At 59.2% G+C, this 57671-nt stretch carries 52 protein-coding genes (1 of these 52 running past the window's edge); 25 read left to right on the top strand and 27 right to left on the bottom strand.

Annotated features, from left to right (window positions below):
• The 4 genes in view from dnaA to gyrB are tightly spaced (at most 39 nt apart) and all read left to right on the top strand, a layout consistent with a single transcriptional unit that may run on beyond the window.
• On the top strand, window positions 1-857 hold the 3' portion of the coding sequence (dnaA, locus tag HU742_RS24600; RefSeq protein ID WP_186633332.1) for a chromosomal replication initiator protein DnaA. It extends 667 nt beyond the left edge of the window; 857 of the gene's 1524 nt are visible here — the last part of the coding sequence; its start codon lies beyond the left edge, outside the window; it ends in the stop codon at window positions 855-857.
• A 39-nt stretch (window positions 858-896) separates the two neighbouring features.
• On the top strand, window positions 897-2000 hold the full coding sequence (gene dnaN / locus HU742_RS24595; RefSeq protein WP_025211054.1) for a DNA polymerase III subunit beta: 1104 nt from the start codon (window positions 897-899) through the stop codon (window positions 1998-2000).
• A 14-nt stretch (window positions 2001-2014) separates the two neighbouring features.
• The gene (gene recF, locus HU742_RS24590) at window positions 2015-3118 is read left to right on the top strand and encodes a DNA replication/repair protein RecF (protein WP_186644948.1); all 1104 of its coding nucleotides are present in this window, start codon (window positions 2015-2017) and stop codon (window positions 3116-3118) included.
• Between the two features lie 5 nt (window positions 3119-3123).
• Window positions 3124-5541: a DNA topoisomerase (ATP-hydrolyzing) subunit B gene (gene gyrB, locus HU742_RS24585; RefSeq protein WP_186633338.1), complete on the top strand. Its 2418-nt coding sequence runs from the start codon at window positions 3124-3126 to the stop codon at window positions 5539-5541.
• A 57-nt stretch (window positions 5542-5598) separates the two neighbouring features.
• On the opposite strand, the gene HU742_RS24580 is transcribed toward gyrB, so the two are convergent.
• On the bottom strand, window positions 5599-6336 hold the full coding sequence (locus HU742_RS24580; RefSeq protein ID WP_186644949.1) for a response regulator transcription factor: 738 nt from the start codon (window positions 6334-6336) through the stop codon (window positions 5599-5601).
• A 215-nt stretch (window positions 6337-6551) separates the two neighbouring features.
• Between HU742_RS24580 and HU742_RS24575 the strand changes: the two genes are divergently transcribed.
• Window positions 6552-8066 carry a sensor histidine kinase gene (locus HU742_RS24575; protein WP_186644950.1) on the top strand — a complete coding sequence of 505 codons (1515 nt, stop codon included), beginning with the start codon at window positions 6552-6554 and terminating at the stop codon, window positions 8064-8066.
• 166 nt (window positions 8067-8232) lie between these two features.
• On the opposite strand, the gene HU742_RS24570 is transcribed toward HU742_RS24575, so the two are convergent.
• From HU742_RS24570 to glyQ, 4 genes are all read right to left on the bottom strand, one after another.
• A complete protein-coding gene (locus tag HU742_RS24570) occupies window positions 8233-9012 on the bottom strand; it encodes a lysophospholipid acyltransferase family protein (protein ID WP_186644952.1) in 780 nt (259 codons plus the stop codon).
• 80 nt (window positions 9013-9092) lie between these two features.
• Complete coding sequence (gene gmhB / locus HU742_RS24565; protein ID WP_186633350.1) at window positions 9093-9626, bottom strand: D-glycero-beta-D-manno-heptose 1,7-bisphosphate 7-phosphatase; 534 nt, start codon at window positions 9624-9626, stop codon at window positions 9093-9095.
• Between the two features lie 3 nt (window positions 9627-9629).
• Window positions 9630-11684, bottom strand: coding sequence for a glycine--tRNA ligase subunit beta (gene glyS, locus HU742_RS24560; protein WP_186644954.1), 2055 nt, complete (start codon window positions 11682-11684; stop codon window positions 9630-9632).
• A complete protein-coding gene (gene glyQ / locus HU742_RS24555) occupies window positions 11681-12634 on the bottom strand; it encodes a glycine--tRNA ligase subunit alpha (protein WP_003177094.1) in 954 nt (317 codons plus the stop codon). Before glyQ ends, glyS begins: the two co-directional genes overlap by 4 nt.
• A gap of 81 nt (window positions 12635-12715) precedes the next feature.
• Here glyQ and HU742_RS24550 point away from each other — a divergent pair, with 81 nt between their 5' ends.
• From HU742_RS24550 to HU742_RS24540, 3 genes are all read left to right on the top strand, one after another.
• Window positions 12716-13273 carry a DNA-3-methyladenine glycosylase I gene (locus HU742_RS24550; protein ID WP_186644956.1) on the top strand — a complete coding sequence of 186 codons (558 nt, stop codon included), beginning with the start codon at window positions 12716-12718 and terminating at the stop codon, window positions 13271-13273.
• Between the two features lie 42 nt (window positions 13274-13315).
• Complete coding sequence (locus HU742_RS24545; protein WP_186633358.1) at window positions 13316-14203, top strand: lysophospholipid acyltransferase; 888 nt, start codon at window positions 13316-13318, stop codon at window positions 14201-14203.
• Between the two features lie 269 nt (window positions 14204-14472).
• Complete coding sequence (locus HU742_RS24540; protein WP_186644958.1) at window positions 14473-15261, top strand: SDR family NAD(P)-dependent oxidoreductase; 789 nt, start codon at window positions 14473-14475, stop codon at window positions 15259-15261.
• Between the two features lie 198 nt (window positions 15262-15459).
• Here HU742_RS24540 and HU742_RS24535 read toward each other — a convergent pair whose 3' ends face one another.
• From HU742_RS24535 to HU742_RS24520, 4 genes are all read right to left on the bottom strand, one after another.
• Window positions 15460-15822 (bottom strand): hypothetical protein, encoded by a 363-nt coding sequence (locus tag HU742_RS24535; protein ID WP_186644960.1) that lies wholly within the window; start codon window positions 15820-15822, stop codon window positions 15460-15462.
• A 31-nt stretch (window positions 15823-15853) separates the two neighbouring features.
• Window positions 15854-16273: an organic hydroperoxide resistance protein gene (locus tag HU742_RS24530; RefSeq protein WP_186633366.1), complete on the bottom strand. Its 420-nt coding sequence runs from the start codon at window positions 16271-16273 to the stop codon at window positions 15854-15856.
• 813 nt (window positions 16274-17086) lie between these two features.
• Window positions 17087-18211, bottom strand: a complete 1125-nt coding sequence (locus HU742_RS24525) for a GGDEF domain-containing protein (protein WP_186633369.1) — start codon at window positions 18209-18211, stop codon at window positions 17087-17089.
• A 340-nt stretch (window positions 18212-18551) separates the two neighbouring features.
• Window positions 18552-18926 carry a lysozyme inhibitor LprI family protein gene (locus HU742_RS24520; RefSeq protein ID WP_186644962.1) on the bottom strand — a complete coding sequence of 125 codons (375 nt, stop codon included), beginning with the start codon at window positions 18924-18926 and terminating at the stop codon, window positions 18552-18554.
• Between the two features lie 598 nt (window positions 18927-19524).
• On the opposite strand from HU742_RS24520, the gene HU742_RS24515 reads away from it, so the two are divergent.
• Window positions 19525-19884 (top strand): DUF6124 family protein, encoded by a 360-nt coding sequence (locus tag HU742_RS24515; protein ID WP_186644964.1) that lies wholly within the window; start codon window positions 19525-19527, stop codon window positions 19882-19884.
• 278 nt (window positions 19885-20162) lie between these two features.
• Here HU742_RS24515 and HU742_RS24510 read toward each other — a convergent pair whose 3' ends face one another.
• Complete coding sequence (locus HU742_RS24510) at window positions 20163-20321, bottom strand: hypothetical protein (RefSeq protein WP_186644966.1); 159 nt, start codon at window positions 20319-20321, stop codon at window positions 20163-20165.
• Window positions 20322-20515: 194 nt separating this feature from the next.
• Between HU742_RS24510 and HU742_RS24505 the strand changes: the two genes are divergently transcribed.
• The gene (locus HU742_RS24505) at window positions 20516-21283 is read left to right on the top strand and encodes a sulfite exporter TauE/SafE family protein (protein WP_186633378.1); all 768 of its coding nucleotides are present in this window, start codon (window positions 20516-20518) and stop codon (window positions 21281-21283) included.
• An 80-nt stretch (window positions 21284-21363) separates the two neighbouring features.
• Here the strand turns inward: HU742_RS24505 and HU742_RS24500 are convergent, their stop codons facing one another.
• The 3 genes from HU742_RS24500 to HU742_RS24490 form a co-directional block, all read right to left on the bottom strand.
• Window positions 21364-22134, bottom strand: a complete 771-nt coding sequence (locus HU742_RS24500; protein ID WP_186644968.1) for a MetQ/NlpA family ABC transporter substrate-binding protein — start codon at window positions 22132-22134, stop codon at window positions 21364-21366.
• 77 nt (window positions 22135-22211) lie between these two features.
• Complete coding sequence (locus HU742_RS24495) at window positions 22212-22886, bottom strand: methionine ABC transporter permease (protein WP_014335809.1); 675 nt, start codon at window positions 22884-22886, stop codon at window positions 22212-22214.
• The gene (locus tag HU742_RS24490) at window positions 22886-23893 is read right to left on the bottom strand and encodes a methionine ABC transporter ATP-binding protein (RefSeq protein WP_186644970.1); all 1008 of its coding nucleotides are present in this window, start codon (window positions 23891-23893) and stop codon (window positions 22886-22888) included. Before HU742_RS24490 ends, HU742_RS24495 begins: the two co-directional genes overlap by 1 nt.
• Before the next feature lie 266 nt (window positions 23894-24159).
• Here HU742_RS24490 and katE point away from each other — a divergent pair, with 266 nt between their 5' ends.
• Window positions 24160-26295 (top strand): catalase HPII, encoded by a 2136-nt coding sequence (gene katE / locus HU742_RS24485; RefSeq protein WP_186644972.1) that lies wholly within the window; start codon window positions 24160-24162, stop codon window positions 26293-26295.
• A 54-nt stretch (window positions 26296-26349) separates the two neighbouring features.
• Here the strand turns inward: katE and HU742_RS24480 are convergent, their stop codons facing one another.
• The 4 genes from HU742_RS24480 to zur are packed head-to-tail and all read right to left on the bottom strand — an operon-like array spanning window position 26350 to window position 29146.
• Window positions 26350-27063, bottom strand: coding sequence for a PA5502 family lipoprotein (locus HU742_RS24480; RefSeq protein ID WP_186644973.1), 714 nt, complete (start codon window positions 27061-27063; stop codon window positions 26350-26352).
• A 37-nt stretch (window positions 27064-27100) separates the two neighbouring features.
• Window positions 27101-27889, bottom strand: a complete 789-nt coding sequence (gene znuB / locus HU742_RS24475; RefSeq protein ID WP_186614181.1) for a zinc ABC transporter permease subunit ZnuB — start codon at window positions 27887-27889, stop codon at window positions 27101-27103.
• On the bottom strand, window positions 27882-28664 hold the full coding sequence (gene znuC, locus HU742_RS24470) for a zinc ABC transporter ATP-binding protein ZnuC (protein ID WP_186644974.1): 783 nt from the start codon (window positions 28662-28664) through the stop codon (window positions 27882-27884). The genes znuB and znuC overlap by 8 nt, the downstream gene beginning before the upstream one ends.
• Window positions 28664-29146, bottom strand: a complete 483-nt coding sequence (zur, locus tag HU742_RS24465; protein WP_018602776.1) for a zinc uptake transcriptional repressor Zur — start codon at window positions 29144-29146, stop codon at window positions 28664-28666. The genes znuC and zur overlap by 1 nt, the downstream gene beginning before the upstream one ends.
• 66 nt (window positions 29147-29212) lie before the next feature.
• On the opposite strand from zur, the gene znuA reads away from it, so the two are divergent.
• On the top strand, window positions 29213-30142 hold the full coding sequence (gene znuA, locus HU742_RS24460; RefSeq protein WP_186644975.1) for a zinc ABC transporter substrate-binding protein ZnuA: 930 nt from the start codon (window positions 29213-29215) through the stop codon (window positions 30140-30142).
• 81 nt (window positions 30143-30223) lie between these two features.
• Here the strand turns inward: znuA and HU742_RS24455 are convergent, their stop codons facing one another.
• Together HU742_RS24455 and HU742_RS24450 are read right to left on the bottom strand one after the other, a co-directional pair.
• Window positions 30224-31174, bottom strand: coding sequence for a homoserine kinase (locus HU742_RS24455; RefSeq protein ID WP_186644976.1), 951 nt, complete (start codon window positions 31172-31174; stop codon window positions 30224-30226).
• Window positions 31175-31233: 59 nt separating this feature from the next.
• On the bottom strand, window positions 31234-31521 hold the full coding sequence (locus HU742_RS24450; protein ID WP_122567709.1) for a DUF2782 domain-containing protein: 288 nt from the start codon (window positions 31519-31521) through the stop codon (window positions 31234-31236).
• Window positions 31522-31595: 74 nt separating this feature from the next.
• Here HU742_RS24450 and polA point away from each other — a divergent pair, with 74 nt between their 5' ends.
• A complete protein-coding gene (gene polA / locus HU742_RS24445; protein ID WP_186644977.1) occupies window positions 31596-34364 on the top strand; it encodes a DNA polymerase I in 2769 nt (922 codons plus the stop codon).
• Window positions 34365-34666: 302 nt separating this feature from the next.
• Here the strand turns inward: polA and yihA are convergent, their stop codons facing one another.
• Window positions 34667-35308 (bottom strand): ribosome biogenesis GTP-binding protein YihA/YsxC, encoded by a 642-nt coding sequence (gene yihA / locus HU742_RS24440; RefSeq protein WP_186633401.1) that lies wholly within the window; start codon window positions 35306-35308, stop codon window positions 34667-34669.
• Window positions 35309-35499: 191 nt separating this feature from the next.
• Here yihA and HU742_RS24435 point away from each other — a divergent pair, with 191 nt between their 5' ends.
• The 7 genes from HU742_RS24435 (at window position 35500) to HU742_RS24405 (ending at window position 42760) form a co-directional block, all read left to right on the top strand.
• Complete coding sequence (locus tag HU742_RS24435; protein ID WP_186614191.1) at window positions 35500-35790, top strand: c-type cytochrome; 291 nt, start codon at window positions 35500-35502, stop codon at window positions 35788-35790.
• A gap of 46 nt (window positions 35791-35836) precedes the next feature.
• Complete coding sequence (locus tag HU742_RS24430) at window positions 35837-36448, top strand: c-type cytochrome (RefSeq protein ID WP_186614193.1); 612 nt, start codon at window positions 35837-35839, stop codon at window positions 36446-36448.
• Between the two features lie 184 nt (window positions 36449-36632).
• Window positions 36633-37277, top strand: a complete 645-nt coding sequence (locus HU742_RS24425) for a thiol:disulfide interchange protein DsbA/DsbL (protein ID WP_186633404.1) — start codon at window positions 36633-36635, stop codon at window positions 37275-37277.
• Window positions 37278-37292: 15 nt separating this feature from the next.
• Window positions 37293-38171, top strand: a complete 879-nt coding sequence (locus HU742_RS24420; RefSeq protein ID WP_186614197.1) for an endonuclease/exonuclease/phosphatase family protein — start codon at window positions 37293-37295, stop codon at window positions 38169-38171.
• Window positions 38168-40189, top strand: coding sequence for a GGDEF domain-containing protein (locus tag HU742_RS24415; RefSeq protein ID WP_186644985.1), 2022 nt, complete (start codon window positions 38168-38170; stop codon window positions 40187-40189). Before HU742_RS24420 ends, HU742_RS24415 begins: the two co-directional genes overlap by 4 nt.
• 102 nt (window positions 40190-40291) lie before the next feature.
• Window positions 40292-41071 carry an N-acetylmuramoyl-L-alanine amidase gene (locus HU742_RS24410; protein WP_186633410.1) on the top strand — a complete coding sequence of 260 codons (780 nt, stop codon included), beginning with the start codon at window positions 40292-40294 and terminating at the stop codon, window positions 41069-41071.
• 75 nt (window positions 41072-41146) lie between these two features.
• Entirely contained in the window at window positions 41147-42760 is a 1614-nt protein-coding gene (locus HU742_RS24405) for an EAL domain-containing protein (protein WP_186634410.1), read from the top strand.
• 7 nt (window positions 42761-42767) lie between these two features.
• Here HU742_RS24405 and HU742_RS24400 read toward each other — a convergent pair whose 3' ends face one another.
• Together HU742_RS24400 and algB are read right to left on the bottom strand one after the other, a co-directional pair.
• A complete protein-coding gene (locus HU742_RS24400; RefSeq protein ID WP_186633413.1) occupies window positions 42768-44558 on the bottom strand; it encodes an ATP-binding protein in 1791 nt (596 codons plus the stop codon).
• Window positions 44559-44568: 10 nt separating this feature from the next.
• Complete coding sequence (gene algB, locus HU742_RS24395) at window positions 44569-45915, bottom strand: sigma-54-dependent response regulator transcription factor AlgB (protein WP_186614204.1); 1347 nt, start codon at window positions 45913-45915, stop codon at window positions 44569-44571.
• A 439-nt stretch (window positions 45916-46354) separates the two neighbouring features.
• On the opposite strand from algB, the gene HU742_RS24390 reads away from it, so the two are divergent.
• The 5 genes from HU742_RS24390 (at window position 46355) to HU742_RS24370 (ending at window position 50733) form a co-directional block, all read left to right on the top strand.
• A complete protein-coding gene (locus HU742_RS24390) occupies window positions 46355-46642 on the top strand; it encodes a hypothetical protein (protein ID WP_186633416.1) in 288 nt (95 codons plus the stop codon).
• An 80-nt stretch (window positions 46643-46722) separates the two neighbouring features.
• Window positions 46723-46887, top strand: coding sequence for a DUF1328 domain-containing protein (locus HU742_RS24385; RefSeq protein ID WP_003177151.1), 165 nt, complete (start codon window positions 46723-46725; stop codon window positions 46885-46887).
• 2 nt (window positions 46888-46889) lie between these two features.
• Entirely contained in the window at window positions 46890-47354 is a 465-nt protein-coding gene (locus tag HU742_RS24380) for an inhibitor of vertebrate lysozyme family protein (protein WP_186644987.1), read from the top strand.
• Between the two features lie 698 nt (window positions 47355-48052).
• The gene (gene gltP, locus HU742_RS24375; protein ID WP_186633422.1) at window positions 48053-49384 is read left to right on the top strand and encodes a glutamate/aspartate:proton symporter GltP; all 1332 of its coding nucleotides are present in this window, start codon (window positions 48053-48055) and stop codon (window positions 49382-49384) included.
• Between the two features lie 119 nt (window positions 49385-49503).
• Complete coding sequence (locus HU742_RS24370) at window positions 49504-50733, top strand: nucleoside recognition domain-containing protein (protein ID WP_186633425.1); 1230 nt, start codon at window positions 49504-49506, stop codon at window positions 50731-50733.
• Between the two features lie 10 nt (window positions 50734-50743).
• Here HU742_RS24370 and HU742_RS24365 read toward each other — a convergent pair whose 3' ends face one another.
• The 5 genes from HU742_RS24365 to HU742_RS24345 form a co-directional block, all read right to left on the bottom strand.
• Window positions 50744-51751: a DUF5924 family protein gene (locus tag HU742_RS24365; RefSeq protein ID WP_186644989.1), complete on the bottom strand. Its 1008-nt coding sequence runs from the start codon at window positions 51749-51751 to the stop codon at window positions 50744-50746.
• 55 nt (window positions 51752-51806) lie between these two features.
• Complete coding sequence (locus HU742_RS24360) at window positions 51807-53195, bottom strand: M16 family metallopeptidase (RefSeq protein WP_186644991.1); 1389 nt, start codon at window positions 53193-53195, stop codon at window positions 51807-51809.
• Between the two features lie 168 nt (window positions 53196-53363).
• Window positions 53364-55022, bottom strand: a complete 1659-nt coding sequence (locus HU742_RS24355) for a Na/Pi cotransporter family protein (RefSeq protein WP_186633433.1) — start codon at window positions 55020-55022, stop codon at window positions 53364-53366.
• Window positions 55023-55270: 248 nt separating this feature from the next.
• Window positions 55271-56038, bottom strand: a complete 768-nt coding sequence (locus HU742_RS24350) for a TerC family protein (RefSeq protein ID WP_186633438.1) — start codon at window positions 56036-56038, stop codon at window positions 55271-55273.
• 79 nt (window positions 56039-56117) lie between these two features.
• A complete protein-coding gene (locus tag HU742_RS24345; RefSeq protein WP_186644993.1) occupies window positions 56118-57425 on the bottom strand; it encodes a CitMHS family transporter in 1308 nt (435 codons plus the stop codon).
• Between the last annotated feature and the right edge of the window lie 246 nt (window positions 57426-57671).

The raw sequence follows: 57671 nt of genomic DNA, 5'->3' as shown, positions 1-57671 counted from the left end.
ACGCCGTGGGTAACCATCTGTTAAAGAAGAACCCGAATGCCAAGGTCGTCTACCTGCATTCCGAGCGTTTCGTGGCCGACATGGTCAAGGCGCTGCAGCTGAACGCCATCAACGAGTTCAAGCGTTTCTACCGTTCGGTGGATGCTTTGCTGATCGACGATATTCAGTTCTTCGCTCGCAAGGAACGTTCACAGGAAGAGTTTTTCCACACCTTCAACGCATTGCTTGAAGGTGGCCAGCAGGTCATTCTCACCAGCGACCGGTACCCGAAAGAGATCGAAGGCCTGGAAGAACGTTTGAAGTCGCGTTTCGGCTGGGGCCTGACGGTAGCCGTCGAGCCACCGGAGCTGGAAACCCGAGTCGCGATCCTGATGAAGAAGGCCGACCAGGCCAAGGTCGAGTTGCCTCATGACGCGGCGTTCTTCATCGCTCAGCGTATTCGCTCGAACGTGCGTGAGCTTGAAGGCGCGCTTAAACGCGTCATCGCCCACTCGCACTTCATGGGCCGCGATATCACCATCGAGCTGATTCGCGAATCGCTGAAGGATCTGTTGGCGCTTCAGGATAAGCTGGTATCTGTGGATAACATTCAGCGCACCGTTGCTGAATACTACAAGATCAAGATATCCGATCTGCTATCGAAGCGCCGTTCGCGATCGGTGGCGCGTCCACGTCAGGTGGCGATGGCCTTGTCCAAGGAGTTGACCAACCACAGCCTGCCGGAAATCGGCGATGTGTTTGGCGGTCGCGACCATACGACAGTGCTTCACGCCTGCCGCAAGATCAATGAACTTAAGGAATCCGACGCGGACATCCGCGAGGACTACAAGAACCTGCTGCGTACACTGACCACTTGATGACCACCAGCGCAGCTTATTAAGGCAAGGGACTAGACCATGCATTTCACCATTCAACGCGAAGCCCTGTTGAAACCCCTGCAACTGGTCGCGGGCGTTGTCGAACGCCGCCAGACCTTGCCGGTACTTTCCAACGTGCTGCTGGTTGTCGAAGGCCAGCAATTGTCGCTGACCGGTACCGACCTGGAAGTCGAACTGGTTGGTCGTGTCCAACTTGAAGAGCCGGCCGATCCAGGCTCCATCACGGTGCCGGCGCGCAAGCTGATGGACATCTGCAAGAGCCTGCCGAACGACGCGCTGATCGATATCAAGGTCGACGAGCAGAAGCTGGTGGTCAAGGCGGGGCGTAGCCGCTTCACTTTGTCGACCCTGCCGGCGAATGACTTCCCGACTGTGGAAGAAGGCCCAGGCTCGCTGACTTGCAGCCTTGAGCAAAGCAAGTTGCGTCGTCTGATTGAGCGCACCAGTTTCGCCATGGCCCAGCAGGACGTGCGTTATTACCTCAACGGCATGCTGCTGGAAGTTTCCGCCGGTATCATCCGCGCCGTGGCCACCGACGGTCACCGCTTGGCGATGTGCTCGATGCAGGCCGATATCGGTCAGCCGGATCGTCATCAGGTGATCGTACCGCGCAAGGGTATCCTTGAATTGGCGCGCCTGCTGACTGAGCCCGACGGCAACGTCAGCATCGTGCTGGGCCAGCATCACATCCGCGCGACCACGGGTGAATTCACTTTCACTTCGAAGCTGGTAGACGGCAAGTTCCCCGATTACGAACGTGTGTTGCCAAAAGGTGGCGACAAACTAGTGCTGGGTGACCGGCAGGCACTGCGCGAAGCCTTCAGCCGAACCGCGATTCTGTCCAACGAGAAGTACCGTGGCATTCGCCTGCAATTAGCCAATGGTCAGCTGAAAATCCAGGCGAACAACCCGGAGCAGGAAGAAGCAGAAGAAGAAGTAGGCGTGGACTACAACGGCGGCTCCCTGGAAATCGGCTTCAACGTCAGCTATTTGCTCGACGTGCTGGGCGTGATGACCACTGAGCAGGTACGACTGATCCTGTCTGACTCCAACAGCAGTGCGCTGGTGCAAGAATCCGATAACGACGATTCGGCCTACGTTGTCATGCCGATGCGTCTGTAGTCAGAATCAGCTAGATGTCCTTAAGTCGCGTCTCGGTCACCGCGGTGCGCAATCTGCACCCGGTGACCTTCTCCCCTTCCCCTCGCATCAATATCCTTTACGGCGCCAACGGCAGCGGCAAAACCAGCGTCCTGGAAGCCGTTCACCTGCTTGGGCTTGCCCGTTCGTTTCGAAGCAGCCGTCTGTTACCGGTCATCCAGTACGACCAACTTGCGTGCACGGTGTTCGGGCAGGTGGAACTGGCGGAAGGTGGCCACAGCGCCCTGGGGATCTCGCGGGACCGGCAAGGCGAGTTCCAGATCCGCATCGACGGGCAGAATGCCCGCAGTGCCGCGCAACTGGCAGAGATTCTTCCGCTGCAGTTGATCAACCCGGACAGCTTCCGACTGCTGGAGGGCGCGCCGAAGATTCGTCGGCAGTTTCTCGACTGGGGTGTGTTCCACGTGGAACCACGTTTCATGGCGACTTGGCAACGCTTGCAGAAGGCGCTGCGCCAGCGAAACTCTTGGCTGCGACATGGTACACTTGACGCCGTTTCACAGGCGGTTTGGGACAGGGAACTGTGTCAGGCCAGCGCTGAAATTGATGAATACCGCCGTGCTTACATCAAAGCCTTGAAACCGGTCTTTGAACAGACCTTGAGCGAACTGGTTGAGCTTGAGGGCCTGACGCTCAGCTATTACCGAGGTTGGGACAAGGACCGGGAGTTGAGTGCCGTATTGGCTGGCTCGCTTCAGCGTGATCAGCAGATGGGCCATACCCAGGCCGGACCACAACGTGCTGACTTGCGTCTCAGATTGGGCGCACACAACGCCGCGGACATTTTGTCCCGAGGTCAGCAGAAACTGGTGGTGTGTGCCTTGCGTATTGCCCAGGGGCATCTGGTCAGCCTGGCCCGTCGCGGTCAGTGTATTTATCTGGTGGATGACTTGCCGTCCGAACTGGACGAAGCCCACCGCCGCGCGCTGTGCCGCTTGCTGGAAGACTTACGCTGCCAAGTGTTCATTACTTGTGTAGACCACGAATTATTGAGGGAAGGCTGGCAGACGGAAACGCCAGTCGCTCTGTTCCACGTGGAACAGGGCCGTATCACCCAGACCCACGACCATCGGGAGTGAAGGCATTGAGCGAAGAAAATACGTACGACTCAACAAGCATTAAAGTGCTTAAAGGCCTGGATGCCGTACGCAAACGTCCCGGTATGTACATTGGCGACACCGACGATGGTAGCGGTCTGCACCACATGGTGTTCGAGGTGGTCGACAACTCCATCGACGAAGCCCTCGCCGGCCATTGCGACGACATCAGCATCATTATCCACCCGGATGAATCCATCACCGTTCGCGACAACGGCCGTGGCATCCCGGTAGACGTGCACAAAGAAGAAGGCGTATCCGCGGCCGAGGTCATCATGACCGTGCTGCACGCCGGCGGTAAATTCGACGACAACTCCTACAAAGTATCCGGTGGTCTCCACGGTGTAGGTGTTTCCGTTGTGAACGCCCTGTCCGAAAAGCTTGTTCTTACCGTTCGCCGCAGCGGCAAGATCTGGGAACAAACCTACGTTCACGGTGTGCCTCAGGCACCGATGGCGATCGTGGGCGACAGCGAAAGCACCGGCACCCAGATCCACTTCAAGGCTTCGAGCGATACCTTCAAGAACATCCATTTCAGCTGGGACATCCTGGCCAAGCGGATTCGTGAACTGTCCTTCCTCAATTCCGGTGTCGGCATCGTCCTCAAGGATGAACGCAGCGGCAAGGAGGAGCTGTTCAAGTACGAAGGTGGCCTGCGTGCGTTCGTTGAGTACCTGAACACCAACAAGACCCCGGTCAACCAGGTGTTCCACTTCAACGTCCAGCGTGAAGACGGCATCGGCGTTGAAATCGCCCTGCAGTGGAACGACAGCTTCAACGAGAACCTGTTGTGCTTCACCAACAACATTCCACAGCGTGATGGCGGTACCCACCTGGTGGGCTTCCGTTCGGCGCTGACCCGTAACCTGAACACCTACATCGAACAGGAAGGCCTGGCGAAGAAGCACAAAGTCGCCACCACCGGTGACGATGCCCGTGAAGGCCTGACGGCGATCATTTCGGTGAAGGTGCCGGATCCGAAGTTCAGTTCCCAGACCAAGGACAAGCTGGTGTCTTCCGAAGTGAAGACCGCGGTCGAACAGGAAATGGGCAAGTACTTCTCCGACTTCCTGCTGGAGAATCCGAACGAAGCCAAGCTGGTGGTCGGCAAGATGATCGACGCGGCTCGTGCCCGTGAAGCGGCGCGCAAGGCCCGTGAGATGACTCGCCGCAAGGGCGCGCTGGACATCGCCGGCCTGCCGGGCAAGCTGGCTGACTGCCAGGAAAAGGACCCTGCCCTGTCCGAGCTGTACCTGGTGGAAGGTGACTCTGCTGGCGGTTCCGCCAAGCAGGGTCGCAACCGCCGTACCCAGGCCATCCTGCCGCTCAAGGGCAAGATCCTCAACGTCGAGAAGGCGCGCTTCGACAAGATGATTTCCTCCCAGGAAGTCGGCACCTTGATCACTGCGCTGGGCTGCGGCATCGGCCGCGAAGAGTACAACATCGACAAGTTGCGCTATCACAACATCATCATCATGACCGATGCTGACGTCGACGGTTCGCACATCCGTACCCTGCTGCTGACCTTCTTCTTCCGTCAGCTGCCGGAGCTGATCGAGCGCGGCTACATCTACATCGCCCAGCCGCCGCTGTACAAGGTCAAGAAAGGCAAGCAAGAGCAATACATCAAAGACGACGACGCCATGGAAGAGTACATGACGCAGTCGGCCCTGGAAGACGCGAGCCTGCACCTGAACGAAGATGCCCCGGGCATTTCCGGCGAAGCCCTTGAGCGTCTGGTGAATGACTTCCGCCTGGTGATGAAGACCCTCAAGCGCCTGTCGCGCCTGTACCCACAGGAACTGACCGAGCACTTCATCTACCTGCCAGCCGTGAGCCTGGAGCAACTGTCCGATCACGCAGCGATGCAGGATTGGCTGGCCCAGTACGAAGTACGCCTGCGCACTGTCGAGAAGTCCGGCCTGGTCTACAAAGCCAGCTTGCGTGAAGACCGTGAGCGTAACGTCTGGCTGCCGGAGGTCGAATTGATCTCCCATGGCCTGTCGAACTACGTCACCTTCAATCGCGATTTCTTCGGCAGCAACGACTACAAGACCGTGGTATCCCTCGGCGCGCAACTGAGCACGCTGCTGGACGATGGGGCGTACATCCAACGTGGCGAACGCAAGAAAGCCGTGACGGAGTTCAAGGAAGCCCTTGAATGGCTGATGGCCGAAAGCACCAAGCGCCACACCATCCAGCGATACAAAGGTCTGGGCGAGATGAACCCGGATCAATTGTGGGAAACCACCATGGACCCAAGTTCGCGCCGGATGCTGAAAGTCACCATCGAAGACGCCATTGGCGCCGACCAGATCTTCAACACCTTGATGGGTGATGCGGTCGAGCCTCGTCGTGACTTTATCGAGAGCAATGCGTTGGCGGTGTCCAACCTGGATTTCTGATCCGGCTTGCCCTGCTGAAACAAAAAAGGCCAACGCTTATGCGTTGGCCTTTTTTTATTAACTCGCCACCGAATCCTCATCACTTCCGGCAGCGACACTCTCAAGCCGATACCCGTACCCATAAATCGTCAACAACTGCCAACCCCTATCTGCCGTCAGCCCGAGCTTATTGCGTAAGCGATAGATATGAGTGTCCAGTGGACGGGATGAAGTCATTTCCTCGTGGGTCCAGAAGCGTTCGTAAAAGTATTCCCGGGACAGTGGCCGGCCCAGGTTGGCGAACAGGCAACGGGCCAGGCGATATTCACGCTCGGTCAGGCTGATGGGGATACCAGCCCGGGTGACAGTCAGTTCGGCGTCGTCGAACGCTAGATCGTTGAACACCAGCACGTCGCTGGTGGGCACGCGTTGCAGGTTGTGACGGCGTAGCACGGCGGTGACCCGGGCCTTGAGCTCGTTGGGTCTGAAGGGTTTGCTCACGTAGTCGTCGGCGCCGGCGTTGAGGGCCTGGACGATGTCGTGCTCGCCGTCGCGGCTGGTCAGCATGATGGCAGCCGGTGGCGAACCCATGTGCTCGCGGGTCCAGCGCAGCAGCGAAAGCCCACTGACGTCGGGCAGTTGCCAGTCGAGGATCAACAAGTCGAAGGTTTCCCGGCGCAGTTGCCGCAGCAGGTCTTCGCCTCTTTCAAAGCTGTGCAGGGTCCAGGCTTGTTCTCCCCTGCCCGGAATTTGTTGAAGTGTGTGTTCTACCCGGCGCAGTTCGGCCGGTTCATCATCCAGTATGGCGACTCGCATGGAATGCGATTTCCTTGATCTCGAAAATAACGGACATCTCAGGAGGTAACGCAACCTTCCTCCTATCGCTGGCTGCGACAATACCGGCTCGCGGCCCAGAGGGAAAGGCAGCAGCGCACCACCCATCGAGTCGGCTATAGTCCTGGGCTTCCTGCCTGTCGGTACACCCATGATCCATTACACAATCTACCTCCTTGTGTTCAGCCAAGGTGCCTATGACTAACCCACCTCGCCGTGAAAGCCGTGAACCCACTCAGGTCCAACGATTGTTCCGACAATTGGTGCGTGAGTGGTTGTGGATAAGTCTGCTTTTGTTGCCCCTGACAGCGCTGCTTTCGTTTTGTATGCAACCAGCCCGTAGTGGGCTCGCCGCCTTGCTGTCGGCCGGTCTAGTTGGCGGCGTATTAGGCCTGCTGTTGTGGCGCCCTCGCCTTGCCGTGGGAACGACGCTAGCGGGGATGGGCGTAGCCCTGTTGATCAGCGCGCTGGTGGATGCGTGGGGTTGGTGGTGGTCACCGGTGGCCAGTTTATTGGGAATGCTGTTTGGCTATCTGATCTGGAACTGGCGGCGTCTGAGCGTGGTGCTGGCTTATTTTGGCTGGGAACTGGCGCGCTTGGATGCGGAGCCGAAGGTATTCCCGGAGCGTCGTCGGGCCTCTTACACCGGCACTGACCGTTTGCAGGGACAAATCATGGCATTGGAACAGGCCATGAGCCGGACGCGGGATACGCGTCGCTTTATTGCGGATGGCCTGGAATATTTGCCCGTGGCCACCATGATCAGCGATCCGCAGGGCAAGATATTGCTTGGCAACCGCAAGGCTCGCGAGTTGTTCGGTCATGCTTTGGCGGGGGGCGACGTGCTGGAGGAATTGGCTCGGCTGGGCTATCCGGCATTGGCGCACTCCCCTGTCCACCGCTTGTCCACGTTGCCGCTGGTGGAATTTCGCGACATTCGCGAGCGCAGCCTACGCCTTGAGAGGGCCGCACTGTTACCGGCTGACAACGACGTGCCGGTGGGCTGGTTGCTGAGCCTGACCGACCTGAGTGCCGAGCGTGAAGCCGAAGAGCAGCGCGGCGTAATGCTCCGGTTCCTGTCACATGACCTGCGCGCGCCTCACTCAGCCATCCTGGCGTTGCTCGATGTGCAGCGGTATGAGGCCGGAGTAGAGAATCCATTATTCGACCAGATCGAACGCCAGGTGCGCCGCGCATTGGACCTGACGGACGGTTTTGTGCAGTTGGCCAAGGCAGAATCCGAGGCCTACCAATTTCGGCCTACGTTGTTCGCCATGCTGATTCTGGATGTGATTGACCAGGCGTTGCCGATCGCACAGGCCAAAAATATCCAGTTGGAGCACGAGCTGGACGATGAGGAAGCCATGGTCAACGCCGATCAACCCTTGCTCACCCGGGCACTGTTCAATTTGCTGGAAAACGCCATCAAGTACAGTCCGACACAAACACGCATTTCCCTACAGGTTCGTTGCATGCAGGGTTGGTTAGCGTGTCACGTCGTTGACCAGGGAAAGGGCATTGGTCCCGAAGAGCTGCCGGATTTGTTCATCCAGTACCGGCGCTTCTCCTCCGCCCATGGGGTGGATGGTATTGGTTTGGGTTTATCGATGGTCAAGGCGGTGGTGGACCGTCATGGTGGGAATATCGAGTGTCGCAGCGTAGTAGGCGAAGGGACCACGTTCAGTTTGCGGTTTCCGCTGCTGAACGAGTGACTAGAAAATCGCGGCCTGCGGCAATACCCCCAGACCTACGAGGCTATAAAAACTTATGCACCTTTACAGATGTTTTATGTTTTTAGGAAATATGTATTAAAAACAGATGGTTACGTAACAAAAACAACGGAATCAGACGAAACGGTACACAGGTTATCCACAATTATCAGACAGCAACCTTGTCCGTCGTTGCGGGCGCAGCAGGCGCTGGAGGCAGTGAACCCAGCTCCCTTTGGGTCTGTTCATTCCACGCCTGTACACGGTCATTCAGTTCGGCAACGGCGCGAGGCCCGCTGCCCTCGGCATACATCGGCGGGCCAATCACCACGGTGATAGTTCCCGGCGTCCTGAGCCAGCCCGACTTGGGCCAGAATTTTCCCGCATTGTGTGCAATTGGCAGCACCGGCAGGCCAGCATTTACCGCCAATGCGGAACCGCTACGGGAAAACTTGCCAATCGTGCCATAAGGCACACGGGTGCCTTCCGGGAAAATCAACACCCAGACGTTATCCTTGAGCAGTTCATCGCCTTTTTTCGCGACCTGCTTGAGAGCAACCTTCGGGTTATCACGGTCAATGGCAATCGGGCGCAGCATCGCCATGGCCCAGCCGAAGAACGGCACGAACAACAGCTCACGCTTGAGCACTTGGCTCAACGGTTCAAAGTAGGCCGAGAGAAAGAAGGTCTCCCAAGTGCTCTGGTGGTTGGACTGGATGACACACGGCCGGTCAGGCACGTTCTCGGCGCCTTTGACTTCATAGCTGATGCCCAGAAACACCTTGCTCAGCCACAGTGCGCAGCGACACCAGTACACATTGATGAAACGGTAGCGCGCCTTGAACGGCAAGAAAGGCGCGATAAAAAAACTCAGGGAGCACCACAGCAAGGAACTGGTGCCCAACAGCAGGTAAAAGAGAAAGGCTCTGATGGCCTGCAATATCGACATAGCGGCGTTTACCGTTGCGGGCAATGCCCGCCTGTTCAAGCGCTTCCCGAACAATCCTTGATCAGGTTGTCTTGGGAGCTCTAATTGTGGATAAGTTCAGCGGCAATCGCCGCCAGGTCGTCAAAAATCAAGGTGCCCACCGGTAGGGTCTTGCCCAGAGTCTTCTCGCCTTTTCCGGTCTTTACCAAAACTGGCTGACAATCGACGGCCTTGGCCGCCTCCAGGTCACCGAGGCTGTCGCCGACGAACCACACACCCGCCAACGCCACATCGTAATGAGCGGCAATGGTTTTCAACATGCCTGGCTTGGGCTTGCGGCAATCGCAGCCGTCGTCCGGCCCGTGCGGGCAATAGACGATCAACCCGACTTCACCGCCCTGCTCCGCCACCAAGTCGCGCAAGCGATCATGCATGGCCTGAAGGACGGCGAGGTCATAGTAACCGCGAGCAATGCCCGACTGGTTGGTGGCAACCGCCACGGTCCAGCCGGCCTTGCTCAACTTCGCGATGGCTTCGATCGAACCGGGGAGCGGCAGCCACTCCTCTACCGACTTGATGTAAGCGTCGGAGTCGTGATTGATCACTCCGTCCCGATCGAGAATCAGCAGCTTCAAGATTTACCCCAGCAGCGAAATATCGGCAACACCGAGAAACAAGCCACGCAGCCGCGCCAGCAGCGCATAGCGGTTGGCCCGCACATTGGCGTCTTCGGCATTGACCATCACCGCTTCGAAAAACGCATCAACTGGTTCGCGCAATGCTGCCAGGCGCGCCAGGGTTTCGCTGTACTGACGCGCCGCTGCCATCGGCTGAACCGCCTGGTCTGCCTGTTGGATCGCCGAGTACAGGGAGAACTCGTTGGCGTTATCGAAGTATTTGGCTTCGACGGTGGCCGCGATGTTGCCTTCGGCCTTGCTCAGCAGGTTCGACACACGCTTGTTCACCGCGGCCAGGGCCGCTGCTTGCGGCAGTTGGCGGAACGCCTGCACCGCTTGTACACGCTGGTCGAAGTCCAGGGCCGAACCCGGCTTCAGGGCGCGCACCGACAGGTAGGTTGCGACGTCGACGCCTTCATCTTCATAACGCGCACGCAGGCGGTCGAAGATGAATTCCAGCACCGCATCGGCCAGGCCTGCGGCCTTGACCTTGCTGCCGAACGCATTGACGGCGAATGCCACGGCGTCGTTCAGGTCCAGGTCCAGTTGTTTGTCGATCAGGATCCGCAGCACGCCCAGCGCCGCGCGACGCAAGGCATAAGGGTCTTTGCTGCCGGTGGGCAACATGCCGATGCCGAAAATCCCCACCAGGGTATCGAGCTTGTCGGCGATCGCCACGGCCGCCCCGGTCAGGGTGGTCGGCAACTCAGCGCCGGCACCGCGTGGCATGTATTGCTCGTTCAGCGCCAGCGCTACGTCTTGCGGCTCGCCATCGTTGAGGGCGTAGTAGTAGCCGGCGATGCCTTGCATCTCCGGGAACTCACCGACCATTTCGGTGGACAGGTCGCACTTGGACAGGATGCCGGCACGGGCCGCGCGCTGGGCGTCGCCGCCGATACGCGGGGCGATGAATGCCGCCAGCTTGGAAACGCGCTCGGCCTTGTCGTAGACGCTGCCGAGTTTTTCCTGGAAGACCACGTTCTGCAGACGCAGATTGAAGCTTTCCAGGGATTGTTTCTTGTCCTGCTTGAAGAAGAACTCGGCGTCGGTCAGGCGCGGGCGAACGACTTTTTCGTTACCGGCGATGATCTGCTGCGGATCCTTGCTTTCGATGTTGGCGACCGTGATGAAACGCGGCAGCAACTTGCCTTCGGCGTCCAGCAGGCAGAAATACTTCTGGTTATCCTGCATGGTGGTGATCAGCGCTTCCTGGGGCACTTCGAGGAAACGTTCCTCGAACGAGCACACCAGCGGCACTGGCCATTCCACCAACGCGGTCACTTCGTCCAGCAGGTTGGCCGGCACGATGGCGGTGCCTTCCTGGCTGGTCGCCAGCTCTTCGGTGCGCTTGCTGATCAGCTCGCGGCGTTCGTTGGCGTCGGCCAGCACGTAGGCGGCACGCAGGTCGGCCAGGTAATTGGCCGGCGAGGTGATGCGCACGTTGTGCGGATGATGGAAGCGGTGGCCACGGGAATCGCGACCGGCCTTCTGCGCGAGGATCGTGCAGTCGATGACCTGGTCGCCAAGCAGCATCACCAGCCATTGGGTCGGACGAACGAATTCTTCCTTGCGCGCCGCCCAGCGCATGCGCTTGGGAATCGGCAGGTCATTGAGGGAGTCTTCGACAATGGTCGGCAACAGGCTGGCGGTCGGCTTGCCCTTGATGCTCTGGCTGTAGCGCAGCTTCGGGCCGCTCTGGTCTATTTCGCTCAGGTCCACGCCGCACTTCTTGGCGAAGCCCAGCGCGGCTTGGGTCGGATTGCCATCGGCATCGAATGCGGCCTGGCGTGGCGGGCCGTCGAGGTTGATGCTGCGGTCCGGCTGCTGGGTTTCCAGCGCGGTGATCAGCACGGCCAGGCGGCGCGGCGCAGCATAGACGTGTTTGGTTTCGAAGTTCAGGCCAGCGCCTTGCAGGCCTTTTTCAATACCGGCCAGGAACGCATCGGCCAAGGTGTTCAGGGCTTTGGGTGGCAGTTCTTCGGTGCCCAGTTCAACCAGAAAATCTTGAGCACTCATTGTGCAGCCTCCAGCTTAGCCAACACTTCATCACGCAGGTCCGGGGTCGCCATCGGGAAGCCCAGCTTGGCACGGGCCAGCAGGTAGGCTTGCGCGACGGAACGCGCCAGGGTGCGTACACGCAGGATGTATTGCTGGCGCGCGGTCACGGAAATCGCCCGGCGCGCGTCCAGCAGGTTGAAGGTATGGGATGCCTTCAAGACCATTTCATAACTCGGCAACGGCAGCGGCTGGTCCAGCTCGATCAGGCGCTTGGCTTCGCTTTCATAGAAGTCGAACAGTTCGAACAGCTTCTCGACGTTGGCGTGTTCAAAGTTATAGGTCGATTGCTCCACTTCGTTCTGGTGGAACACATCGCCATAGGTCACTTTGCCGAACGGGCCGTCGGCCCACACCAGGTCATAGACCGAATCCACACCTTGCAGGTACATGGCCAGGCGTTCCAGGCCGTAGGTGATTTCGCCGGTCACCGGGTAGCACTCGATGCCGCCCGCTTGTTGGAAGTAGGTGAATTGGGTCACTTCCATGCCGTTGAGCCAGACTTCCCAGCCCAGGCCCCAGGCGCCCAGCGTTGGCGACTCCCAGTTGTCTTCGACGAAACGAATGTCGTGCACCAGCGGGTCAAGGCCGACGTGCTTGAGGGAGCCCAGGTACAGCTCCTGGAAGTTTTCCGGGTTCGGCTTCAGCACGACCTGGAACTGGTAGTAGTGCTGCAGGCGGTTCGGGTTTTCGCCATAGCGGCCGTCAGTCGGCCGGCGGCTGGGCTGCACATAAGCGGCGTTCCAGGTTTCCGGGCCGATGGCACGCAGGAACGTGGCAGTGTGGAAAGTGCCGGCGCCTACTTCCATATCGTAGGGCTGAAGTACCACGCAACCTTGCTCGGCCCAGTATTGCTGGAGGGCGAGGATCAAGTCTTGGAAGGTACGCACGGCTGGCGTAGGCTGGCTCACGAAATTCACCTGTTTCTTGGGCTGCGATTTAAAGAGCGGGAGTATACCCGATTCGTTCGTGCGCACGCCCCCTGGAGCCTTATGCCACGCTGCTTTTGGTGTTCTGACGATCCTTTGTACATGGCTTATCACGATCAGGAGTGGGGCACGCCGCTGCGCAATGCGCAGGGTTTGTTCGAGTTGCTTTTGCTCGAAGGGTTCCAGGCCGGATTGTCCTGGATCACCATTTTGCGCAAACGCGAGCGCTACCGGGAAGTGCTGTACGGCTTCGATGTGCAGCGAGTGGCGCAAATGAGCGACGCCGAAATCGATGAACTGATGCTCGACCCGGGCATCATCCGCAACCGTCTCAAGCTCAAGGCCGCCCGCCGCAATGCCCAGGCCTGGCTGGCCCTGGAAGACCCGGTGGCGTTCCTCTGGTCGTTCGTGGGCGGCAAGCCCATCATCAACCATTTCAAGGACCGCACCGAAGTGCCGGCCATCACGCCCGAGGCGCTGGCGATGAGTAAAGGCCTGAAGAAAGCCGGGTTCACCTTCGTCGGCCCGACCATTTGTTATGCGTTGATGCAGGCCTCGGGCATGGTCATGGACCACACCCAGGACTGCGACCGCTACGCCGAGCTGGCAAACGGTGGTTAGAATAGCCGGCTCGCGACACGCCCATGAATTCAGGAGTGACCTGTGGATAAGTTGAAAGGCGCCTTGCTGGTCGGCGCTCTGCGGTTGTTTGCGCTGCTGCCCTGGCGGGCGGTGCAGGCGGTGGGCTCGGCCATTGGCTGGCTCATGTGGAAATTTCCCAACCGTTCCCGCGACGTGGTGCGGATCAACCTCGCCAAGTGTTTTCCAGAGATGGACCCGGCCGAGCGCGAGCGCCTGGTGGGCCAGAGCCTCAAGGACATCGGCAAGTCCCTGACCGAAAGCGCCTGTGCCTGGATCTGGCCGGCCCAGCGCTCCATCGAACTGGTGCGCGAAGTCGAAGGCCTGGAGATACTGAAAGAAGCCCTGGCCTCCGGCAAAGGCGTAGTGGGCATCACCAGCCACCTGGGCAACTGGGAAGTGCTCAACCACTTCTATTGCAGTCAGTGCAAACCGATCATTTTCTACCGTCCCCCCAAGCTCAAGGCGGTGGATGAACTGCTGCAAAAGCAACGCGTGCAGTTGGGCAACAAAGTCGCGGCGTCGACCAAGGAAGGCATCCTCAGTGTCATCAAGGAAGTGCGCAAAGGCGGCCAGGTCGGCATCCCTGCCGACCCGGAACCGTCCGAATCCGCTGGGATCTTCGTCCCCTTCTTCGCCACGCAGGCCCTGACCAGCAAATTCGTGCCGAACATGCTCGCCGGCGGTAAAGCGGTCGGCGTCTTCCTCCACGCACTGCGCCTGCCGGACGGTTCGGGCTACAAAGTCATTCTCGAAGCCGCCCCGGACGAGATGTACAGCACCGACACCGAAACCGCCTGCGCCGCCATGAGCAAAGTTGTGGAGCGCTACGTACGCGCCTACCCGAGCCAGTACATGTGGAGCATGAAACGCTTCAAGAAACGCCCGCCGGGCGAGGCGCGGTGGTACTGAAGACCCGTTCCCACATGCTTTCGGGCACGCCCCGAACCCTGTGGGAGCTTGCTCGCGAAGAAGCCGACACATTCACCAACGATGCTCACCCATATATCGCCATCGCAAACGAACTCCAACTTACCGACGTCACTCTCAACCATTACGTGCGGGCAGGCGCAATCATCAAACGTCCTATGATGAATGCCTGTGGAGTTGGCGGTGCCGGCGTATCGCCCAGCCAAACCTAGCGCATTGTCCCTTTGGTCAATTAATCAGGAGTCCCACTCATGAAAATCGACTTCACCGGCCGTCACGTGTTGGTCACCGGGTCTACCAGCGGTATCGGTTTTGCAACAGCCAAAGGCTTCCTGGAAGCTGGCGCCCAGGTAGTCATCAACGGGCGCAGTGAGAGCGGCGTGGAGGACGCGTTGCAGCGCCTGGGCAATCTCGCTTCCAGGGCGACGGGCTTTGTTGGCGATCTCAGCAACGAGTCGGGCTGCAAGGCATTGATCGCCAAGCATCCAAGCTTCGATATCGTCATTAACAACCTGGGCATTTTCAAGCAGGAAGACTTTTTCGAGACGCCGGACAGCGAATGGCAGCGGTTCTTCGAAACCAACGTGATGTCTGGCGTGCGGGTTTCCAGGGCCTACGCGCAGGGCATGGTCGAGCGTGGTTGGGGGCGGATCGTGTTTGTCTCATCGGAGTCGGGCGTGAACATTCCCGCCGACATGATCCACTACGGCTTCACCAAGACCGCCCAGCTTTCAATTGCTCGCGGCCTGGCCAAACGCCTCGCCGGCACGGGCGTAACGGTGAACTCGGTATTGCCTGGGCCGACACTTTCCGAAGGCGTTGCCAAGATGCTCCAGGCGGACGTCGAGCGCAGCGGGGAAAGCCTGGAAAAGGTCGCGGCAGATTTCGTCAACGAGCACCGCAGTACCTCGATCATCCAGCGCGCGGCACGGGTAGATGAAGTCGCCAACATGATCATCTACGTCAGCTCGGAACAGGCCTCGGCCACCACCGGAGCGGCGCTGCGAGTTGATGGTGGCGTGGTGGATAGCATCGTCTAGCTGCGTTATCAAAAGCATGAACATAGTGCCCTCGCCACGGGATCGCTATGACGCCATGCAACAAAACGCCGCTTCCTCATCCGAGAGAAGCGGCGTTTTTTCTTTTCGAAGCAACATTGGTTGATTTGACCAACTATCGAAGCGTTGAAGGGATTGTTCAGCCCACCCCTGTTTTGCAACCAATCCGAGCCCCTTCAGCTAACCGTTCTCGCCCAGGCGATCCGAGCCAACTTCGGCTACCCGTAACTCGATAAGACGATCGGAACCACCTTCGGCTACGCGTTTTTCGATCAGCCGGTCCGAACCACCTTCGGCTACACGTTTTTCGATCAGGCGATCCGAGCCACCTTCGGCTATTCGTTTCTCGATAAGACGATCGGAACCACCTTCGGCTACGCGTTTCTCGATCAGGCGATCCGAGCCACCTTCGGCTATTCGTTTCTCGATCAGGCGATCCGAACCGCCCTCAGCGAATGTAGGTTGGACAAAAGAAGCCGCGAACGCATTGCCGAGCGACAGTACCAGAAGCGAGCCAACGAGCGTTTTGCTGAAAGTTTTCATGTCGTGATCCTTGTATTCGAAGTTAAGTGAGTTAGACGGTGACGTGCAAACGGACGTCGACGTTGCCGCGGGTTGCGTTGGAGTACGGGCAAACCTGGTGAGCCGCGTCGACCAGCGCTTGAGCATCGGCTTGCTCCAGACCAGGCAGGTCGATGTGCAGATCGATGTCCAGGCCGAAACCGCCAGGGATCTGGCCGATGCCGACGTGTGCCGTGATCGAGGCGTCAGCAGGAATGCTGCGTTTGCTCTGGCTGGCGACAAACTTCAATGCGCCGATGAAGCAGGCCGAGTAGCCGGCGGCGAACAACTGCTCAGGGTTGGTGGCTTCACCACCGGCGCCGCCCAGGGCTTTTGGAGTGGCCAGCTTCACGTCGAGAATCTTGTCGCTGGAAACAGCACGGCCATCACGGCCACCGGTGGAGGTTGCGACTGCGGTATAGAGAACGTTCATGGTGTTTCCTCGCTTGCTGAAGGTGTGATTAAGTTTTGTTGGTTTGCGCTAAATGTTTGTGCGCTAACCAGTTGAGATAAAGTTAACGGATGAATAGTTTGCGCGCAAGATAAATTTCTAAAAAAATATTGATTTTTGATTAACTGTTTGATCTATAAGAGATTAATTTTCAGGCAAAGCAGTGTCGCCAGCTCGCGTGGGTCGCGTAGGTGAACCAAGAGGAAGGAGGTGCTAGCGGCATCAGCAGGTCCAGTGCAATTGCAGACCTTCGAATAGAGGAAGTTCAAATCAGAAGGATGGGCTTCTCGATCGTTCCCACGCTCCTGCGTGGGAATGCCGCCAGGGACGCTCCGCGTTCCGCTTCTGGGATGTGACGCAGAGCGTCACGGGATGCATGCCCACGCAGAGCGAGGGAACGATCAACGATCAAATGCCCGTGTTAAGTCGCCCGTGGTTATTTAGCGAGGTGCGGGGCTGTCATCTGAGCAAATTGCTTTCAGAGCGAGGAAGGTGGTTGGAGTGGAACCAATCTGAGTCGGAGTGCTGATGAGTGTGCGAGTGTCCGCATTACCTTCGAGGCGGTACGGCTTTCCGTTACACACCTTTTTGGCTTTCTGATTTATATCTTCCAACATGCCTTCCCTTGAATTGAAGACACTCCCGCTGTTGGTAAGCATATATTCGCCTGGACCCACCTTATCAACGGAGGTGAAGGTGCATCCTGCGAGAGAGGAAAATATAAATCCGATAAATGCTTTTTTTTTCAACTGATCGTTCTCCAGTGCGAGTTTATACCGCCGAAACGGCCTTCTTCTAAGCAACAGCCACTCGATTACGCCCCAACGCCTTCGCGCGATACAGCGCCTTGTCAGCATTGTTCATCAAACCGTGAAGATCCTTATGCCCCGACTCCATCGAAGCCACCCCAAGGCTGGCGGTAATTCGATGGATGGGCTCGATCATCAATCCGGCAATGCTTTGGATGAGCTCTTCTGCAATCTGGGTAGCGACTTCGATGGAGGTGTCCGGAAGCAGGATGGCGAACTCTTCCCCACCTAGCCGGCCGTGAATGTCCGTCGCCCGAAAGGACGAGCTGATCACCACCCCCATTTGGCGCAACACCTGATCGCCGACCTGATGACCGTAGGTGTCGTTGATGTGCTTGAAGTGATCCATGTCCAACATGACCGCACACAACCCCAGCCGGTTGGTCTTACATTCGTCATAAAGCTGCTGGGCATGTTCGAAAAAAGCCCGTCGACTCTTGAGGCCGGTCAGTTCATCGGTTTGTGCGGCGCGGGTTGAAATGCTGTTCGCCTGCTCCATTTCTCGAGTCAGTCGAAAAGCGGTTTCCAGTGCCTGGGACATTTTGTGTGTGGCGCGGGCCGCAAAGGCCGCGAACACCAGAATAGAAAGTGCCATGCCGACTTGAATCGCAGACGGCTGAAACAGCAGCCAGGCGGTGCAGGGAAGCAGCACCAGGCCGATGGAAACCAGCGTCATGTCGCGGTAGGCCGAATAGCAGGACACGGCGCTGACGGACATCCCCACCGTAAAGAGCATGACCAACGCTTGCGATAACAAATCATCCGCCGGCATGACAACGAACGCGCCGCCGCCCCAGATGCTGGCGGATAGCACCAGCGAGACCCAGTACCTGCGCTCCCAGCGTTGAGGCGTACGCTCGTGTTCGTCGCTGCGCAAATACGCAACGAACATCGCGATACGCAACAGCGTCGATCCCGTGAGGATGGCCAACCACCAAACCAACAAGCTGTGCTCAAAACGATCCCAACACAGCCAACTCAGCATGATGGCCGCGAGGTAACTGCCAAACACCGCGGAAACAGATTGGCGAAACAGTTGCTGCAACCGATCGGTTCGTACCTGCTCGGCTATAAAGGAATCCTGACCATTACGAGATCCTGGGCCATCCATGTGATCCACCTGATCGTGATGCAACAAGAAAAAGCGATTGTGGCACCCTGCCACTAACGCAAACAACCGAATTACGCCCACGGTCCGATATCTCGGTTTAGCCGAACCCCATGGCGAAGGAGTTTGCTCCCGCTGGGCAGCGTAGCAGCCCCAACCATTCCTACCGACAAACCAAGATCAGCCCGAATCGAATCGGATGTTGAATAGCACTGAACCGCCATAGCGGGTGAACCCACCAAAGAAAAACCCGACGCTTTACGTCGGGTTCTTCGTGGGGTACGGCTTTTCGCGTGCCTATCGCTTCTTCAAGAGTCAGCCCGACGTGCTCATTGTTTACGGGTTACTCGACTTGCGACAGCTTAGCGTCGTCGCAACCGGCAGCACGGCACTCGCGCTCGATAGCTTTGAGTATGACGATACGCGCTTCGGTCTTCTCATTGGCACAGTCCAGGTAAAGCAGGCCATCGTTGGAACAGGCGTTGTCGCGAATCTTGATCCACTGGATTTGAGCGGTTTTCACTTTTTTCTTTTGATCCGGGTTCAGGGCACTCATCGTCTTCTTGTATTGATCGTTGATGTCCTGATCCGACTGAACCATTTTCAGCGACGCGCAATAGGTCCTGTCATAGGCGTTTCTAGGGTTATCGCAACTCATGGAAGATGCCGATGCTGATGCCATAGCCAACAATGCCCCAACCAACAAAGACTTGATCACTCATTTCTCTCCCTGAATGCCTCTATTGATTAGAGGTCGCGGCGGGAATCTATCATGAGGGCTGTAGAACAATGAAGCAGATCCTTGGGTTGCGCAGCATACCCAAGCCGGTCAAATATTCGTGGCGAGGGAGCTTGCTCCCGCTGGGCTGCAAAGCAGCCCCACCCTCCCCGAAAAAATCCTACAGACAAAACCGTATCACCCACTTCGAGCCCCAACCGTAAACCCGTCTAGCTCCAATTTACGGGCCAAAACCGAGCCTTGTTTATCCACCCGCCACTTCCCGTCCGTCAGGCTACCCAACCTTGCGCCTTTACCTACAACTACGCCAGAATCCGCCGGCTTGTGCACCTTGCCCCCGGGCTCTATCGTTTCCCTGCCACTGCCTATCAGTGGTCGGGTTTAGTAGCCCGAGGTATTTAGTAAGGTGCAAAGCTCTATCAGTCAGGTATTTCCATGCCTGTATTTGATGGCGGTTGTGCGCAGGGCGCCCTCGGGCGCGCCGGCTTGCTAAGTCCCCGGTCTACTAACCTGCGTACAGCTGCCACCCCTTGTTTAGTAGCTAGAGGGTTGCGGCTTCACCTACAGGACTTAGTACATGTTCAAACCTACACCGAATCCGCCAGAGGCGGACCCAGCTTCCCCGCGAACCAAATCCAAAGCCAAAAAGCACGACGAAGCCACCAATCGCGCCTTGGATTACTACCTGCTACCAAAACCGGAAAAGTCCGAAGATACGTCCCAACCGGGCCAGCTCTTCACCGTCGCAAAAAATGCCGACAACGAATCCCTCCTCGCCAACCTCAGCGAAACCCTGGCGGCAGCCGACGCGATGGTCAGCAACCTGGCCTTCGATCTGGAAGGTCCTCGCCGTCACATCCTCCTAGGCATCCAGCAGTTGATTGAACTGAGTTCATTGCTAGCGAATCGGGTGCTGGATAACGTCGATCCGCGATAGCAGGTAAACAGCCGCCACAGAAAACCCGACGCCATGCGTCGGGTTTGCTTTTGGTTGAGGCACGCACTCTCGTTCCGAACTACAGGCTAAAGACGAACTCTGTTTATTCGCCCCCCACCAACCCTTCCACCAAGCTACTCATCCTAGCGCCTTTGCCTACAACTACGCCGGAACCCGCCGGCTTGTGCGCCTTGCCTGTGGTTTCTATTATTTGCCCGCACTTAATGGTGACTTGAATGTTGGATCGTTGCCTTCTGTAAACCTTTAAGGATCATGCTTTAGCCGCAGCACAAGCTTTCGGTCATCTTGTCGACCAGAGGCTTGATATTGATCAGCTCAAGGACGTTATGCTTGATTACAATCAACGTGTCGGAAGAGCTTTCCATGCCCTGCATGAAGCGCTGCTGTAATTTAAGGAGAGCAGCAAGCGGTTGCATTGGTTAAGCGTTCCCTCTCAGCGTGGCTTCTGGTGATATTGCGTAGGCAAAAAAATGCTATTAATCAATATTGATATCTCTTGAATGCTTTCCGAATATAATTCGGCCGAACTATCCAAAGATCGACTGTACATGCTCAGGTTTTTTAATTAGGTAATAATGCCCGATAATGAAGTTGATAGTGGATGATTTTTATGCAAATTGAATACGCCATGGTTGCGTTGGGTTTTTTTGCTTTTTGCGGGGGGATGATCGATGCTGCCGTGGGGGGAGGTGGGCTGGTTCAAGTACCCGCCCTCCTTCACGCATTGCCTCAGCACTCGCTGAGCACAGTTTTTGGAACTAATAAGCTGGCTGTACTTGCAGGAAATCTTTCTTCTATATTTAGTTACGTTAAAAGAATAAAAATTGTTTGGAGGCTGATGCTTCCGACTATGCTCTCGGCTTTTGTATTTTCGTTTGTGGGCGCTTTTTCCGTCTCGCTCGTTCCGAAGGCGATAATGGAATATTTTGTCTTTTTTGTATTGGTGGTAATGGCTGTTTATACATTCGCAAAAAAGGATCTAGGGCTTGTTCACTCGAACGCTCAATGCGGACCCAGAGAAGTGCTACTTGGGGTTTTTTTTGGTGGTGTAATTGGATTTTATGATGGGGTCTTTGGTCCCGGCAGTGGTAGTTTTTTGTTATTTATTTTCGTTAAGTATTTTGGCTACGATTTTCTTAATGCATCCGCTTCAGCAAAACTGGTTAACTTGGGAACGTTTAGCGCGGCGCTGCTATTTTTTATACCGTCAGGTCATGTGCTGTGGATAATTGGCGGGCTGGTCGCGGTGTGTAATATGGCGGGTGCCCTGACAGGCACATTTTTGGCTTTGCGTTATGGGAGTGGATTAATTCGTATATTGTTTCTTTTTTTATTGGTGTTCCTAATTGGCCGGATGGGGTTGTCCATATTGCTATGACAGGTCGCGCGTAACGCCATCAGATTTAAAAAAACGGGACCTTGCTTCCGCACAGCCCCGTTTCTTCACACCCAATCAGCTCAAAACGCCGGCAAAACCGCCCCTTTGTACTTCTCAAGAATGAAAGCCTTCACCTCCGGCGTATGCAACGCCGCCACCAGCTTCTTCATCGCCTCACTGTCCTTGTCGTCCGGACGGGCTACCAAGATGTTCACATAAGGCGAGTCGCTCCCTTCAATCACCAGCGCATCCTTGGAAGGATCAAGCTTCGCTTCCAACGCATAGTTGGTATTGATCAACGCCAAATCTACCTGAGTCAGCACCCGCGGAATGGTCGCCGCTTCCAGCTCACGGAATTTCAGATCCTTCGGGTTCTCAACAATATCTTTAGTGGTCGACAGGATGTTGTTCGAATCCTTCAACTTGATGACCCCGGCCTTCGCCAGCAACAACAGCGCACGGCCGCCGTTGGTGGCGTCATTCGGGATCACCACGTTAGCGCCGCCCGGCAATTCGGTAAGTGCCTTGTACTTACTGGAGTACGCGCCCAGTGGCTCCAAGTGCACGCCGGCAACGCTGACCAGGTGGGTGCCCTTGGCTTTATTGAACTCATCCAGATACGGCTGGTGCTGGAAGAAGTTGGCGTCCAGGCGCTTTTCAGCGACTTGTACGTTGGGCTGGATGTAGTCGGTGAAGACTTTGACCTTGAGGTCCACGCCTTCCTTCGCCAACGCCGGCTTCACGAATTCGAGGATTTCCGCGTGGGGGACCGGCGTGGCCGCGACGGTCAGGGTGTCGGCGTGGGCGGAAAACGCTGCGGCGGCAGCGAAGGCAACCAGTAACTTCTTCATTCAGCTAACTCCTTTTGAGGCGCCTGCTCTCGGCGCCTGCCAGCGAATGGCCGGCTCATGTTTATTGGCGCGAGGCCTTATTTTCTAGAGAAATGCACAACCAACTTGTCGCCCACGGTTTGCAGGACTTGCACCAGCACCAGCAGCAACACCACCGTGACCACCATCACATCGGTCTGGAAACGCTGGTAGCCGAAGCGGATCGCCAGGTCGCCCAAGCCACCGGCGCCGACCACACCGGCCATGGCCGTGTAGGAGACTAGCGTAATCGCAGTCACCGTGATCGCTGCAAAAATGCCTGGACGGGCTTCCGGCAGCAAGGCGTTGACGATGATCTGCCGCGTCGTTGCGCCCATGGCCTGGGTCGCTTCGATGATGCCGCGATCGACTTCCCGCAGCGCGGTTTCCACCAGGCGGGCGAAAAACGGTGTCGCGCCGACCACCAGCGGTGGAATCGCGCCGGCGACGCCCAGGGAGGTGCCGGTGATCAATACCGTGAACGGGATCATCACGATCAACAAGATGATGAATGGCAGCGAGCGCAGGATGTTCACGATCAGCGACAGCAGCGCGTAAACGCCGCGAGCTTCCAGTAACTGGCGCGGGCTGCAGAGGAACAGCAGCACGCCCAGGGGCAAGCCGAGCAGCACGGTGAACAGCAGCGAACCGAACAGCATCAGGAAGGTGTCGCCGGTCGCCAGCCAGATTTCCAGCCAGTCGATGTTGGAGAAAAACGAATTCAACAGTTCCATCAGCGCAGCACCTCCATGTGGACATCAGCCGCGGTGAAGCGGGCGAACGCCGCCTCCATGTCGCCGCCGGTGATGGCGAGGGTCAGTTGCCCGTAGGGGGTGTCTTTGATGCGGTCGATGCGACCGGCCAGGATGCTGTAGTCCACACCGGTTTCCCGGGCTACGGTTCCGAGCAACGGTGCGTAGGTCGCATCGCCTTGGAACGTCAGACGCACGATGCGCCCCGGCACGTGTGCGAAATCGTCGCGCTGTTCGCTTTCGTCGATCTGCTCGTCCTCCTGGACGAAACGCTTGGTGGTCGGGTGCTTCGGGTGCAGGAACACCTCGGCCACCGTTCCTTGCTCGACGATCACGCCGGCATCCATCACCGCCACTTGATCGCAGACGCGGCGGATCACGTCCATTTCATGGGTGATCAGCACGATGGTCAGCTTCAGCTCGCGGTTGATTTCCGCCAGCAGTTGCAGCACCGAGGCGGTGGTCTGCGGGTCGAGGGCGCTGGTGGCCTCGTCGCACAACAGTATTTTTGGCTTGGTCGCCAGGGCGCGGGCGATGCCGACGCGCTGCTTCTGGCCGCCAGACAGCTGCGCCGGGTATTTGCGGGCGTGGTCGGACAGCCCTACCCGCGCCAGCAGCTCGGCGACACGGCGGTCGATGTCGCTGCGGGACAACTCACCGGCCAGCGTCAGCGGCAGCGCGACGTTGTCGGCCACGGTCTTGGACGCCAGCAGGTTGAAGTGCTGGAAGATCATCCCGACTTGCTGGCGGAAACGGCGCAGGCCGCTGGCGTCCAGGGCGGTGACTTCTTCTCCGTCGACGATGATCTTGCCGCCCGTGGAATCTTCCAGGCGATTGATCAGGCGCAGCAGGGTACTTTTTCCTGCACCGGAATGGCCGATCAGGCCGAAGACCTGGCCATTCTCAATCGTCAGATTGGTCGGGTGCAGGGCGGGGATATCCTTACCGGATACCCGGTAGGTTTTATGGACGTTTTGAAACTCGATCACGTAGCGAACCTTGTGGGGCGCGTTGGAAAAGGATCAGCGGTTAGCCGGGCGCGCATTTTAGCCTGTCCGTATAGAGGTTCTTAGCATTTATTTGAGATGGGACCAGCGAATTGGCAATAAGGCGATCAAAGGACATAAAAAAGGAACACAGCGAAACGGCATCGGTCACTCATTAAGCAACTCCAAACATGCCCAGGTACCGTGCCTGGCGCATCGAACTCACGGGTCCTGGCCACGGCGGGGATCGCAACGAGGAGTCATGCCTGATGAGCACTAACAAACCTGCCGCCCCCAGCCAGCTGGCCGGGACCGACACACTGGATCGCAGCAATACCAACGCCAAGCTCGAGAGTCTTGAACAGTTTCGCTCCGACGCCACCGAACAGGCCTTGCGTACCAACCAAGGCGTGAAAATCGCCGACAACCAGAACACTCTCCGCGCCGGGCCGCGTGGGCCGTCCCTGCTTGAAGACTTCATCATGCGTGAAAAAATCACGCATTTTGACCACGAACGCATCCCCGAGCGCATCGTTCACGCCCGCGGTACCGGCGCCCATGGTTATTTTCAGACCTATGAAGCGCATTCAGCACTGACCAAGGCCGGTTTCCTACAGGACCCGAGCAAGAAAACCCCGGTGTTCGTGCGCTTTTCCACCGTGCAAGGTCCACGCGGTTCCGGCGACACCGTGCGGGACGTGCGTGGCTTTGCTGTGAAGTTTTTCACCGACGAGGGCAACTTCGATTTGGTGGGCAACAACATGCCGGTATTTTTCATACAGGATGCGGTGAAGTTTCCAGACTTCGTCCACGCGGTGAAACCCGAGCCCCATAACGAAATTCCTACTGGCGGTTCGGCCCATGACACGTTCTGGGATTTTGTATCGCTGGTGCCGGAGTCCGCTCATATGGTGATTTGGGCGATGTCCGACAGGGCAATTCCAAAGAGCCTACGGACCATGCAGGGCTTTGGCGTCCACACCTTCCGCATGATTAACGCTGAAGGTCGCAGCAGCTTCGTCAAGTTCCACTGGCGCCCCAAAGCCGGCACGTGTTCATTGGTATGGGACGAAGCGCAAAAACTTGCCGGTAAGGACACCGACTACCACCGCCGCGATCTGTGGGAATCGATTGAGACGGGGGATTACCCGGAATGGGAGTTCGGCGTGCAAATCGTCGCCGAGGAAGACGAGCACAAGTTCGACTTCGACCTGCTCGACCCGACCAAGATTATCCCTGAGGAGCTCGTTCCCATCACCCCGTTGGGCAAGATGGTGCTGAACCGCAATCCGGACAATTTTTTCGCTGAAGTCGAGCAGGTAGCGTTCTGCCCCGGGCATATCGTGCCGGGCATCGACTTTTCCAACGACCCATTGCTGCAAGGCCGGCTGTTTTCCTACACCGATACGCAGATCAGCCGACTCGGTGGGCCGAATTTTCATGAGCTGCCGATCAACCGTGCAATCACCCCGGTGCACAACGGCCAGCGGGATGCCATGCACCGCACCACCATCGACAAGGGGCGCGCTTCCTACGAGCCGAATTCCATTGACGGCGGCTGGCCGAAGGAAACCCCGCCCGGCCCGCAGGATGGCGGTTTCGAAAGTTATCCGGAGCGCATCGACGCCCACAAGATCCGCCAACGCAGTGATTCGTTCGGCGATCATTTCTCCCAGGCACGGCTGTTCTACAAAAGCATGAGCGCTCACGAGCAAGAGCACATCATCGCGGCCTACAGCTTCGAGCTGGGCAAGGTGGAGCGGGAGTTCATCCGGGCGCGGCAGGTCAATGAAATCCTCGCCAACATCGACTTGGAACTGGCCGGGCGAGTGGCGAAAAACCTCGGCTTGCCGGCACCGACCGCCGGTACTGTCGATGTTCCGACGCCTTCGCTGGAGCAATCCCCCGCCTTAAGCCAGGCGAACCTGCTGTCCGGCGACATCAAGACGCGCAAAGTGGCGGTGTTGGTGGCTAACGGTGTCGATGGGGCGATCATCGATGCGCTCAAGCAGGCCCTGGAGGCTGAGGGCGCCCACGCCAAAGTGCTGGGGCCAACTTCGGCGCCGGTCACCACCGCCGATGGGCAGACGTTGGCGGTAGATGCGTCCATGGAAGGGCTGCCGTCGATTGCCTTCGACGCGGTGTTCGTGCCCGGTGGCGCGGAGTCGATCAAGGCCTTGAGTCGCGACGGCGTGGCGTTGCACTACGTGCTGGAGGCCTACAAGCATCTGAAAGCCATTGGGCTTCATGGTGAGGCCCGGCAGTTGTTGGTGGAGTTGAAGCTGGAGGTGGATGCGGGGTTGATCGAAGATGCGGATGCGAGCGGTTTTTCGCGGTTTTTTGCGGCGATTGCTCAGCATCGGGTTTGGGCGCGGGAGCCGAAGGCGAAGGCGGTTCCAGCCTAAACAGATTTGCTGTCTGGTAGGGCGCTATCGCGAGCGAGCTCGCTCGCGATGCTTTTACTGCTTGCGCGGCGTTAGAACAACCTGCGTCGGCACACTGCGCAAAATTTGCTTCTGGAGTTTCAACTCAAACCCCGGATCAAGTTTCTTGACCCGCTTGGTCAGCAAGGTGGCCAGCCAAGGGTAATCGTCGGTACGCGGCGCCTGGATGCTGACATCACATTGATAATTCACTACATCTTCGGCGATGGCGTCCAGTTGATGACGCATCTTCCGGATATCGCCGATGTTCAACGCAACCGTGGTGCTTTGCGCACTCGGATCGATCACCTTGGCGACCGGTTTTGCTTCGGCGGCCTGGAGCGCGGCTTCGGCTTTTTCCAGTTCGGCCTTGCGGGCTTCGGCAATTGCGCTGTTGACTTCGCCGGTTAGGGCTGGTGCTTTTGGCATCAGCGCGCGTGCCCGGCTCAGCGCCGTGGCGGCGGCATTCACGTCGCCTTTTTGCAGGTCGATCTGGCTGCGACGCAAATACGCCTCGGCCAATTGGCGCTGATAGGGTTCCAGCGAGGGATCTTCGGGCGATTGAGCCTGCAACGCGGTCAGTTGATTTTCGGCGGTGGCCAGTTCATTGGCAGCCAGGCTTTGTTCAAGCTGCGCGATGGCCGGGCCCCGTGTATCGGGAGCCTGGGTGACCGGCGGCGTGCTCTGACAGGCGCCCAGCAGTAGGGAAAACGCGACAAGGAGCAGATAACGGGAGGCGAACGGGTTCATTCCTGCGACTCTCTATTTGCGCAAAAAGCGAGCAAGTCTACACCCCTCGACGGGGCAGGACAAAACTCAGCAGAAACAACGCCGCGGCGCTGACCACGATCGACGGGCCGGCCGGGGTGTCCTTGAACCACGAAAGCGCCAGCCCGCCACACACCGCGAGCATGCCCAGCAGGCTCGCGCCCAATGCCATCTGTTCGGGAGAACGGGCGTGACGCTGCGCCGCAGCGGCCGGGATGATCAGCAACGAAGTGATCAGCAACACACCGACGATCTTCATCGCCACGGCGATCACCACCGCGATCAACAACATCAGCGCCAGCCGCAAGCCCACCACGGGCAAGCCTTCGACCCGTGCCAACTCTTCATGGACGGTGACCGCCAGCAACGGACGCCACAGCGCGACCAGTAACAGCAGCACTGCTGCGCTGCCGCCGAGGATCCATGAAAGATCCGTCGGGCTGATCGCCAAGAGGTCGCCGAACAGATAGGCCATCAAGTCGATCCGCACGTCACGCATGAAGCTGAGCACCACCAGCCCGAGGGACAGCGTGCTCGGTGCCAGGATGCCCAGCAGTGTGTCGGACGCCAGCGGCTGTCGCTGTTGCAGGGTGACCAGCACCACCGCCAGCAACAGGCAGCCAACGGTTACGGCGATAGCCGGGCTCACATCCAGCAGAAACCCCAGCGCTACGCCGAGCAGCGCTGCGTGGGACAAGGTGTCACCAAAATAGGCCATGCGTCGCCAGACCACGAACGAGCCCAGGGGACCCGCCACCAGTGCGAGGGCCAGGCCTGCGAGCAGGGCGTACAACAGAAAATCAGCCATGCTTGCAGCCATCTCCGTGAACGTGGGTAGGAACAGGTGAGGCACTGACCACCGAGCCATGCAGATCATGGGCGTGGTCATGGTGATGATGATAAATCGCCAGGCTTTGTGCGTTCTTTCCGAAAAGCTCGACAAACGCCGGATCACTGCTGACTTGCTCGGGATGCCCGGAACAGCAGACGTGACGGTTGAGGCAAACCACCTGGTCGGTGGTGCTCATGACTAAGTGAAGGTCGTGGGAGACCATCAGCACGCCGCAGCGGTGGCGGTCGCGCAAACGGGTAATCAAACTGTACAGCTCGGCCTGGCCCGCCACATCGACGCCTTGCACGGGTTCGTCGAGCACCAGCAGTTCGGGCTCGCGCAACAGGGCGCGGGCCAGCAATACGCGCTGCATTTCGCCACCGGAAACGCTTTGCACCGGGCTGTCGATGACCTGCTCGGCACCGACTTCCTTCAAGGCAGCCAAGGCTCGTTCGCGATCCACCCCAGGCACCAGGCGCAAGAAGCGCAGCACCGACAATGGCAAGGTCGCATCGACATGAAGCTTTTGCGGCATGTAGCCGACACGCAACTTGGGCTTGCGCCAGACGCTGCCGCTGTCGGGCTTGAGCAGACCCAGCACGGCCCGCACCAGGGTGGTCTTGCCGGCGCCGTTGGGGCCGATCAACGTCACGATCTGCCCCGGTTCGACGCTCAGGTGAATGTTGTCCAGCACGTTCTGCCCGGCGAACGTCACGGCCACCTGTTCGAGGCGGATCAACGCATTGCTCATCAGGCCCCCTGGCAGCCGGAGCAGAGGCCAACCACTTCGACGGTCTGGGTATCGACCACAAAGCCGACGTCCTTTGCACTGGCGATGATGGCATCGCTGATGGACTTCTGTTCCAGCTCGATGGCGGCGTGGCATTCACGGCAGATCAGGAACTGGCCTTGGTGGGCGTGCTCCGGATGGTTGCAGCCGACGAAGGCGTTCAGCGACGAAATGCGATGCACCAGGCCGTTTTCCAAGAGGAAATCCAGCGCCCGATAGACGGTTGGCGGCGCGGCGCGGCGACCGTCCTGCTCGCTGAGCACCGCAAGAATGTCGTAGGCGCCCAGCGGCTTGTGGCTCTGCCAGACCAATTCCAGCACGCGCCGCCGCAGGGCGGTCAGGCGCAACCCTTGGCGCGCGCAGATGGCGTCGGCCTCGGACAAGGCGCTGTGCACGCAGTGGGAGTGATCATGTGGACGACTGGCAAGGGGCGTAATAGGCATGGGCAGCGACGAGTTTAGTGAGAGACGTTATTATGTTACTCGTTCTTGTCTCTCCGAGTGGTCATCGTGTCCCGAATTTTTTCGCTCTTTGTCGCTTTTGTCGCAAGTTTTCTACTGATTGGCTCGGTTCAGGCCGACGTCAAGGTCCTCACCAGTATCAAGCCGCTGCAACTGATTGCCGCCGCCGTGCAGGACGGCGTGGCCGTTCCGCAAGTACTGCTGCCGCCAGGAGCTTCGCCGCACCACTATGCGTTGCGGCCATCGGATGTACGCAAGGTGCAGTCAGTGGACCTGTTGTACTGGATCGGCCCTGACATGGAAGGTTTCCTACCGCGTGTGTTGAACGGTCGTACGCTGCCTTCCGTTGCAGTGCAGGACCTGCCAGGGCTCAAGTTGCGTCATTTCGCCGACGACAGCGCCTCCCACGAAGATGAGGATCACGGCAGCGATGAGCATGATCACGACCATCGTCCCGGCACGGTGGACGCCCATCTTTGGCTCTCTCCGCTTAATGCGCGGGTGATCGCTGCCAAGATGGCGACTGACCTGAGCGCAGCGGATCCGGCAAACGCGTCCCGCTATCAAAGCAACCTCAAGGGCTTCAATCAGCGCCTCGATGCCATGGATGCGCGTCTCAAGGCACGTCTGGCTGGGGTCGCGGGCAAACCGTATTTTGTCTTCCATGAAGCGTTCGATTATTTCGAAGACAACTACGGCCTCAAGCACGCCGGGGTGTTCGCCGTGGCCGCTGAAGTCCAGCCCGGCGCCCAGCACGTGGCGGCGATGCGTACGCGCTTGCAAGCCGTGGGCAAGACTTGCGTCTTCAGCGAACCGCCCCTGCGCCCGCGCCTGGCCGAAACCCTGGTGGCCGGCCTGCCGGTGAAACTGGCGGAGCTGGATGCGCTTGGGGGTTACACCCCGGCGACGGCGCAGGGGTATGAGCAGTTGTTGGAGAAGTTGGGGAATGATTTGGCCGGATGCCTGGAGTCGTTGTAACCCCACCGCCGAGCGCCAAACCTGTGGCGAGGGGATTTATCCCCTCGCCACAAGAGCAGCCAGCGTCGCACCGGCCTGCTGCTATAGGGCGAACGGCAACACCGTGTGAACCGTCTGCCGCTGCGCCAACCGCTGCTGGAACTCCATCGGATCGTGGATCAACACATCCTGCCCGGCAAACGATTCGGCGGCGATCAACCGCGACAGCCAGAACCGCACGCACGCCACGCGCAGCATGGTGGGCCACAGCTCGGCCTCGGCGGCGGTGAACGGACGTAGCGCCGCATAGGCGCCCAGCAACGCTCGCGCCCGGGGGCCATCGAGCCCACCGTCGTCATCTGAGCACCAATCGTTCAGGGCGATGGCGACGTCATACAGCATCGGCCCGGAGCAGGCGTTGTAAAAGTCGATCAAGCCGGTCAGGTGCGTGCCTTCGAACATCGCATTGTCGCGGAACAGATCGGCATGGATGTTGGCGCGCGGCAGCGCCAGGATGCCGACCTTTTTCAGCGTGATTTCTTCAAGCGCCGCCTCAAGCAGCCGACGAGGCTCGGCATCGAGGTGCGACAACAGCTTGGCGCCCTCCTCCTGCATCCAATCCAGGCCGCGATCAGTCTTGCGCTTGATCATGTTGTCGCGGGTGGCCAGGTGCAGGTGCGCGAGCAATTCGCCGACCTGGGCGCAGTGCTGGGCGTTGGCCTGCTTGATGTGTTTGCCCGCCAGGCGCGGTTGCAGCAGCGCCGGCTTGCCCGCCAGTTCCCGTAGCGCGACGCCGTCGGTGGTGCGCAAGGCGTAAGGCACCGGCAGGTCGGCGTCGTGCAGTACATCCAGCAGCTCGATAAAGAACGGCATCTCCTGCACAGGGCCGCGCTCGACCAGGGTCAGGACAAATTCGCCCCGTTCCAGGCTGATAAAGAAATTGGTGTTTTCGCTGCCAGCGGCAATCCCCTGGAAATCAAGCAGGCGGCCGAGCCCATAAGGGGCGAGAAAGGTTTCCAGCTCGGGCCGAGCCAGGGGCGTGAACACAGACATGGTTAAAACTGCCAGTACGGGCGCTCTTCATCGAGCGCCGGTTGAAGTCGAGAGCGGTATTACCACTCAAAGATTTTCCACGAAGGGATCAGCATATCCGGCTGGTCCGATCGGATGAAGTTTGCATCGGTGCCGTCAGCGCGCACGAGGAAGTAAGGCTTGCCGTTTTTGGGCGTGACCTTGATCGCGTACAAGAAGCCGTTTTGCCGATACTCCTGAATGGTTCTGTCGCCTTCGGTGCGGATGGTGACATCCGGGTCCGCCGAAGGTGCGTCGTCCGCGGCCATGACGGCCAGCGGGGTGAATGCAAACAAGCCAGCCAGTAACAGGCGATTTAGTGTACGCATGATAACCTTGTCCCTTTGTCGTCAACGGTCCCGCTATTCTAGCCCCGGACCCGCCGAAAAGGTTGATCCTGCTCATGAGCCAAGCCCCCCTCGTCCTGGTGGACGGTTCTTCTTATCTGTACCGCGCCTTTCACGCGCTGCCACCGCTGACCACTTCCAAAGGCCTGCCGACCGGCGCGGTCAAGGGCGTGTTGAACATGCTCAAGAGCCTGCGCAAGCAGTATCCGGACAGCCCGTTCGCGGTGGTGTTCGACGCCAAGGGTGGGACGTTTCGCGATGCGCTGTACGCCGAATACAAGGCCAACCGCCCAAGCATGCCCGACGACATGCGCGTGCAGATCGAGCCGCTGCACGCCAGCGTGAAAGCCTTGGGCTTCCCGCTGCTGTGCGTGGACAACGTCGAAGCCGACGACGTGATCGGCACGCTGGCCCGCAGCAGCGCCGCCGCCGACCGCCCAGTGGTGATCTCCACCGGCGACAAGGACATGGCGCAGTTGGTCGATGGCCACATTACCTTGGTCAACACGATGACCGGTAGCGCACTCGACGTGGCTGGCGTGAAGGAGAAGTTTGGCGTCGCTCCGGAGCAGATCATCGACTATCTGGCATTAATGGGCGATTCGTCCGACAACATCCCAGGTGTGCCGGGCATTGGGCCAAAAACCGCTTCCGGCCTTTTGGTGGGTGTCAACGGCGGCCTGAGCGAGTTGTATGCGCAACTGGATATCGTTGCAACGCTGCCGATTCGTGGCGCCAAGACGTTGGCCGCCAAGCTGGAAGAGCACAAGGAAATGGCGCTTCTTTCCTACGAGTTGGCGACCATCAAGACCGACGTTCCCTTGGACATCGGCCTCGACGACTTGCAGATGGGCGCGCCGGATCACGAGAAGCTTGCCGAGTTGTACACGTTGCTGGAATTCAAGAGCTGGTTCGAAGATAACCAGCGTGACGCCAAGCGTGCCGGGCAGGAAATCATTGAAGTTGCCGACGAGCTGCCGGGGGGCGCCGAGGCGAAGTACGAGGTGATTCTCGATCAGCCGAGCTTCGATGCCTGGTTGTCCAAGCTTGAACATGCGCCGCTGTTTTCCCTGGTCACGCAAACCAACGGTGGCGATGCCCAGCATTCGCAGCTCGTTGGCTTGTCGTTCGCCGTGGCCCCGTTCGAGGCGGCTTATATCCCGCTGACCCATTCCTACATGGGCGTGCCGGAGCAGCTGGACCGCGACACGGTGCTCAACGCTCTCAAGCCGCTGCTGGAAAATCCGAACAAGCTCAAGGTCGGCCAGCATGCCAAGTTCGAAACCAACATCCTGGCCAATTGCGCCATTGGCGGTGATCAGGGCAATGGCATTTTCATGCAAGGTATCGCCTTCGACACCATGCTTGAATCCTACGTGCTGGACTCCACCGCGACCCGCCACGACATGGACAGCCTGGCGCTGAAATACCTGGGCCAAAGCAAGACGGATTTCCAGGACATCGCCGGCAAAGGGGTCAAGCAATTGACCTTCGATCAGATCTCCCTGGAACTGGCCGGGCCCTACGCCGCTGAAGACGCCGACGTGACCTTCCGCTTGCACCAGGCCCTACAGGAAAAATTGGCCGCCACGCCGAGCCTGGGCAAAGTCCTCAACGAAATCGAAATGCCGTTGATGCCGGTCTTGGCGCGCATCGAGCGCCAGGGCGCGTTAGTCGATGCCAACCTCCTGGGCGTGCAAAGCGTCGAGTTGGGCGAAAAACTGGTGGCACTGGAGCGTGAGGCGTTTGCCATCGCCGGCGAGGAATTCAACCTGGGCTCGCCGAAGCAATTGGGCGTGATCCTGTACGAAAAGCTTGGTTTGCCGGTGCTCAGCAAAACCGCCAAGGGCCAGGCCTCCACTGCCGAAGCGGTACTTGCCGAACTGGCGGAGCAGGATTACCCGCTGCCCAAGGTGCTGATGCAGTACCGCTCCCTGAGCAAGCTCAAGAGCACCTACACCGATCGCCTCCCCGAGCAGATCAACAGCCGCACCGGCCGCGTCCATACCAATTATCAGCAAGCGGTCGCCGCGACCGGGCGCTTGTCGTCCATCGACCCGAACCTGCAGAACATTCCGATTCGCACCGCTGAAGGCCGGCGCATCCGCCAGGCGTTCGTCGCGCCGAAAGGCTACAAGCTGCTGGCGGCGGACTATTCGCAGATCGAACTGCGGATCATGGCGCACCTCGCCAAGGACGAAGGGTTGCTCCACGCGTTTCGCAACGACCTTGACGTACACCGAGCCACCGCTGCCGAAGTGTTTGGCGTCGAACTGGAAGCCGTCACCCATGATCAGCGTCGCAGTGCCAAGGCGATCAACTTCGGTTTGATCTATGGCATGAGCGCCTTCGGCCTGGCCAAGCAGATCGGTGTCGATCGCAAGCAGTCCCAGGCTTACATCGACCGCTACTTCACCCGCTACCCTGGCGTGCTGGAATACATGGAGCGCACCCGTGCCCAGGCAGCCGAGCAAGGCTTCGTCGAAACCATCTTCGGCCGTCGGCTGTACTTGCCGGACATCAATGCGAAGAACCCGGCGCTGCGCAAAGGCGCTGAGCGCACGGCGATCAACGCACCGATGCAAGGCACCGCCGCCGACATCATCAAGAAAGCCATGGTGGCTGTGGATGGCTGGCTGACGGCGTCAGGTCTGGATGCGAAAGTCATCCTGCAGGTACACGACGAATTGGTGCTGGAAGTGCGCGAAGACCTGGTCGATCAGGTGCGCGAAGAGGTTCGCCTGCACATGAGCGCCGCCGCCACCCTGGACGTGCCGCTGCTGGTGGAAGTGGGCGTGGGCAATAACTGGGACGAGGCGCACTGACGCTAAGTCTAGAGGGGCTCTCGTGGCGAGGGAGCAAGCTCGCTCGCTACGGGGAGTCTGCGCAAAGCCAGGAACGGCTTGATTAGCTCGGAATATTCCTACGGTTATTTCCAAAAATAATCTGAACTAAACCCGTGAATTGCCACTCAGAGATTCTGAATGGCTGGTGAAGCCCTTCAATGCTCCTATGTTGTGTTAAGTGTTGGCAGATATCTGGACCCCGCCCTAGCGGTCCGGAACTTGGACCCCGAACTTCCCCCTCCCCATAAGAAGTCCGGGGTTTTTTTTGCCTGCGATTTGGCTTATTCAGCTTCGTCGCTGCCTTTGTCCGCCAGTTCCATCCAATTGGCCAGCACCGTATAGGCTTCTTCCAGGCCCATACGCTTGGGCGCCGAAAACAGCTGGATGGTGATCGCGTCGCCCCATCCCTTGCGGATTTCCGATTGCACTTTGAGCAGCGTGTTCTTGGCTGCGCCGTAAGTGAGCTTGTCGGCCTTGGTCAACAAAATATGCATCGGCATGCCGCTGGCGACTGCCCAATCGAGCATCAACAGGTCGAAGTCGGTCATCGGATGGCGGATGTCCATCATCAGGATGAGCCCTTTCAAACTCTCGCGACTGCCCAGGTAGGCTTCCAAGTGGCGCTGCCAATGCTGCTTGAGCGGAATCGGCACTTTGGCATAACCATAACCGGGCAGGTCGACCAAACGCCGTTCATCGTCTAGCTTGAAGAAGTTCAAGAGCTGTGTGCGGCCTGGGGTTTTCGAGGTGCGTGCCAGGCTGGCATGGGTCAGGGTGTTCAGCGCGCTGGACTTGCCGGCGTTGGAACGCCCGGCAAAGGCCACTTCGAAACCTTCATCGTCGGGGCACTGGTCGACTTTGGCGGCGCTGAGCATGAAGGTGGACTGTTGGCACAGGCCAAGGATGGGGTTCTTCAGTTGCATGGGATTTCCGATGTGGGCGGCGTCGGGAATGGACGCGGCAAGCTGTGTCGTTTCCGTTTCAGTGACGCCAGTATATAATGCCGCAGATTTTGTGTGCGCTTTGTCCCAGCGTAGGATGAAGCTCACGGGAGCGACCGACCGAAATTGCGCACTAGAACGCAGCTCGCTCTCAACCCTGAAAAGGTCGTTTTATGACGAAATGGCTGCTAGCTGCCGGTGTCTTGATGCCGCTTTACAGCGCTCAGGCTACACAGGATCCGGAAGCTGTGTACAACCGTGTTTGTGGTGCCTGTCATTCCGGCCAACTACCCATGGCGCCCCGCAAGGGTGATCAGGCAGCTTGGACGCCGAGGTTGGCGAAAGGTATGGAGACGCTGGTGCAACACGTGACCCAGGGTTTCAAGGCGATGCCGCCGCGTGGTTTGTGCATGGACTGCAGTGCCGAGGATTACCGAGCCATCATCCAGTGGATGAGCGAGTAAACCCGGCCCATAACTCTTTAACCCTTAGCCGTAGTTGGATTAGCTGATGAACAAACTGATCGTGAGTCTGCTGTTGACCTTGGGGATATCCGGCGTAGCCCACGCCGCTGGCGATGCCGCTGCCGGTCAGGCGAAAGCGGCCGTATGCGGGGCCTGCCACGGCCCGGATGGCAATAGCATGGCGCCCAACTTTCCGAAACTGGCGGGCCAGGGCGAGCGTTACTTGACCAAGCAGCTTAAGGAAATCAAGGACGGCAAGCGTGTCGTGCTGGAAATGACGGGCCTGCTGAACAATCTGAACGATCAAGACCTGGCGGACATCGCGGCTTATTTCGCTAGCCAGAAGGGCAGCGTAGGCGCTGCCGATCCAAAACTCGTTGCGCGCGGCGAAGCACTGTTCCGCGGTGGCAATCTGGAAAAAGGCCTGCCAGCCTGCACGGGCTGCCACTCCCCGGATGGCAAAGGCAACGCTGCCGCCGGCTTCCCGCACCTGGGCGGCCAGCATGCCCAGTACATCACCAAGCAGCTGACCGATTTCCGCAAGGAAGAAGGCGGTCGTGCCAACGATGGCGATGCGATGACCATGCGCACCATTGCTCGCAAGCTGAGCGACGAGGATATCGCAGCAGTATCCAGCTACATCCAGGGCCTGCACTAAGGCCGTTGCGAGGGGATGCCCCTCGCAACGTTAACGCTCGATTAATCTGTCGATGCGAGCATCAAAAGGGTGGCTTTGGCCGCCCTTTTTTGTGGCCGCTGCCGTTACACTAGAGAACTTGAACCCGCCACGGCCTGTCTTAGAAACAGGTCTCGCGAGGCCACCCATTGTCCAGGAGTAAAGCATGCGTAATCTGATCATCAGCGCCGCGCTCGTCGCCGCCAGCCTGTTCGGCATGGCTGCCCAAGCCAACGCCGAAGAATCGAAGGCCCCCTACGTCGAGTTGACCAACCCCGTACCGGTGGCCGTGCCTGGCAAAATCGAGGTGGTGGAGCTGTTCTGGTACGGCTGCCCGCATTGCTACGCGTTCGAGCCGGTCATCAACCCTTGGGTTGAGAAGCTGCCTTCCGATGTGAACTTCGTCCGCATCCCTGCGATGTTCGGTGGCCCATGGGATGCCCACGGCCAGATGTTCCTGACCCTCGAAGCGATGGGTGTCGAGCATCAAGTCCACGCAGCAGTGTTCAATGCAATCCAGAACGAAAAGAAGCGCCTGACCGATCCTGAGGACATGGCCGAGTTCCTCGCCACCCAAGGCGTCGACAAGGACAAGTTCCTCGCAACCTTCAACTCCTTCGCTATCAAGGGCCAGATCAACAAGGCCAAAGAGCTGGCGAAGAAATACGAAATCACCGGCGTACCGACGATGGTCGTCAATGGCAAATACCGCTTTGACATCGGCTCTGCTGGCGGTGCGAATGAAGCGCTGCAACTGGCCGACAAGCTGATCGCCAAAGAGCGAGCGGCCACCAAGGCTGCCGCCAACTAAGCGCGGCCCTCGCCCATGGCCCGCTGGAGTACCGAACGCATCGTTGGCCTACATGAACCGCGGGTCAACGAGCATCATGTCGCATCCACGGGCCTGCCGGCTGACAGCCGCCTGCGGTTGCTCAGTTTCAATATTCAGGTCGGCATCAGTACCGAGCGCTACCGGCATTACCTGACTCGCGGCTGGCAACATTTGCTGCCGCACACCGGACGTGCCGGCAATCTGCAGAAAATCGGCGACCTGTTGAAGGACTTCGACTTGGTCGCGCTGCAAGAGGCCGACGGCGGAAGCCTGCGGTCCGGCTACGTCAATCAGGTCGAACACCTCGCCCAACTGGGCGCCTTTCCTTATTGGTACCAACAGCTCAATCGTAACCTCGGCCGGCTCGGCCAGCACAGTAACGGCGTGCTCAGCCGCCTGCGGCCGTGGGCGATCGAAGACCATCCGTTGCCGGGCCCCAAGGGGCGCGGAGCGATCCTGGCGCGTTTCGGCGAAGGGCCGGAGGCGTTGGTGGTGGTGATGATGCACCTGGCCCTCGGTGCTCGTACCCGAACAATGCAACTGGCCTACATTCGTGAATTGATTGGTGGCTACAAGCACCAGGTATTGATGGGCGACATGAATACCCATGCCAACGATTTGCTGCAGACCTCTCCTCTGCGGGACCTTGGCCTGCTTGCCCCGCAACTGGAAGCGACATTTCCCAGCTGGCGCCCCCAGCGTTGCCTGGACCATATTCTGCTGAGCCCGACCCTGACCCTCGAACGGTTCGAGGTGTTGGCCCAGCCCATTTCCGATCACCTGCCAGTCGCGGTCGAAATACGTTTGCCGGGTTCGCTCACGGCTGACGCGTTTCCCGCCCTGAGTCCTGCCCCTCGCGGATCCGATGAATGAGCGACGACGCCGAACGCTGGAGAGAGAAATACCTCAAGAGCATCGAACAGCAGGAAAAGCTTGAGCGCCGTTGGGACGCTCGGCTCGACTTGCTGCGTCGCGGCCTGGTGCGCAGTACTTTGGCCGCCGAGGGCACTGACCGGGTTGTAGACCAGTGTATGAAAGAGATGCGCGAAGTGGTGCGCACCGACGATATGGACGCCGCCCTCGCCGCCCTGCTGCCGCGGCTGGAGAAAGCCGTACTCGATTCCGAGCAGCGCCGCGAGACTCGGGTCGAACAAATGAGCACTGCACTGACCGCCTTGGTCGCCCAGTTGCAAACGTTGCCGCTGCCGAAGGACGTCAGCCGGCCCTTGAAGAAATTTTCCAAGCAGTTGGAGGCCCGGGTCGGCCAAGCTCGGGAGATTCCCCTGTTGCTCAGCGAATTGAGTAGCTTGCAGGGCAAGGCCCTGAGCGTGCTGGATACGCCTGATGAGCCGAGCCGCCCGGGCCTGCTGCAACGATTGTTCGGTGGCCATGGCCATGACGAGGTGCCGCCCCAGCCGCCCGCGCTTGTGCAGGCGAGCGCAGCGTCCACAATGGAAACGGCGTTGCCGGCCCCAGCACCGCTCGCCCCTCCACAGCCGGAAGCCGGTGCAATCTTCGAGGCCCCTGCTCCCGCTCCCTCACCGATAGCGGAGCCAGTCCACGCGCCTGTTACGCCGCCCGAGCCGGTCATATCCACCGCTCCCGTCGAAAAGCCTACCCCCGCGCCGGTAATGCCCAAGCCAGTGGAGTCGCCGAGCTTGGAGCCGGCGCCGACCGACAGTGAACACGTCGAACCCGCGCCGACACTGGAAAATCCCGACGAGTTGACGCCAGAGGCGCCCCCGCTCAACGAGACACCGGTTGCGCCCGCAGAGCCCACCGAGCTTCCCGCAACGGTTGACTCCGAAGAGGCTCACTATGCCCTGCCCGACTCCCCGGAGCCTTCCTACAGTTCGGTCGCCAGGCATATCGAAGACACCCTGCTGGGCCTGCTGGGCGACCTGACGCTGCCCGAGCGTCACCGACCCCAAGCGGAAGCCATGCGTGAGCGCCTGCAAAACGGCTTGAACTGGTACGAACTGCTGCCGATCCTCGACGATCTTGCGGTCTTGATGCTGGCGATCACCGACAGCGGCCAGCATGAATTCGAAGCCTATCTGCAGCGACTCAATGATCGGTTGGAGTCATTCCAGAGCACCTTGCAGGCCGCCAGTGAAGACCATGCCGACAATCTGTCCGCCTCCATGGAAATGGATACGCAGATCCGCGAGCAGGTCGATGGCTTGCAGAGCAGTGTGCAGCAAGCCGACGACCTGGAAGGCCTCAAGCAAGTTTTGGAAAATCACCTCGAAGGCCTGCTTGGCACGATGGATCAGCATCAGAAGCAGCGTGCCCAGCGTGAGAAAGAGGTCTCGGCCCGCCTGAAAAGCCTCGCCGAGCGTGTGGCGCTGATGGAGCAGGACGCGCTGATCGTGCGTGAAAACCTGGAAGAACAGCGGCAAAAGGCGCTCGTCGATCCGCTGACCGGTTTACCTAACCGGGCGGCCTGGACCGAGCGCCTCGAACGGGAAGTTGGCGAGTGGCAGCAACACGGCAACAGCTTGCTGATTGCCATGCTCGACCTCGATCACTTCAAGCGGATCAACGACAACTATGGCCATCTGGCCGGCGACCGCGTGCTGAAACTCATCGCCTCGGTGTTGCGCAAGCGCGTGCGCGGCGGGGACTTCATCGCCCGCTTTGGCGGCGAGGAGTTTGTCTTGCTGGTACCGGATACACCGCTGGCGGCGGGGGCGAAACTGGCCGAAGCCTTGCGCGCGGCCATCGAAGCCTGTCCGTTTCATTTCAAGGGCGAACCGGTAACGATCACGGTGTCTATGGGCATGACGGCATTCAAGCCAGGAGAACACAGCGATACGGTGCTTAAAAGAGCCGATCAGGCGCTTTATCGTGCAAAAAATGCCGGGCGTAACCGAGTGGAGCTAGGCTGAGGCCAATTGTTCCATTTTGTTTAATATCTGGGCTTCGGTCGGTCATCCACGGGGCTATACGTTACACTGTTGCACTATTTTTCTGCGTGTACGCTCTTCGCCATGAAATTTCTCCCGCTCCTCGTTGCGTTGCTTGTGCTGGCCGGTTGCGCGAGCGGTCCCCGGCTCGACACCAGCCATCCGTCCGTCAATCATGACAGCCGCATCCAATTTGTCGTGGTGCACTACACTTCGGCGTCCCTTGAGCGTTCCCTGTCGCTGCTGACTCACGGCGAAGTCAGCGCCCATTACCTCATCGGCGACGATAAGGACGCGACCATCTACAAGTTGGTCGATGAAGGTCGGCGCGCATGGCATGCCGGTGAAAGCGAATGGCAAGGCCGGACATGGCTCAACTCCAGCTCCATCGGGATTGAAATCGTCAATCCAGGCTACATCGATACGCCGACCGGGCGTCTCTGGTTTCCCTACAGCGAGGCTCAGGTGCAATCCTTGATAGTCTTGCTCAAGGACATCACCCAACGTAACGCGATCAACCCCGTCAATATCATCGGGCACAGCGACATTGCGCCCATGCGCAAGCTGGATCCGGGGCCGTTGTTTCCGTGGAAACGCCTGGCACAGGCCGGCCTGGGTGTCTGGCCAGACGAACAGGCTGTGGCACGGCAGCAAGCCGCTTACGCCGAGCAGCTACCGAGCGCCAGTTGGTTCCAGGCCGAGCTGGCCCGCCTCGGCTACCCCACTCCGCGCACTGGCGAATGGGACGTCGCCACTCATCAGGTCCTGGCGGCCTTCCAGATGCGCTACCGGCCGGCCCGGTTCGACGGCGTGCCAGACGCGCAAAGCGCGGCGATTTTGCAGGTGCTCAACCAGACAAAATAATGACGCCCGTCCGACTGGCCGGGCTAAATTCAAAACAGAAGCTATAACTCATTGGTAACTTTCGGATTACCAATGATGACGGCTGCCCGCGAGACTCTGCAAAGCTGGCTCCATCGCCCTATCTTACTGGCGATGATAGCGGCTGCCCTGAGTACGGGACTGTTGCTGGCGGGAAGCCTGTTTGTGGTAGTGCAGCAGATCCAGCAGCGTGAAAGCGAACAGATGAATGCCCAAGGCGAACGCTTCCTGCAACGCTTGGAACAGCTTTTCGGGCAACTGCGCGAAAGCCTCGACGACTTGCAGGCGCAACCCTTGCGCGGCTGCAACGATGACATGATCGCCACCCTGCAACAGGTGAGCTTCAACTATCGTTTTGTATACGAGGCGGCTTATATCGACAGCAACGGCGTATGCTCCAATCGCCCGCGCCAGAGCGGTTTGTCGTGGGCTCGCCCACCTGACTTGCGGGGTCCGGCCTACAGTTACTGGCTCAACACCACCACGGAGCCCGACGAAAATCGCGCGGCGTTGATGTTGGGGCGCGGCAATTTCCGAGTCGCGACGTCTCGCGGACACCTGACCGACGTTGTCGACCTGCCCCCGGGCAGCAGTCTGTTGGTGGTTCTTGATCAAGGTGAGCGAGCCATTCCGGTACTGGGTACCCAGCAGCGTTGGCCGCCGACGGAACCTTGGCCACCCAAAAGTCAAAGCGCCTTGCAAGTCACGCAGACCCGGCTGATTTACCGGATGTCGACCGACAATCCGGAATATCAACTGGTGTTGATAGCGCCGCGCAGCAGCCTGCAGATTCCGACTAATGCCTGGTGGTTGCTGCCCATCAGCCTGCTGCTGGGGCTGGGCATTGGCTTCCAGGTCCTGTTGCTGGCACGTCAGCGCCAATCCATGGACGCGGAACTGCACGGGGCCATCCGGCGCGGTGAAATGCAGGTGCTTTACCAACCGATTTTCGACCTGCACAGCCGCAACTGCGTAGGCGCCGAAGCCCTGCTGCGCTGGCGTCGACCAGACGGGACCCTCACCAGCCCAGACCTGTTCATACCGATGGCTGAAGACACCGGGCAGATCCGCCAGATAACCGATTTTGTCCTCCAGCGGCTATTCGACCAGTTGGGCCAGCTATTGCGGGCCAATCCCCACCTGTACATCTCGGTGAACCTGGCGGCATGTGACGTGATGGTGCCGCGCATCGGCGAAGTGATCGCCCGTTTGCTGGCGCTGCATCGCGTGTCGGCGCATCAGATTGCCTTTGAAGTGACCGAGCGCGGGCTGGTTGATGCACTGGTTGCCCGGGACAACTTGCAATCGCTGCGTGATGTAGGGCATCAGGTGCTGATCGATGATTTCGGCACGGGTTATTGCAGCCTGGCTTACCTGCAAACACTGCCAGTCGATTGCCTGAAGATCGACAAGGCGTTCATCGACGCCCTGGGTCATGATGCCGCCAGCAGTGGCGTGGCCCCGCACATCATTCGCATGGCCCATGCATTGCAGCTCAAGGTGATTGCCGAGGGCATCGAGCATGAGGCCCAGGCGTCATATTTGAGCAGCGAAGGCGTGAAGTTTGGTCAGGGTTGGTTGTTCGCCCATGCGCTCAGCGCGGTGCAACTGATCGAATTGATTACCCGCGGGCGGCGTCGGCTTGGACGACGCCTGGACGACGAAGCCTGACGCCTGCTCAGACGGTCAGGGCCATATAAAACTGCGTGCCCTGCCCTGGCCGGGAATAGACGCCCATGCGTCCACCGTGGAGCTGCACGATCTCCTTGCACAGCGCCAGGCCGAGGCCGGCACCGCCCTTCTTGCGTCCGACCTGGACGAAAGGTTCGAAGATCCGTCCTTGCTGGCCGTAGGCAATCCCCTCGCCGTTATCTTCAACGCTGATGATCACCCGCTCGCCATGGCGTCGGGCCTGCAAACGAATCTGGCCGTCGTCGTTGGTGTGGCGCATGGCGTTATCGATCAGGTTGTCCAAGACCCGCTCCAACTGCGCGGCATCGGCGTGCAGGCGCGGCAAAGGACCCTGGATTTCCACAAGCAACTCGATGCCCTTGGCCTCGGCCTGTGCGGCAAAGCGCATCCTCGCCGCTTCCAACAGTTCCTCGATGGAGCAAGGCGCCAGGGTGAGCTTTTGCAAGCCGTTCTGGTAACGGGAGAAATTAAGCAGGTCATTGATCAGCTGCATCAGCCGCTGCATTTCTTCATTGACCGTATTGAGCAGGTCCGCCTCGCGGGAGTCCTCGGCGAAATGCATGCGCTCCTGCAGCAACCCGAACGCCATGTGCATGCCCGTCACCGGAGTGCGCAGCTCATGGGACGCCCGCAGGACGAACTCACTGCGCACGCGTTCGAAGGCCCGTTGCTCGGTGACGTCATGCAAGACCATCACTGCCCCGAGGATTTGGCCCTGGGTATGGATAACCGGTGTCAGGCTGTAGGTCAGCACTCGCGACTCGCCATCCACCTCAATGCTCAAGTCATCGGGCGCGCGTTCCTGTGTGCCTCCGCGTAACACCAGTTGCAGCTCTTCATCCAATTCCACACGTCCAAGCGCCTCGCTCAGGCCTTGGCCCAGACGCTCCTCGTCCCAGCCCAGCTGACGTTGGGCCACGGGGTTCAAATGCTCCAGCCGGCCTTGGCGATCAATCATCAGCAAGCCGTCGTCAATGCTGTCGAGCACCGCTTGCAGGCGCTGCTGCCCGGCGAGCAATTCATCGACATTGGTCGCCTGATGTTCGCGCAGCGCCTGGGCCATGATGCCGAAGCGGCGTGTCAGAAGATTCAGTTCCGCCGCCGACGAGACCGGCAGAGTCACCTCGAAATTACCTTGGCCGATGTCATCGGCCGCAGCGGCCAAGGCTTCGATCGGTGCGCCGAAACGTCGGGCGATGCCATGGGCAGTCACGAAGCCAATGATCAGCACCGCCAACCCCACCAGCCCCAGCAGGGCGGAAATCAGTAGCGCGCGTTCGCGGGCGCGGTCCTGGGTTTCGCCGATGTTATTCAGGGCATGTCGGTACCCTTCGATCAGGCCTCCACGCAATACGTTGAATTTTTCAGTGAGGTCCTGGATGCCGGTCAACTGGGTCGGTTGCTGGCGAGAGGCATCGAAGGCCTCGAGGAAACTGACGTAGTCAGCCTTGGCGCGGGTGAAACTGGTTGCGGGGTCATCCAGTTCCCGCTCATGGGCGATACCTTCGTCCAACAACTCGAAATACTCGCGTTTGGACTCTTCCAGCGCCGCCAGGTCGGGCTTTTCCTCAAGCATGATCATCAGTTGATCGCCCAACGTCTGGCGCAACTTGAGGCCCAGGTCCAGCAAGACGAAGTTGTCGCGTACCGATTGTTCCTGGGTATTGGCCATCTGCAACACACTGACCAGGCCAAGCAACAATCCCAGCAATGCCACGGTGATCAGCGCCGAAATACTGAGAAACAGCCGGGTACGGAGCTTCATCGCCAGTTTCATAAGGTGCCGCTCACAGGTTGTATTGCTTGCGTTTGCGGTACAGCGTAGAGGCGTCGATACCCAGGGTCTTGGCCGCCTGGTCGAGTGTGTCGGCGGTGGCCAATACTGCGCCAATGTGGGCCTTTTCCAGTTCGTCCAGGCTCAGCGCGGCGCCAATGCGCGGCGCATTGTTGGTCGGTTGCTCGGCCATGCCCAAATGACTGATTTCGACTTTTTCCTGCGGGCAGATGATGCTGGCGCGCTCGACCACGTTGCGCAGCTCGCGAATATTGCCTGGCCAGCGATAGCCTAGCAGGGCCTCGCGAGCCTCATCGCTGAATCCTCTGGCAGGGCGCGCGTACTCCTTGACGAAGCGCGCCAGGAAGCGGTCGGCGAGGGTCAGGATGTCCTCGGTCCGCTCGCGCAGCGGCGGCAGGTGCAAGGTAATGACGTTCAGGCGATACAGCAGATCTTCCCTGAAGCGCCCATCACGCACCATGTCCTCAAGATTCAGGTTGGTGGCCGCGAGAATGCGCACATCGGCCCGACGGGTGACGGGGTCACCGACCCGCTCGTACTCTTTGTCCTGGATGAAACGCAACAACTTTGGCTGTAAAGCCAGGGGAAAATCGCCGATTTCGTCAAGAAACAGCGTGCCGCCATCGGCCTGGTTGACCCGACCCAACGTGCTTTCGCTGGCTCCGGTAAACGCACCGCGGCTGTGACCGAACAATTCGCTTTCCATCAGTTCGGTGGTCAACGACGGGCAGTTGATGGTGACACAGGATTTTTTCGCGCGTTTGCTCCAGCCATGGATGGCCCGTGCGAGTTCGCCCTTGCCGGTGCCGGACTCGCCGAGGATCAGAATGTTCGCGTCGGTATTGGCAACCTGACGGGCAGTCTCGAGGACCACTTTCATCGCCGGACTGTGGGAATCGAGGCCGTCCTTTGGCTTGCGCACCTCGCCTTCCAATGCTTCGAGCCTGGCGGACAGCTGGCGTACTTCCAGTTGCTTGGCGGTCGCCAAGCGCAATTGGTCCGGGCTGCAAGGCTTGACCAGATAATCGGCGGCCCCGGCCTGGATCGCATCGACGGCGGTGTCCACAGCCGAGTGGGCGGTGACGATGACGACGCGCATCCAGGGAGCCTGGATACGCATCTGTCCCAATACATCGAGGCCGTTGTCCTCACCCAGGCGTAAATCAAGGAAGCACAGGTCAAACACCTGGCGTTGCAGCAGGGCTTCGGCCTGCGCGGCACTGTTGGCGGTGGCGACGCTGTAGCCTTCGTCTTCCAGGCAATAACGGAAGGTACGCAGGATGGCGGACTCATCGTCTACCAGCAGAATGCGGCCTTGATGCTCAGTGGCGGATTCCATTTTTCCTACGCTCCTTTAGTCAATGATGATGGTTAGTGTCAGAAAAATCGGGCAAGTTGCATGGTCGATTCTGACCGAATAATACCCATCGAAGGCTTCGTTGTGGACGTTATGAATCTAAGAGCCTGATTTTCATCAATTTTTTAGTTTCTCTTCGCTTCCCACGGTTCGGCTCGCTCATTCCGACATCCGTTTCCGACTGTCAATTCAAAAAGAATCTTACACCCGAGTTTCTGAAGGGTCGTGCAGAACGCACGACGTGCATCTGGCCCATCGTGCAGGATGCGCCCTCAGCTCTTTTGGCGGTGCCATTAACTAATTGATTTTAAAGATATTTATTGAGAGCAAATTTCTGGCATGCCGACTGCAATGATCCGGTCAACGTGGCGTTTTAGAGCGCCTCAACCAGATCACCGCTAGGGTGCGGAGGAATTTCAGGATGAATCGTCAACGTGCCGCCCAGTTTCGCATTACCTCCCTGCATATCCAGCAGGGTCTGTGGGCCGTCCTCGCATTGCTGGTCACGCTTGTGGCGGGTCAGCAGTTGTTGCTTTGGCATGAAAGCCAACAACCGGAAGCGCCCCTGGTCTCGACGTACCGTGCTCCCCAAACCCATTTCATCGCCGCCGGCAACCTCGCGCAAGCCTCGGCTTCGATGCGAATGATGTCCGTCGACGAGGCGCAGCCGTTGACTGAGATGCCTCGCGAACAGCGCTGGGTTTTCTAATTCGATAAACCGGCTGTCCGTTACGCCGGAACCATCATCGCCAGACCCTAACTAAATAGAAAAGCGTAAGGAGAATCACCATGTTGAGCTGGGCAATTACCTTCCTGATCATTGCCATCATCGCCGCAGTACTGGGCTTCGGTGGTATCGCGGGCACCGCCACGGGCATCGCCAAAATTCTCTTTGTCGTGTTCCTGGTCATGTTCATCGCCTCCTTCTTTTTTGGTCGTCGCGGCCGAGGCTGATCATGAGCGTGTCATTCAAAGGACTGGCCGCCGCCCTGCTACTGGGCGGCAGCGCCATGGCAATGGCTGCCAATGATGGGCAGATGCGGGTCAATCAACTGCTTCAGGCAGACCCGCAGTACCGTGAGACCTGGCAGGGAGTGGTCAAGAAGGAAGAACGTCTGCCGGAGTGGGTCATGAACCTGACCGGTGCCTCCGAGCAAATGAATGCGGTCGAGGAGGATGGCGACCAATACCTGGTCGGGCCATTGTGCGAAACCCAGGATACCTGCAAGAGCAAGCGTCTGATCGTAGCCGTCAGTTTCGACAAGGACGATGCTTACGCCATGTTGGTCGAGGTGCCCGCGGGCCTCCCGGCCGACAAGTCGCCAACCCGTCATGCGGACTATCGCTTCCTCGGCAATCCCGATGAAGGTATGCAAGAACTGTTAATGGAACAGCTCAAGAAAGATCCAAACTGGTACTGATTTCTTGAAACGAGAAAAGCAGCCCTGCTTTTCTTCCTGCGAAGCCCGAGGAGGGCCTAAGCATGACCAGGGGGCTGGGACGTTCTGACCATCAGGGTCGGAGTGACCTACGGGCACAAGGGGTGCCTGCGAAAGGGCCGGGTCAGGTAAAAAGCTGCAACGCAAGTTCGCAAAGTCGCGCAGACTTGGCGAACTTGCGTAGAGCTTGAGTTCGCTAAACCCTTCGCTAGAGCGGTTGGCTATTTTTTGGCCTCCCCGGCACAACGCCGCGGCATATTGTCTCGCTCGGTCGCCACGACCATCGGCGCGTGACCGTATATCGGAGAGCGCTCAAGCTATTTGGCCGGTCAAAGCCCTTTACCCGGGCAGCCTTTCATCGAATCCTCCTACCTGCGAAACCAAGCCCTACTACGCTGAAATGGCCGGTTGACGGCGTTTATGCCTGATTGAATGTCGTATCCGAACCGCTTGGGACGAACGTTTCGATTTGTAAATCTCATGCCGATTCGGCATAGGGTAGGCGTTTACGGCATTAGACGATCCCCCCTTGCATGGCAATAGTTGCGCCTTTTTTCGCCTGCCAGTAAGCGCGCCGTACGCGCTCCGGGTGATCTTGTACGGGGCGGAAGCATGGCTACTGACGTCATTGGCGGTCAGTCCGCGCCCTGCCCGAGTCCAACTGAAGTAAGGGTAATGATATGAAGAAGGCAAAATTAAGCCTCGCCTGGCAGATCCTCATCGGTCTGGTACTCGGGATTGCAATCGGCGCGCTGCTCAACCACTTCAGTGCCGAGAAGGCCTGGTGGATCAGCAACGTGCTGCAACCGGCAGGCGATATCTTTATCCGTCTGATCAAGATGATCGTGATCCCCATCGTCATCTCCTCGCTGATTGTCGGCATTGCCGGGGTGGGAGACGCGAAGAAGCTGGGGCGGATCGGCTTCAAGACCATCGTTTATTTCGAAGTCGTCACCACGATCGCCATCGTCGTCGGCTTGCTCCTGGCGAATTTCTTCCAGCCGGGCAATGGCATCGATATGAGCACCCTGGGAACCGTGGATATTTCCAAGTACCAGGCCACCGCCGCCGAAGTCCAACATGAACATGCGTTCGTCGAGACCATTCTCAACCTGATTCCTTCCAACATTTTCGCGGCCGTCGCGCGTGGCGAAATGCTGCCGATCATTTTCTTCTCGGTTCTGTTCGGCCTCGGGTTGTCCAGCCTGCAATCGGATCTGCGCGACCCGCTGGTGAGGATGTTCCAGGGCGTATCGGAAAGCATGTTCAAGGTCACCCACATGATCATGAAATACGCCCCCATCGGCGTGTTTGCCCTGATCGCGGTGACCGTCGCCAACTTCGGTTTCGCCTCGCTGCTGCCGCTGGCGAAGCTGGTGATCCTGGTTTATGTCGCTATCGCATTCTTCGCCTTCGTGGTGCTCGGCCTGATCGCGCGCCTGTTCGGCTTCTCGGTGATCAAGCTGATGCGCATCTTCAAGGATGAGCTGGTGCTGGCCTACTCCACCGCCAGCTCCGAGACGGTGCTGCCGCGCATCATCGAGAAGATGGAAGCGTACGGTGCGCCAAAGGCCATTTGCAGCTTCGTGGTGCCTACCGGTTATTCCTTCAACCTTGACGGCTCGACGCTGTATCAAAGTATCGCGGCGATTTTCATCGCCCAGTTGTATGGCATCGACTTGTCCCTCAGCCAGCAACTGCTGCTGGTATTGACCCTGATGGTGACCTCCAAGGGCATCGCTGGCGTGCCGGGCGTATCGTTCGTGGTGCTGCTGGCGACCTTGGGCAGTGTTGGCATTCCGTTGGAGGGCCTGGCGTTCATCGCGGGTGTCGACCGCGTCATGGACATGGCACGCACGGCGCTGAACGTTATCGGCAACGCCTTGGCCGTGCTGGTCATTTCCCGTTGGGAAGGCATGTATGACGATGCCAAGGGCCAGCGCTACTGGAACTCCCTGCCGCACTGGCGCAGCAAAGAGTCGCTGCCGGCCGGTGAAACGTCCAACCGTTGATTCATTTCCTGGATCATCGCAAGCGTATGTAACGTACAGGCAAACCCCGGAGAAATCCGGGGTTTGTCGTTTCGGCCAGCCCCGCTATCATTCGCCGCATCTTCCGGGGGACTTTACCGATGCTCAATGGCCTGTGGCTTGGCTTCTTTATCGTGGCGGCCGTGTCGGCAATGGCGCAGTGGCTGATCGGCGGCAACGCCGGGATTTTCGCGGCCATGGTGGAAAGCATCTTCGCCATGGCCAAGCTCTCGGTCGAGGTCATGGTCTTGCTGTTTGGTACCTTGACGCTGTGGCTGGGCTTCCTGCGCATCGCGGAAAAAGCCGGCATCGTCGATTGGCTGGCCAAGGCCCTCGGCCCGCTGTTTTTACGTTTGATGCCGGAAGTCCCCGCTGGCCATCCGGCAATTGGCCTGATCACCCTTAATTTCGCTGCCAACGGCCTGGGACTGGACAACGCCGCCACCCCCATCGGCCTCAAGGCCATGCGCGCGCTGCAAGACCTCAACCCCAGCCCGACCATCGCCAGCAACGCGCAGATCCTGTTCCTGGTCCTCAACGCTTCGTCGCTGACACTGCTGCCGGTGACGATCTTCATGTACCGCGCCCAACAAGGCGCGCCGGACCCGACCTTGGTGTTCCTGCCGATCCTGCTCGCCACCAGCGCGTCGACGCTGGTGGGGCTGCTTTCGGTGGCCTTCATGCAGCGCCTGCGCCTGTGGGATCCGGTGGTGCTGGCTTATCTGATCCCGGGTGCGCTGGTGCTGGGCGGCTTCATGGCGTTGCTGGCGACGCTCTCGGCCACAGCGTTGGCGGGGCTGTCGTCGATCCTTGGCAACCTGACGCTGTTCGGCCTGATCATCCTGTTCCTGGTGGTGGGCGCGCTGCGCAAGGTCAAGGTGTATGAGGCGTTTGTCGAAGGCGCGAAGGAAGGGTTCGACGTTGCGAAGAACCTCCTGCCGTACCTGGTGGCGATGCTCTGTGCCGTCGGCGTGCTGCGTGCCTCGGGCGCGCTGGACTTCGGCTTGGACGGCATCCGGCATCTGGTGGAGTGGGCCGGCTGGGACACGCGCTTCGTCGATGCGCTGCCGACCGCCATGGTCAAGCCGTTTTCCGGCAGTGCCGCCCGGGCGATGCTGATCGAAACCATGAAGACGTCCGGGGTGGACAGCTTCCCGGCCCTGGTAGCGGCGACCATCCAGGGCAGTACCGAAACCACGTTCTATGTGCTGGCGGTCTATTTCGGCGCCGTGGGTATCCAGCGGGCGCGCCACGCCGTGGGCTGCGCGCTGCTCGCCGAACTCGCCGGTGTGGTGGCGGCGATCGGGGTTTGCTACTGGTTCTTTGGTTGAGGGGCAGGGTTCAAGGAATCACCTTGAACCGCAACACGCCGATCAACTGGCCATTCTCGGTCAGCACCCGCACTTGCCACTTGCCCGTCGGGTCGCCGGGGAAGTTCTGCTTGTGGGTCCAGGCGCGATAGCCTTCCTTGCGCCCGCCATGAATATCCAGGGCGATACGGTCCACCTCTTTGCCGTTGAATTGCCAGACGTGGTAAATCCGCTCATCAAGGCCCCGCGGCGCGTTGATGGCGGTGTAGGCGTACAGGCCATTGCTGCGAATCTGGGCGGCGCTGACTTCCTTCAGGCTGGCACCCGGCGTGCGGTCTTCCAGCTGGGTGCTGATCGCGACTTCGGTCATCCACAGCGTGGCAGGCGGCACCCAGGAGCGCAGCACCCAGCCGGCGGCGCCAATCCCCAAGGTGATGCACAGAATCGCCAGGGCGTTGCGCACGGTGCGGATCGGAAAGATCGAGGCCAGGCTTGGGAACGACAACAGCATGGCGATGCCCAGCGCCAGCTTGAAGCTCTGGTCGGTGGTCAGGTGCAGAATCACCGGCAGCGCGGTGAGCAGGGCGGCGAACAGCGTCAGCGTATGCAGCGCCAGGAAGGCCCAGCGCCGGGGCGCGAGCCATTTGTAGTACAGGGGATCGATGATCGAGACCAGCGCCGCCGCGGCGAGCAGGCCGGTAAACAGCAGTTGGCTACTGTTCCAAGTGGTGGTGATGAAGAAAAACGGCAGGACGAAAAACAGGCTTTCCTGGTGAATCATCTGCGTGGCGTAACGCAACAGCGGCTGGGGGATCTCCCGTTTGAAAATCTTGGTGAACAGCCGGGTCAGGCTGTTTTCCAGCATCAGCCAGAGCCAGCTCACCAGCATCATGATGGCGATCCAGGTCGCCAGGCCTTGCTGACGGTCCACCAGCATGAAACTGCCGACCCCGGAAATGAAACCGCCGAGCGCGATGACCCCTGGGTAGCGCTTCATCAATTCGAGGATGCGCTGGATTAAATGAGTCAGGTTTGGCATTCGGCAGTTTCACAGTAAGTCGTAGAAATATCGCTGACAGAGTACCACTGCCCATTCATTCCAGGTTCCGTCGCGCCCTGCGACGCAGTCGCCAGGCCAGCAGCAACAGTAACAATGCCACCAAGGTGGCCAATCCCCAGACCAGTTGGTCATCACTGACCAACGGCTTCTCGATCCGCAAGTAACCCGGGTCCTTGAGGAGCTCGCGCAGGGCCTGGTTGGCTTGTTCCAGGCTGACCTCCTGCAAGCGGGCCGCTGGATTGGCGAAGCGGCCGTCTTCGTAGTCGCCCAGGGCGCTCCAGTAATAATCGGCCAGTGCGCTGTTGCCTTGAACGGCCCAGGATTGATGGGCAATGGCCGCGCGTTTGATCCGCACGAAGCTCTCGGGGTCCAGGCCGTCCTTGAGCAAGGTGGTACGCAGCGCTTCCAGCGCCTGCTCGGCCTGGGGCAGGTCCTCGCGGCTCAGGTCGGCGTTCAGGCCCATGAAGCCGACGCCACCCAACACTTCCCGTTCCGCCCAAGGGCCATAGGACAGGTTGTTGGCCAGGCGCAGCTGACGATAGAGCGCCCAGTCCAGGTAATCCTTGAGCAAGTCGAAGGTTTCGTCGTGTTGCTGCTCCAGCACCGGCTCTGGAAACAACCAGTGAAGCTTGGCGCCATCGCCGACCAGGCCGCGGATCAGGTTGCGTTTGGTGACCGCGCTGTAGCGGATTTGCGGCAGCGGTGCGTGGACGCTGGGCTCGACCGGTTCGAGTTCGCCATACGTACGCTCCAGATAGGCCGGGAGCAGACGGTCGAGGTCGCCGACGACAATCAGCGTCATGTTGTTGGGGGCATACCAGGCCTCGCGCACCTGCTCGATTTTCGCAAGGGTGAGGTGCTCGACTTCGGCCCGTTCCGCGCAGCGCAAGCCCAGTTCCACGGCCAACTGATTGCTGGCCTTGTGGCCGATGTCCTGGCGATCAAGCCAGCGTTGGAGATGGGTGTAATGCCCGCCGTCTTCGCGTTCAACCACTCGTTTGGCCGCTTGCAGGGCCTTGTCGTCGATGCGGGTGCGGGTCAGCAGCGCCAGCAACAAATCCAGGACCTTGCGTTGATTGCTCGCGGGCGCCTCGATAACGAATGTGGTATCGGCATTGCTGGTAAAGGCGTTCCATTCGCCGCCCAACGCCTGCATGCGTTCTTCCAGGCCGCCTTCGCCGCTATCGTCGACACCGCTGAACAGCAAATGCTCAAGCAGATGCGGCAGCTCCTTGTCGGCGCACTTGAAATCATCGAGGCCCACGCCGACCACCAGCCGAATCGCCACGTGTCCACGGTCATTGCCGGGCTTGAGCAACAGCTGCATGCCATTGGGCAATGTGTAGCCTTCGACCTGGAACCGGTCCAGGGCAGCCACGGGTAGGGAACCGAACAAAAGCAGGGCGAGTAACAGGCAACGCATAGCGAGCTTCCTGGCGGCTGAATGAAGATCCATGATTGCGGACCAGCCCTATCGCGAGCAGGTGCGTTCCCACTTTGGGTTTACGCTGTGTTCATGACCGTGGGAGTAGTCTGGCTCGATTGGCTTGAGGTCCGGCCCTTTTTAATGACTGGCCCAGGCGCCAGTCGTTCAAGGCGAATGCGTGATGTCGGAAATTTCATCAACGGCCAGCGCGCCGATCTCCGAGGTTTCCAGCACCACGTAGGCACTGCCGCAGAACAGCGAGTTCAAGCGCCTCATGTCGGCGATCAGCTCCAGGTGCAGGGAACTGGTCTCGATACTCTGCACGACCTTGCGGTGCAGGCGGCTGACATGGGCGTGGGCCATTCGCCGTTCCTGTGCGCGAAAACGCCGTTTCTCCCGCAGCAGTTGGCGAGCGCTTTCCCGGTCGGCGCTGAGGAACACCGACAACCCCAGGCGCAGGTTGGCGATCAGATGGCTGTGCAACCCCGCCAGTTCTTCCAGGCCCACCTCGGAGAAAGATCGACGTTGCGAGGTTTTCTGTTGCTGGACCTTGCGCAACATGCGCTCGATGAGGTCGCTGGCCAGCTTGAGATTGATCGCAAGCTCGATGATTTCCGCCCAGCGACGACTGTCCTGCTCGCTGAGGTCCTCACGCGGCATTTGCGCCATATAAAGCTTGATGGCGCTGCACAGCGCTTCGACATCGTCGCTCATGCCGCGCACTTGCTGGGTGATTGCCGTTTGCTCGCCACGCAGCACGCCGAGCATGGCTTCGAGCATGTTTTCGATCAGGTCGCCGATGCGCAAGGTTTCCCGGGCCGCGTTCGCCAGCGCCAGGCTCGGGGTGGCGAGGGCGGCGGGGTCCAGATGCCGAGACGCGGCCGTACCATTGATTTCCGCACGTTCCGGCAGCAGCCAGGCACACAACCTGCCCATGGGTCCGACGCTTGGCAGCAGGACCAGGCAACGCACGGAGTTGTAGAGCAAGTGGAAGCCAATGACGGTTTCCTGGGGGCTGAAATCCAGACTGTCCAGCCAGCCCACCAGTGGATCGAGCACCGGAATGATCAGCACCAGGCCGATCAGCTTGTACAGCAGGCTGCCCAGCGCTACTTGGCGTCCGGCGGCGTTCTGCATGCTGGTGCTGAGGAAGGCCAGGATGCCGCTGCCGATGTTGGCACCGATCACCAGGCCGATGGCCACTGGCAAACTGATCACGGCGGCGCCCGCCAGTGTCGCGGTCAGCAACACGGCCGCCAGGCTGGAATAGGAAATCATGGCGAACAGCGCGCCGACCAAGGCATCGAGCAGGATGTCGCCGGTCAGCGAGGCGAAAATCACTTTCACGCCCTGGGCCTGGGTGATCGGCGCAGCGGCTTCGACGATCAATTGCAGGGCCAGGATGATCAGGCCGAGGCCGATGCCGACCCGGCCCATTTGCCCGACGCGGGTCTGCTTGCGCGACAGAAAGAAAATCACCCCGAGGAAAATCAGCAGCGGTGACAACCACGACAGGTCCAGGGTAAGCACGCGGGCCATCAAGGCGGTGCCGACATCCGCACCGAGCATGGTCGCCAGGGCAGGGGTCAGCGTCATCAGCCCTTGGCCGACGAAGGACGTAACAAGCATCGCCGTGGCATTGCTGCTCTGGACCATGGCCGTGACCATGATCCCTGCGATAAACGCCAGCCAGCGCTTGGACATGTTCTGGCCAATGACATGGCGCAGGTTCGAGCCGTAGACCCGCAAAATGCCGGTACGGACGATATGTGTGCCCCAGATCAGCAAGGCCACGGCGGAGAGTAGATTCAGCAGGGTCAGCATGAGGAGCCCCCTGTTAGCGTCCCAACGGGACAAATTGACGGTGCCACATCGTTCTACTTGTACTTAAGCTGTAGTTGGCGAACGGTTCGGGCGCCAGCATTGCACAGCTAAAGAATCGTTTGAAACAAAACTGTCATAAGACGGTTTCGGCAAGGACGTTGCGGATCTTGAATGTTGCGCAACAGCTCACTTATCTGCAGGTATGAAAAAGGGGCTCCAAGAGCCCCTTTGTTTATCGCCCTACACCATTACTGACCGGGAAAATCCTTGCGCAGTTTCACCGGATCCTGTTGCTTGCGCTTGCGCGCCATGGCGATACGCATCTTGATGTTGATCGCTTCCACCGCCAGCGAAAACGCCATCGCGAAGTAGACGTAGCCTTTTGGCACATGCACCTCGAACGACTCGGCGATCAGCACGGTACCGACCACCAGCAGGAACGACAGCGCCAGCATCTTCAGCGACGGATGCTTGTCGATGAAGCTGCTGATAGTACCCGCCGCCAGCATCATCACCAGCACAGCCACGATGATTGCCGCCACCATCACCGGGACATGGGAGACCATGCCGACTGCGGTGATCACCGAATCCAGCGAGAACACGATGTCGATGATCGCGATCTGGACGATGGTGTAGATGAAGCTGCCGCCCTTGCCCGAAGGCTCATCGTTGGTTTCGTCTTCACCTTCCAGCGCGTGGTACATCTCCTGGGAGCTTTTCCACAGCAGGAACAGGCCACCGAAGAACAGGATCAGGTCACGACCGGAGATGCCCTGGCCGAACACTTCGAACAGATCGGCCGTCAGGCGCATGACCCAGGTAATGGACAGCAGCAACAGGATCCGCGTGATCATGGCCAAGGCCAGGCCGAAAATCCGGGTGCGCGCCTGCATGTGCTTGGGCATGCGGCTGACCAGGATCGAGATCATGATGATGTTATCGATGCCCAGGACGATTTCCAGGGCGGTCAGGGTAAAGAAGGCAACCCATATTTCCGGGTTGGTCAGCCATTCCATGTGAGTTCCTTTGAGCGAGTGTTAGGCCGCGCCGTGCCCCTTCGGTTGTCCGACAGGGGCGCCGCAGCGGGCGATGCTTTTATAGAGTGCTGAACAGCGGAAAAATCCCCATCAGCAAGGCGGCGAACATTATGCACAGGCAAACCAGCACTGCCCACTTCAAGGTGAAGCGTTGGTGATCGCCGAACTCGATCCCGGCCAGCGCCACCAGCAGGTAAGTCGACGGAACCAGCGGGCTCAGCAGGTGAACGGGCTGGCCGACGATGGAAGCACGGGCCATTTCGACGGCGGTGATGCCGTAATGGCTGGCGGCTTCGGCCAAAACCGGTAACACCCCGTAATAAAATGCATCGTTCGACATGAAGAAAGTGAACGGCATGCTCACCAGCGCGGTAATGACCGCCAGGTAAGGACCGAGGACCTCCGGAATAACCGCCAGCAAGCTCTTGGACATGGCATCGACCATGCCGGTGCCGGTCAGGATGCCGGTGAAAATCCCCGCCGCGAAAATCAGCCCGACCACCGCCAACACGCTGCCGGCGTGCGCCGCGACGCGGTCTTTCTGCTGTTGCAGGCATGGGTAGTTGACGATCATCGCAATGCTGAAAGCCACCATGAATAGCACGGGCAATGGCAGCAAGCCGGCAATCAGGGTGCACATCAGGGCCAGGGTCAGCGCGCCGTTGAACCAGATCAACTTCGGACGGCGGGCATCCGGAAACTGCGAAACGCTGATTTCGCTGTGGTCCATTTCATCACCGGCCAGGTGCAATTCACCCAGGCGGGCACGCTCGCGTTTGCCGTACATATAGGCAATCGCCAGGATCGCCACGACGCCGGCCAGCATCGCTGGGATCATCGGCACAAAAATGTCGGACGGATCCACATGCAGCGCACTGGCCGCCCGGGCGGTCGGGCCACCCCACGGGGTCATGTTCATGACGCCGCCGGCGAGGATGATCAGGCCGGCCATGATGCGTGGGCTCATGCCGATGCGGCTGTAGAGCGGCAGCATCGCGGCTACGCAGATCATATAAGTGGTCGCGCCGTCACCATCGAGGGAAACGACGAGCGCCAGGACGGCGGTACCGACCGAAACTTTCAACGGGTCGCCCTTGACCAGCTTGAGGATCTTGCGCACGGCCGGGTCGAACAGGCCGGAGTCGATCATCAGGGCAAAATAGAGAATCGCGAACATCAGCATCACCCCGGTCGGGGCGAGCTTGGTGATGCCTTCGAGCATCATCGGGCCGATTTTCGGCGCGAAGCCACCGAACAGGGCGAACAGGATCGGGATGATGATCAGGGCGATCAGCGCGGACAGGCGCTTGGTCATGATCAGGAACATGAACGTGATGACCATGGCGAAGCCAAGGAAAGTCAGCATGGGAAATACTCCAGGCGTGGCGCGGCTATGAAATGCGAACCGGACAGGTCAGCGCGAAATGCAAAGCACGAGGGGGACGGATGGAGTGGGTGCAGCGGGACGGGAAGCAGCGGACATCAGAATCACCATTGTTGTTGTTAAAAGGGCCGCACGAGCTAACGAAGACTCGTTTTAGGCCACCGGTCTATTGCCGGTAGGTGAGCCGATCCTAATCGCGCAAGCTTTCAGCAGCCTTTCGCCACAAAA

This window comes from Pseudomonas marvdashtae (assembly GCF_014268655.2).
GTDB classification, from domain to species: domain Bacteria; phylum Pseudomonadota; class Gammaproteobacteria; order Pseudomonadales; family Pseudomonadaceae; genus Aquipseudomonas; species Aquipseudomonas marvdashtae.
The sequence above is the reverse complement of the archived record's forward strand: the minus strand, read 5'-3'. Positions and strand labels throughout refer to the sequence as shown.

Excerpts from the sequence above, each read along its gene's own strand:
- dnaN (WP_025211054.1), top strand. The coding sequence starts at position 897 with ATGCATTTCACCATTCAACGCGAAGCCCTGTTGAAACCCCTGCAACTG.
- recF (WP_186644948.1), top strand. The coding sequence starts at position 2,015 with ATGTCCTTAAGTCGCGTCTCGGTCACCGCGGTGCGCAATCTGCACCCG.
- HU742_RS24580 (WP_186644949.1), bottom strand. The coding sequence starts at position 6,336 with ATGCGAGTCGCCATACTGGATGATGAACCGGCCGAACTGCGCCGGGTA.
- HU742_RS24575 (WP_186644950.1), top strand. The coding sequence starts at position 6,552 with ATGACTAACCCACCTCGCCGTGAAAGCCGTGAACCCACTCAGGTCCAA.
- HU742_RS24570 (WP_186644952.1), bottom strand. The coding sequence starts at position 9,012 with ATGTCGATATTGCAGGCCATCAGAGCCTTTCTCTTTTACCTGCTGTTG.
- glyS (WP_186644954.1), bottom strand. The coding sequence starts at position 11,684 with ATGAGTGCTCAAGATTTTCTGGTTGAACTGGGCACCGAAGAACTGCCA.
- HU742_RS24550 (WP_186644956.1), top strand. The coding sequence starts at position 12,716 with ATGCCACGCTGCTTTTGGTGTTCTGACGATCCTTTGTACATGGCTTAT.
- HU742_RS24540 (WP_186644958.1), top strand. The coding sequence starts at position 14,473 with ATGAAAATCGACTTCACCGGCCGTCACGTGTTGGTCACCGGGTCTACC.
- HU742_RS24535 (WP_186644960.1), bottom strand. The coding sequence starts at position 15,822 with ATGAAAACTTTCAGCAAAACGCTCGTTGGCTCGCTTCTGGTACTGTCG.
- HU742_RS24530 (WP_186633366.1), bottom strand. The coding sequence starts at position 16,273 with ATGAACGTTCTCTATACCGCAGTCGCAACCTCCACCGGTGGCCGTGAT.
- HU742_RS24525 (WP_186633369.1), bottom strand. The coding sequence starts at position 18,211 with ATGGATGGCCCAGGATCTCGTAATGGTCAGGATTCCTTTATAGCCGAG.
- HU742_RS24515 (WP_186644964.1), top strand. The coding sequence starts at position 19,525 with ATGTTCAAACCTACACCGAATCCGCCAGAGGCGGACCCAGCTTCCCCG.
- HU742_RS24510 (WP_186644966.1), bottom strand. The coding sequence starts at position 20,321 with ATGCAACCGCTTGCTGCTCTCCTTAAATTACAGCAGCGCTTCATGCAG.
- HU742_RS24505 (WP_186633378.1), top strand. The coding sequence starts at position 20,516 with ATGCAAATTGAATACGCCATGGTTGCGTTGGGTTTTTTTGCTTTTTGC.
- HU742_RS24500 (WP_186644968.1), bottom strand. The coding sequence starts at position 22,134 with ATGAAGAAGTTACTGGTTGCCTTCGCTGCCGCCGCAGCGTTTTCCGCC.
- HU742_RS24495 (WP_014335809.1), bottom strand. The coding sequence starts at position 22,886 with ATGGAACTGTTGAATTCGTTTTTCTCCAACATCGACTGGCTGGAAATC.
- katE (WP_186644972.1), top strand. The coding sequence starts at position 24,160 with ATGAGCACTAACAAACCTGCCGCCCCCAGCCAGCTGGCCGGGACCGAC.
- HU742_RS24480 (WP_186644973.1), bottom strand. The coding sequence starts at position 27,063 with ATGAACCCGTTCGCCTCCCGTTATCTGCTCCTTGTCGCGTTTTCCCTA.
- znuB (WP_186614181.1), bottom strand. The coding sequence starts at position 27,889 with ATGGCTGATTTTCTGTTGTACGCCCTGCTCGCAGGCCTGGCCCTCGCA.
- znuC (WP_186644974.1), bottom strand. The coding sequence starts at position 28,664 with ATGAGCAATGCGTTGATCCGCCTCGAACAGGTGGCCGTGACGTTCGCC.
- zur (WP_018602776.1), bottom strand. The coding sequence starts at position 29,146 with ATGCCTATTACGCCCCTTGCCAGTCGTCCACATGATCACTCCCACTGC.
- HU742_RS24455 (WP_186644976.1), bottom strand. The coding sequence starts at position 31,174 with ATGTCTGTGTTCACGCCCCTGGCTCGGCCCGAGCTGGAAACCTTTCTC.
- HU742_RS24450 (WP_122567709.1), bottom strand. The coding sequence starts at position 31,521 with ATGCGTACACTAAATCGCCTGTTACTGGCTGGCTTGTTTGCATTCACC.
- polA (WP_186644977.1), top strand. The coding sequence starts at position 31,596 with ATGAGCCAAGCCCCCCTCGTCCTGGTGGACGGTTCTTCTTATCTGTAC.
- yihA (WP_186633401.1), bottom strand. The coding sequence starts at position 35,308 with ATGCAACTGAAGAACCCCATCCTTGGCCTGTGCCAACAGTCCACCTTC.
- HU742_RS24435 (WP_186614191.1), top strand. The coding sequence starts at position 35,500 with ATGACGAAATGGCTGCTAGCTGCCGGTGTCTTGATGCCGCTTTACAGC.
- HU742_RS24430 (WP_186614193.1), top strand. The coding sequence starts at position 35,837 with ATGAACAAACTGATCGTGAGTCTGCTGTTGACCTTGGGGATATCCGGC.
- HU742_RS24425 (WP_186633404.1), top strand. The coding sequence starts at position 36,633 with ATGCGTAATCTGATCATCAGCGCCGCGCTCGTCGCCGCCAGCCTGTTC.
- HU742_RS24420 (WP_186614197.1), top strand. The coding sequence starts at position 37,293 with ATGGCCCGCTGGAGTACCGAACGCATCGTTGGCCTACATGAACCGCGG.
- HU742_RS24415 (WP_186644985.1), top strand. The coding sequence starts at position 38,168 with ATGAGCGACGACGCCGAACGCTGGAGAGAGAAATACCTCAAGAGCATC.
- HU742_RS24410 (WP_186633410.1), top strand. The coding sequence starts at position 40,292 with ATGAAATTTCTCCCGCTCCTCGTTGCGTTGCTTGTGCTGGCCGGTTGC.
- HU742_RS24405 (WP_186634410.1), top strand. The coding sequence starts at position 41,147 with ATGACGGCTGCCCGCGAGACTCTGCAAAGCTGGCTCCATCGCCCTATC.
- HU742_RS24400 (WP_186633413.1), bottom strand. The coding sequence starts at position 44,558 with ATGAAACTGGCGATGAAGCTCCGTACCCGGCTGTTTCTCAGTATTTCG.
- algB (WP_186614204.1), bottom strand. The coding sequence starts at position 45,915 with ATGGAATCCGCCACTGAGCATCAAGGCCGCATTCTGCTGGTAGACGAT.
- HU742_RS24390 (WP_186633416.1), top strand. The coding sequence starts at position 46,355 with ATGAATCGTCAACGTGCCGCCCAGTTTCGCATTACCTCCCTGCATATC.
- HU742_RS24385 (WP_003177151.1), top strand. The coding sequence starts at position 46,723 with ATGTTGAGCTGGGCAATTACCTTCCTGATCATTGCCATCATCGCCGCA.
- HU742_RS24380 (WP_186644987.1), top strand. The coding sequence starts at position 46,890 with ATGAGCGTGTCATTCAAAGGACTGGCCGCCGCCCTGCTACTGGGCGGC.
- gltP (WP_186633422.1), top strand. The coding sequence starts at position 48,053 with ATGAAGAAGGCAAAATTAAGCCTCGCCTGGCAGATCCTCATCGGTCTG.
- HU742_RS24370 (WP_186633425.1), top strand. The coding sequence starts at position 49,504 with ATGCTCAATGGCCTGTGGCTTGGCTTCTTTATCGTGGCGGCCGTGTCG.
- HU742_RS24365 (WP_186644989.1), bottom strand. The coding sequence starts at position 51,751 with ATGCCAAACCTGACTCATTTAATCCAGCGCATCCTCGAATTGATGAAG.
- HU742_RS24360 (WP_186644991.1), bottom strand. The coding sequence starts at position 53,195 with ATGCGTTGCCTGTTACTCGCCCTGCTTTTGTTCGGTTCCCTACCCGTG.
- HU742_RS24355 (WP_186633433.1), bottom strand. The coding sequence starts at position 55,022 with ATGCTGACCCTGCTGAATCTACTCTCCGCCGTGGCCTTGCTGATCTGG.
- HU742_RS24350 (WP_186633438.1), bottom strand. The coding sequence starts at position 56,038 with ATGGAATGGCTGACCAACCCGGAAATATGGGTTGCCTTCTTTACCCTG.
- HU742_RS24345 (WP_186644993.1), bottom strand. The coding sequence starts at position 57,425 with ATGCTGACTTTCCTTGGCTTCGCCATGGTCATCACGTTCATGTTCCTG.